The following is a 57671-nucleotide window of genomic DNA, read 5'->3' as shown; positions in this document are numbered from 1 at the left end:
AGTCAAGTAGGAGGCACGAGAGCCAGATCTCAACCGGAATTTATTCGTGAAAAACTTTTAAGAGCTGTCGAGCCTTTGCAGGACTTATCGGTCGGTGATCGTAAAATTCCAGCTATTGTTGGGTTGTTTGATTTGTTGAATAAGAATACGAGTATGCCAGGGCCATACTCTTCAATTGCAGATCCAACCAATGTAGCACCATTCAATGATTTTACAACATCGCAGAAAAGAGCAGTATTAAATGCAAACATGACAAATCATGGAGGTCAATTGGTATCGGATTGTAACCCATCTGAAGTATTGCATGACAATGATCCGAATGATTCATTAAAAGCAAATGTCGATCATATCTACCCAAGAGCCAAGGGAGGTAGTAACAGTTATTCTAATGCTCAGGTTATCTCACGGGCTGATAATCTAAGAAAGAGTGATACAATGGAAGGATGCCCTTAAATAAAATAATAATGAAAAAATCTTATTTCCGCCGTTTCCGCCGCCGCACTGCTTCCCACGATGCAGTAAATAGCAACAAAGAAAACAAACAGGAGCAATCTTTTTTTGGAGAGAGCCCGCAGGCTTCTTTTTTTCAGCCGGTTCCTGTTGTGCAACGCAAGTGTGAACATTGTGAGGAGGAAGAAAAAAACATCAAACGAAAACCTGAACAGGAAGAAGAAAAACTCATGAAGAAAGGGAAAGAGAAGAAGGAAGATGAAAAGCTCAATCGAAAAGAAGCCGGTGCAGGAACTGCAGCACCTGTTACATCATCGTACATCCATACTTTGCATGGCAACGGTATAGCATTACCGAAAACAGCACAAGCATTTTTTACTAACCGGATGGGTTACAATTTCAGCCATGTAAAAATTCATACGGATGCTGCGGCCAATCAATCCGCAAAAGAAGTAAATGCAAAAGCATACACTGTCGGTAATCATATTGTATTTAACGAAGGGCAGTATAACACAGAATCAGCAGAAGGGAAACAATTGATGGCGCATGAACTGGTGCATGTAGTACAGCAAAGCAAGGAACAATCAGGAAGCAGTCTTCAGCGAAAGCAACAAACAGAACAAGCGGATACAGAAAAACAGGTACCACTTTTTCAATTGGAAGGCGAGGGCTTATACACACAAAATACAACGCATCAAGGTAATTGTGAAAATGTAAGTGTTGCCGGCAGCACCGACGCAAATTATGGAAATAGTTTTTCAACAAGTGGGCGACCAAGTGTTGCACCCGAATGCGATGGCTGCTCCGGTAATGAATGCATCAGCATCAGTGGCAATGTAGTTTCTGTGTTTACAACAAATCCAACGGTCACACTTCCGTCGGTGCCTTCAAATCTCAACGCTTGTGAGCAGGCTGCTGTTCGTAATTTCATCAACACTACGTTGCGTCAACATGAAAATCAACATGTGGCGGCATTCAATACATACAGAGGAACAGTAAGAACGCCGTATGCGTTTACCGGTTGTCAAAGCGACCTTGCTGCATACGTGCAAACCATACACGATAATGTGGAAGTGCCAAGACGGGCCTCTTCTGATGCAGCAAGTGCTGCACTCGATGCAAATGGCGCCAACATTTTCACCGTTACATGCGAGTGCCCCGATCCCGTAAGCGAAACAGGTTCCGATTAAATAAAGTAAATTTAAATATGCTCTACACCTTACATAAAAACATTCGCTCATCGTTTGCACTGGAAGCAGCAATAGCTGATTTGAAAAAAATCATTGCTCATCGTATGCAATCTCATTTCAACGGACAGCAAATTGATTTGCAACAATGGCTGCATGAACATTTGAATGGTACATTGTTAAAACAGGAAATTGTGCAACAGGTACCACAACTTCAACATCCGGATGAATGGATCATTTTAATGTTGGGCCTGGTGCCGCATATAAGTCCGAATTTTTTTGAAACGATCATTCAGGAGCATTTACCTGCCGGTGGCGATTTTGCCGAGTTTGGCGGTGTAAAAGGAACCAATCACCGAAGCATGTTACCAACAGGTGAAACGGCACAATTTATCATTGCAGGAACCCGGATAGAGGAGCGGTTGAAACTGCACCGCTATTTTGCAGAAGATCATTTTTTCTTTACACAAAATTTGTTGTGGCTGGAACCGGTTAAAGAAGGTGAACCTGTTATGAGCGGTCGCATTATTCTGGCGCAGGATCTGGTGGATAAAATTTTATTGAACAAAGAATCAACACCACGCTTCGGACTTGATTTTCCTGCCAAGCGTGTAGTAACAGAAATGAACTGGAACGATGTAGTGCTCAATCAACAAACAGCACAGCAGGTAAATGATATCAGCACCTGGCTGCAACATCATCATCAATTGTTTGAAGATGAAAATTTAAAACGGAAAGTAAAACCCGGGTATCGTGTTTTGTTTTACGGGCCATCCGGAACAGGAAAAACATTAACTGCAGCTTTGCTGGGAAAAGAATTTCAGAAAGAAGTATATCGTATTGATCTGTCGCAGATCGTTTCAAAATACATTGGTGAAACAGAAAAAAATCTGGAGTCGGTTTTTCGCAGAGCCGAATCAAAGAACTGGATCTTGTTTTTTGATGAAGCAGATGCATTGTTTGGCAAACGCACCAGCGTACAAAGCAGTCATGATAAATATGCCAATCAGGAAGTAAGTTATTTGCTGCAAAGGGTGGAAGATTATCCCGGGTTACTCATCCTCGCTTCCAATTTCAAAACCAATCTGGACGAAGCGTTTCTTCGCCGCTTTCACGCAGTGATCCATTTCCCCATGCCCAATGCTGCAGAACGCTTGCAATTATGGCAAAAAGCTTTGCCAGCATCTTTGCCTCCCGATAATACGGTTCAATTGCAGGAACTGTCCAGGCAATACGAAATGAGTGGTGCATCAATTCTCAATGCGGTGCAATTTGCTGCGTTGAGTGCGTATGCAGCCAAGCAATCCTTTCTCAGTAAAGCTCATTTGCTAGATGGCATCCGTAAAGAGCTCATCAAAGAAGAAAAGTCACTTTAACAGCCCGTTCATCATTTAAGTTTTTGTGCACACAATTTTTAAAGATATTTACAGCTCAAAATCAAGAGCATGTATAGAAAATTTTTAATGATTGTTGCCATTGTTTTGTCAGGATTTATGCTGGTTGCACAGCCTAATCGCTGGCAACAGCGGGTGAAGTATGAGATGGATATTGATGTAGATGTAATGACGAACCGTTACAGCGGTAAACAAAAACTGGAATACACGAACAATTCTCCCGATACATTAGATAAGTTGTTTTATCATTTGTACTGGAATGCATTTCAGCCAAACAGTATGATGGATACCCGTAGCCGTGAGTTAGGGAAAACAAGAGTGGGTAATCGTCCCGATTGGGATGCACGTGTGCGTGACCGGATTCTTAACCTCAAGGAAAATGAGATTGGCTATCAAAAAATAAAATGGTTGAAGTTGAATGGCGTGTTGCAAAAAACAGTTGAACACGAAACAATTCTGGAAGTACAGTTAAGCAAACCGATTCTTCCCAAACAAAAAGTGATCCTTGAAATGGAGTGGGATGCACAAGTACCGTTGCAGGTGCGTCGCAGTGGGAGAGATGCAGCAAACGGAGTTAAGCTTTCGATGGCACAATGGTATCCAAAATTATGTGAGTACGATAAAGATGGCTGGCATCCGAATCCATACATTGCCCGTGAGTTTTACGGCGTGTGGGGCGATTTTAATGTAAACATCAGCATCGATAAAAATTTCATCATTGGTGGCACCGGTTATTTAACCAACGCCAATCAAATTGGATATGGGTATGAAGCAAAAGGCACAAAAGTAGTGCGACCTGCCGGCGAAAAACTTACATGGAAATTCACTGCACCCAATGTGCACGATTTTGTATGGGCTGCTGATGCAGAATACAAACATATTGTTCGTCAGGTAAAAAATGGTCCAACCATTCATGTGTTGTACAATCATGTGCCCGGTAATCAAAAAAACGAAGACGACTGGAAACGTGTAGCTGATGCAGCTGAACTGGTGTATCCTTTCATTGCCAAAACATTTGGTGCCTATCCCTATAAGCAATATACATTTTTACAAGGCGGCGATGGTGGAATGGAATATCCCATGGCTACGTTGTTGAATGGACCGGGACTTGGTACGGTGTTTCATGAATGGATGCACACCTGGTACCAGATGCTGATGGGTACCAACGAAAGTTTATATGCATGGATGGACGAAGGTTTTACCGATTATGCAACTGACCGTGTAGCCAATTATTATTTTACCGAAATGGCAAAGCGAAATGGAACAACGCATAGCGATACCAAACTCCCGAAATTCCATGGCGATAATTACAGCAGTTATTTCAATCTGGTGAAAAGCCAATTGGAAGAACCCATGACAACGCATGCTGATCATTTCAATACCAACTATGCCTATTCCATTGCATCGTATTCAAAAGGAGCTGTGTTTCTTTCGCAGTTGGGTTATATTACCGGTGGAGATGTGCGTGATAAAATTCTGTTGGAATATTACAATCAGTGGCGTTACAAACATCCGGATGTAAACGATTTTTTACGCATCGCCGAAAAAGTAAGCGGCTTGCAACTTGATTGGTACAAAGAATATTGGGTGAATGGAACCAAAACCATTGACTATGGCATTGACAGTTTGTGGGAAGAAGGCGGCAAATCGAAAGTGCGCATCAAACGCCTTAATGAAATACCGATGCCGATTGATCTGGTGGTCACCTTCAAAGATGGTACACAGCAAATGCATTATATACCGGCCTATTTGATGTTCGGACAAAAGCCTGCTGAAGATCAACTGCCACGTACGGTTTATCCTGCATGGAAATGGACACACACGTCGTATATAATTGAATTTGATAAACGCTTAACGGAATTAACTACTGTTGAAATTGATCCCTCGCACCGCATGGCGGATGTAGATCGGAAAAATAATAGGCTGGAGTTGAAGTGGTGATAACCGAACTGTAAATTGATATTCATAAAAAAGGTTGATAAGTTGGTTGGCGTTTGCCGGCTTACTTATCAACCTTTCTTTTTTTATAGTTTGTGAATTGGAATTTTATCTCCCGTAAAATTTATTCACAGCTTCCACACGATTATTAACGTGCAACTTTTCATAAATATGGTATACGTGCTTACGAACCGTTTCTGCACTGATGTTTAGTTCTTTGCCGATCTCTTTATAAATTTTTCCTTGTGCCAGCCATTCAAGAATTTCTTTTTCACGGCGTGATAACATAGCAATGTCTTCTGCTTCAATGTGCGCAGTGGGAGCAATGGCTTCCTGTACAGGAAGATCTTTAAAAGCAGTCACTACTTTCATAGCTATCTGGCTGCTCATGGGTGCACCGCCATCAACCAACTCACCGATGGCATCTAATAATTTTGCCGGCGATGATTTTTTCAGAATATAACCGTTTGCTCCGGCACGTAAGGCATCAAAGATCTTTTCATCCTCTTCATAAATTGTACACATCATGTACAAAATTTCAGGAAACTGTGGTTTCAATTCTTTTACGATATCAATGCCGTTGGTAGAACCCAAACCAATATCCATCAACACGACGTTTGGTTTCACTAACGGAATTTTTACAATCGCTTCTTCACCCGATGAAAACGAACCGGCCAGCGAACAGTTTTCACTCAACTCAATGATCTGCTCCAACGCCTGTCGGATGTCCGTTACATCTTCTACAATACAAACCGAAATTTTACTCATACTGCAAAGTTGACGATTATAGAGAACATGAAAAATACCACGAAGCGGTAATAGTGACAAACGGCAGGCGAGCTTTGATGGTGTAGTGGCACTTGAAAAGAGTGGCAAAATATCAACACAATTGCGTTGTAAGCAAACTGGCAATCAGCGTTTTACCGACAACACATACTTCTCTTTAAAAAACTCTTCCGGGAACAATTGGTCAATTTCCCAGATAAGCGGGCTGAGGCCACTTTCTTTGATCTCTTCTCTCAGGTCACCTCCTTTCAAACAAATGAGGCCACCATACACCGGTTCATCAAATGCATTGGCCGATTTTCCCTGTCCTTTTGCTTTGAGTATGGGCAAACTCCAATGCCAGAGATCACGCAAGGGAGCAACGGCACGGCTCACTACAAAATCAAACTTGCGGTTTTCGATCTGTTCGGTGCGTGTATGTTGTGTGGTCACATTTTTCAAACCAATGGCTGTTGCCACTTCGTTCACCACTTTTAATTTTTTATTGATGCTGTCGGTTAAATGGAATTGTACATCCGGAAAAAAAATCGCCAAGGGAATGCCGGGGAAACCACCACCGGTTCCCAAATCACAAATTTGTGTGCCGGGTTGAAAATCAAATACGGCTGCAATGGCCAAGGAATGCAGCACATGTTTTTCGTAAAGGCTGTCAATGTCTTTGCGTGAGATGACGTTGATCTTGTCATTCCATTCTTTGTATACCGCTGCAAGTTGCTCCAATTGCTGCAACTGTGTGGGCGTAAACTCTGTAAAATATTTCCGGACTATTTCCAATTGGCTCTTGGTTTTTTAAATAATGTAGTTGCAAAGAAAAGATAATAAAACCATTGCCAGATATCCAGCAAGGGATATAACCAGAACAGATCTTTTTCGTCGAGCTTGTTCATAGTACGGTAGTAAATGATGCCTTGCACAATTAACCGCAATCCAAATACACTTAATGTGATCCACCAATTGAAAAATAATATACTGGCTGCCATCAAAGGATAAAACAATACATGCGATAATGAAAATAAACCTAACAGCAATTTATGCGATGCTTTGTAATATTTGCTGGTAGTGTAATGTCGTGCCTTTTGGCTGCGCCATGTACTCCATCTTGTTTTTGGTTCAGAGAGTGTAAATGCATCCGGATCTATTACAATGGCAGTATTTTTTTTAGTCGCTACTTTATTGATGAACAGATCATCATCGCCACCTGGTAATTGACTGTGCGATGAAAATCCTTTGTTGCGAAAGAACAGTTCTTTTTTGTAAGCAAGATTGCGGCCCACACCCATGTAAGGTTTGCCTGCCAATGCATATGAGAAATATTGCAACGCACTCAGGTATGTTTCAAAGCGGATGAGTTTATTCAGCAGGCCGGGTTTTTTCAGGTAAGCACCATATCCCAATGCAATTTCTTTTCCATTGGAAAATGCATGTTGCATGTGTTCGATCCATTGTTTGCTGGCTGGTTTGCAATCAGCATCGGTCAACAATAATAACTCGTGCTTGGCTTCTTTAATACCAACCGACAATGGAAATTTCTTTCCGTGAATATGTCTTGCCTCCTGTTTTAATTCAATAGGACGAAGATTGCGGAAGGGTTTTGATAAATACTCCAGTACATACTTGCTGTCGTCGAACGAATTATCATTCACCGCTACTACTTCAAATGTCGAAGGATATTCCTGTTGTAAAATATCGGGTAAATTCTCAGCCAGGTTTTGTGCTTCATCCCGTGCACACACAATTACCGACACGGCATGCTGCATGGAACTTTCCTGTTTGGGGCTTTTATAAAATGCCAAACGAATAAAAAAGTACAGGTAATAAAACAGCTGTACTGCAGTTATCAAACAAAAGCTGATAAATAAGATTTCGGGCCAGTGCACACTCATAAGCAGCTGCGAAAATATTGCATTGTAAGGAAATGTGAAGGGAATATTACAGACGATGTGTGAACAAGTAGGAAGTAGATAGTTGGCAGTGGCTCGCAGCTCACAGCTAATAGCTCACCGCTTCTTCCATTATCTTTGCGCCCTATGGCGGCTTTACAGTTTCAGTTACAACATACCGATCAGCAATCAAAAGCAAGAGCAGGGGAGATCACTACCGATCATGGGACCATTCAAACACCCATTTTTATGCCGGTGGGCACAGTTGGTAGTGTAAAGGCACTCACCATTGAGCAATTGAAGCAGGAAGTAAAAGCTGAAATTATTCTCGGTAACACGTATCACCTGTACCTGCGTCCGGGAACTGAAGTGCTGGAAGCAGCGGGTGGTTTGCACAAATTCAACGGTTGGGATAGACCGATCCTTACCGACAGTGGCGGCTATCAGGTTTTTTCATTAGCAGGTAACCGGAAGATCAAAGAAGAAGGCGTGGTTTTTCAAAGTCATATTGATGGAAGCAAACATTTGTTTACACCAGAAAGCGTAATGGATATTCAGCGCAGTATTGGTGCTGATATTGTAATGGCGTTCGATGAATGTCCGCCTTATCCCAGCGATTATAACTATGCAAAGAAGTCGATGGAGTTAACGCATCGCTGGTTAGATCGTTGCATCAAGCATTTTCAAAACACGCCTGATAAATACGGATACACACAGAATCTTTTTCCGATTGTACAAGGAAGTACCTATAAAGATCTGCGAACTGCGTCTTCACAATTTATGGCCAATGCAAATCTAACGGGTTGTGCCATTGGCGGATTGAGTGTGGGCGAGCCGGAAGAAATGATGTACGAATTTACAGAGTTGTGTTGCGATGAATTACCCGTGCAAAAGCCACGTTATTTAATGGGTGTTGGTACGCCATGGAATATCCTCGAGTGTATTTCTTTGGGAGTGGATATGTTTGATTGTGTGATGCCAACACGCAACGGACGAAATGCCATGCTCTTCACCAGTAAAGGCGTCATCAATATCGATAACAAACGATGGGAAAAAGATTTTTCTCCGTTGGATGATGGCATCGATTGTGAGCTGAGCAATTATTACAGCAAAGCATATCTGCGTCATCTCATCAAAGCAAAAGAAATTACCGGACTTACCATTGCCAGTACACACAATCTTGCATTTTATTTGTGGCTGGTGAAGCAGGCACGGCAACATATTATTGCCGGCGATTTTGTAAGCTGGAAAAAAGAGATGGTGGAAGTGATGAAGACGAGGTTATAAGGTTTCATTTCTCCAGGGCAAATCAGCAGCGCCTTTTTGCAGATCATTTAATGGAATCGATTGGATCCATTTTTCCAATACAGGCATGTAATTCGAAAAGTTATGCGGCAGCTCCAGATCAAATGTTGTTTTGATCTTTTTATTCAGCAGTTGATGATGACAGAGATAATACTTCAATGTGTTTGCATTGAGGTCGGAGAGAGGTAATAGTTTGGATGCCAACTGTAAGATCGATTGCGGTACTCTCACGGGAATGTTTTTTTTCGCAGCCAGCATTTCCCAGGTACGCTCAATTACTTCACCCAATTGATGAACAGGGTCATCAGTAATATTGTAAATCTCATATTGAATTGCTTGTTTTGCATGTATAATTTCCTTTGTTGCCAGCAACAGGTTTTCAATATTTGTCAGTGAAATTGTATAATCTAATTTGGCAGGCAACACAAGAAAAGGGCCTTTTTTCAACCGAAGAATACGTGGCATCAGTATCCGGTCGCCGGCACCATATACAGCTCGTGGCCGTATGATAGTAATTTTTGTTGCAGTGGATGCCTGTTGTTGCAACCATTGTTCTGCTTTGAATTTCGAATAGCCGTAGGCAGACAGTTCTGTCTCATCTATCAACTCATCTTCGGTATGCAGCAATCCATTAGGAGGGTACACAGAGGCAGATGAGAGATAAATAAAATGATCAGCTTTAATATTACTGAATACATTTTTTGTGCCTTCTGTATTTGCCTGCAGTAAATTTTGAAGTGATTCTTTATCCGATGCTAAACCTGCACAATGAATGCAAACAGTTGCTTCCAACGGAGGAACGTTACCAGCAATATCTACCGATTGATAGCTTGCATATTGCAACAAGTTCGAATGCGGTTCTTTACTTCGGCCCAATGCCAACACCTTATAACCCAATGCTGAAAAGTAGCGGATGTAGGCAGCGCCAATAAAGCCGGTAGCTCCTGTTATGATGATGTCGTAAGCGATGGCAGTTGTTGTTTAATTTGTTCTGTTAATAATTGCTGATCGACTTTCTGTTGACGGCCTGATTTTGGAATCGGCTGAAAAATAATATGATCCGGCAATGCATCTGAATCAATTGCATGTTTGCCACTCGTTAATTCCTTCATCAACGCTTTTTCTGTTAACGATTTATCGGCGTCAACAACAAGTATTACCCGTTCATCATGTATGGCTTCATCGTACAATCCCATCAGGCACACATCATTCACACCATTAATTTGTGCGATAGTTGTTTCATACAGGCCGGGATAAATATTTTTATTCGCCCGGATGATCATATTCTTTTTTCGTCCTCTCATCACAAATCTTCCCTGCGGATCTGTTTCAACCAAATCACCGGTGGCGTGAAATTCGTCGGCTTTCTGTAAATGAAAATAACGTTTGTATAAAAGCGGCGAGCGAATGAATAGTTCGCCATCTTCTGCAATTTTATACTGCATCGCTTCCAATGGCTTTCCTAACAAATCGCCTTTTCCTGTATAATTTATTTTTTCGTCACCATCTACGCTTGCCACAACCAGGTTCTCTGTCATTCCATACAAACAGGTGATTTTTGCATTGCTGAATTTTCGCAGCTCGATCAATAACGGTTTTAGTACCGGTGCCGATCCGAGAATTAAATGCTGCAGACTTTCCGGAAAAAGTTGATCGGTTTCTTTACAGTAATTCATCAGGTCACGATATTCAGCAGGTGGTCCGAATAAAGTAGTTATGTGATGTTCTTTGATAAATGCAATTCGTTCTTTTGGTACTGTGCTCTCTTTCCAGAAATACGTTTTATAGCCAGTCATCATACCAATTAATGCAAACTGAGGAAGATGTGTTACCATCGATGCCTGCTTGTTTGAGTCAAATAAACCGGCTACCGTTTTTAAGCTTTCAAACAAACTGTTCATGGTATGCACCACTGCTTTGGGTTCTGCTAAGGTGCCTGATGTGTACACAACAACCAGTTCATCATCTTCCTGCGATTGACTAAAATCAACAGCAGTGCTTTCCGAATACTTCAGTTTGTAGTGGCGTTGCAGCAATGGCAACCACATACCCGTTGCAAATATCGTATAGCTGGTTGAGTAAGGGATATAGAACGCACCTGTTTTTCTTTTTTTATAGAGATAGCGAACAACAGGATGTTCTTGTAGCAATAACAAACGACTATCGATAAATGCCCACTTTGGTTGAAACTGTTTCAGCTTGGATGCATATCGTTGATTGCCCATATGTGGATCAACCAAAGCCGTTTTTGTTCGCAAGTGAATCAAGGCCATAAACAACACTAAAAACTCAGTTCCCACATCGCATGCAAGTAATACATGATCGCCTTTTCTGATTCCTTTTGCAGCTAAGTACGCAGCAAGATTTTTACTTTTCGCAATCAATTCGGCTGCGATTAATGTTTTATGTTGATGAATACATACCGCATAATTGGCGGGCAATTGTTCAAGCAGTTGTAAAAAAGGAGAGTGATACAGCATGCTACACTTTCATTAGTTGTACCGAAATATTAATACCTGCTGCCATACCCAACAGCATTACAATATTCCCTTTCTGCAAGCGGCCTTCCAGCAGCGCCTGTTGATAGGCGATGGGAACAGATGTAGCTGCTGTATTACCAAAGAGATGAAATGTTTGCATGATCTTATTTACATCATACGAAAGTGTTTCAGCTACCATGCGGTACGTATCTTTTGAAACCTGGTGCGTGCAAATAAGATCAATATCATTCACGGTAAGTCCGGCTTCTTTTATACAATCTTTTACAAAGGGCGGAGCAATCTCGTAAATCACATTTTTCAAACCAAATGTATCGCCGCTGAAAACGAGTTTGCTTGCATCGCTCGGATACATGGAGCCACCGCCTTCAATACGACAAAGATTCCAATGCTCTCCAAATGTTTGATGACGCTGAAAAATGAATCCCTTATCATCGGTTGTTGTAGTTAATAGCAAAGCAACACCTGCATCGCCAAATGAGTATGCAGCAAAATGATCTTTGATGGTTTCTTTTTCAAGATTGGTATATTTTATACTGTCACTCGTTTTTTCGCCACTAACAATCAGAATGTTTTCATAACTGCCTTGCAGCAACAATGCACTTGCAATTTCAATAGCATTGGTTACACTGTTGCAGGCGTTTTTCAGATCAAACCCGGGGCATTTTAATCTGAGTTTTTGTTGTACAATGTTTACGGTGGCAGGTTCAATTAAATCGCCGGAAGCAGCAGCGAAAATCAACAGGTCGATTTTTCGGTTTGGAATTTTTTCAATGATCTTTTTTGCAGCAGCCGCCGCTAAATCAGAAGCCTGTTCATTTTTTTCTGCGTAATAACGTGTTTCGCTTCCAATCATTTTTTCCAACAAGCCGGTTTGTATTGGAAATCCACCGGCACGTATTCTTTCTTCTACATGATCGTTGCTGATACGTTCATCGGGTAAGTACGATTCAATATGTTCGATAAAAACACGCTTCATATTTTTGCAGCAAGAATGCTTCTCCACAGGGGTTTTGTAATAAAATTGAAGCCGTTGAATTCCTTCACAAATTCAATGATCTCATCCAGATAAAACTCGCCGAACTTTTGTTTGAGATGTTTACGGGCAATGGTTGCATACTTACCCGGATCATTTACGCCAATCGCTTCAAAATTTTCTTTCGTAACATACAGCGAACGCATGTACCAGATATTGAGCAGCACTACAATACTGAATGCTGTTCGTTTGAAGAAACCTGCATTGTCTGTATAATGCTTCATCCAGATTTTGGTGTAATGAATATGTCGCCCTTCTTCAATGTGATGCAGCTCCGATACTTTGCGGATTGGTTCAAATACAGCCGGCGATTTACGGATCATCTTTCCATAAATATCTGTTACCAGTTCAACCGCCAGTACCGAAATAAACTGGTAAGAGGCCGGCATATACCTGCCGTGGAAACGACCAACAAACTGATGAAACTTCGACAGCCTGATCTTTTTACCATTCAATAAACGAATGGCTTTGGCAAACATATCCTGGTGGCGGAACTCTTCAATTAATTCTTTTACGAGATAGCGGTATTCAACCGAGTCGGGCGAAATTTTCAACAATCGTTTGTTGAAAATAAAACAAGCCAGTCCTTCGGCCCATGCATAGGAATACATTACCTGTACTACTTCGTGCCGGCCCAATTCTCTTTTTTGTGTTGCTGAGAGTGTATCAAATAAAGGATGCCCCTGCAGCGATACAAGTTCCTCCGGCATCAACAGTTCTTCTTTCTCCTGCATTTGCCAGGGAATAAACTCATCGGGTAAAACGGCATTGGTTTCACTTAACCGGATCAGCCGTTCCACTTTTTCAATATCAGCTGTTGTTATCATTGTGAATTTATTATGGGATTGCAACGGGTATTCGTTGCTAAAATTACCTTATTTAAAAGTAGCAAAACAAGGGCGCCTCTCGTTTGCAAATTTTACAATTGGCTTTATTTTATTTGGCTGAATTTGCCACTGCCTCGGGTTAAATGGCTGTTTGTTTGCAATTCTAACAGTTTCTTTTCCAATTTCTGTCCTTACTTTGCAGCCACTGATGAAAATCCTTGATTGGTACATATTAAAGTCGTTTTTAAAAACCTTCTTTTTCCTGCTGTTGATCTTTTCGTTGATCACACTGGCCATTGATGCCAGCGAAAAAAGCGAAGATTTTGTACGGAGTGGTTTGGGCTTCAGCGATATTGTTACCAAGTACTACTATGGATTTCTTCCCCACATCATTGCCCTTTTGTTTCCGGTATTTGTATTGATTGCTGTGGTGTTCTTTACATCAAAACTTGCACTACGTAGTGAAGTGGTGGCCATGTTGAGTGTGGGCATGAGTCTGGGTCGTTTTCTTCGTCCGTATTGGGTGGGTGGTATTTTTCTGGCAGTGTTGCTGGGTTCCGCTAATCATTTTTTGATTCCCGAAGCCAATATCATTCGCACCAACTTTGAAAACAAGTATGTAGATATGGGAAATATTGCCAAACAGCAACGGCAGTATCTCAACAATATTCATTTTCGGGTTGATACCTATACGTATGCCGGTATGCGGAATTATGATACAACCGCTAAAATCGGCAATGGTTTTTTTCTGGAAAAAGTAAAAAACAACCAGGTGTATTACAACCTTCGCTCCGAAACCATTATCTGGGATACGGCAAAGAAGCAGTGGAAAATGGAGTCGGCCATTGAACGGAAAATTGACGGGTTAAAGGAAGAAGTAAAAATGCTTTCGAACTATTATCTCAAAATGGGTTACTTGCCAACTGATATTTCGGAAGATGATTTCAAAAAAGATAAGTTGAAAACGCCTTCGTTGAACCGTTTCATCAAGCAGGAAGAAACACGTGGATCAGAAGGCATCAATGCCATCCGGTTTGAACGTTACCGCCGTGATGCAAGTGCTGTATCTGTAATTGTAATGACGATGATCGCATCTATACTGGCGTGTCGTAAGATCAGAGGTGGAAGTGGCTTTCATCTGGCATTAGCGTTCATTATGGGGGTTTCATTTATCATTATCGATAAATTCTCCATGGTGTTTTCAACCAAAGGAAACCTGCCACCTATGATTGCTGCGTGGATCCCCAATGTGCTGTTTGCCATCGTAGCTATCTGGCTGTATAAACGGGCTCCGAAATAAGAAAAAGTTCATCAACTTTTCATCTTCTCTGTTGTTGTGAAACTCTGGATTGGCTACCTTTGGACGATTCACTTGAAAGCAGACCATTGCAACGATAAACTTCAATTATAAACAGTACAATCATGGGCATTATTAAAGAGAGGTTCAAGGAAAAAGCTGATGCAGCGAACGTGGAGATCAAAAACCTGTTGAAAGAACATGGTAATAAAGTGGTGGGAGAGGTTACTCTGTCGCAGATCTACCAGGGGATGCGTGGTATTACAGGTCTTGTTACAGAAACTTCCTTACTGGATTCACAGGAAGGGATTCGTTTTCGTGGATTTACCATTCCTGAATTGCAACAAAAACTTCCCAAAGCCCCCAAAGGTGAACAGCCGTTACCTGAAGGACTGTTTTATTTGATGTTGACTGGTGATTTGCCCGATGATACAATGGTGAATTATGTTACGGACAACTGGCAGCGTCGCAGTCATGTACCGAACCATGTATTTGATGCGATTGATTCGTTACCGTTGCACACACATCCCATGACGATGTTTGTGGTAGGTGTAATGGCCCTGCAAACAGAAAGTGTGTTCGCTAAAAAATATGGCGAAGGGATTAATAAAAAAGATTACTGGGAGCCGGTATTTGATGATGCAATGACGCTCATTGCCCGTTTACCACGTATTGCTGCGTATATCTATCGCCGTAAGTATAAGAATAGCGAACATATCCATCCGAATGGTTTGCTCGATTGGGCCGGTAACCTTGCACACATGCTGGGTTACGAAGACCAAGGCTTTATGGAACTGATGCGTTTGTATATGACCATCCACGCTGATCATGAAGGCGGCAACGTTTCCGCTCACACAACTCACCTCGTTGGTTCTGCATTGAGTGATCCGTATTTGAGTTATGCTGCAGGGATGAATGGTTTGGCTGGTCCGTTACATGGATTGGCAAATCAGGAAGTGATCAAATGGATTTTTGAAATGCAGGAAGCACTCGGAACAGATGCGCCTGATAAAGTTCAGATTGAAGAATATGTAAAGCAAACCTTAAGCTCCGGTAAAGTGGTGCCGGGTTATGGCCATGCGGTATTGCGTAAAACTGATCCACGCTTTACAGCACAAATGGAATTTGGCAAAAAACATATGCCCGATGATAAATTGGTGAATACTGTTTGGAATATTTATGAAGTAGTACCGCCTATTTTACAATCGTTAGGAAAAGTAAAAAATCCATGGCCGAATGTCGATTCGCACAGCGGAGCGTTACTGGTACATTATGGCATGAAGGAATATGAATACTACACCGTATTGTTTGCAGTAAGCCGTGCATTAGGTGTAATGGCCAGTTTGATTTGGGACAGAGCATTGGGCTTCCCGTTAGAACGTCCAAAATCTGTTACAACTGACCTGGTGAAATTATGGCTCGATGGAAAAGATAATATTTGGGGTGATTAATTGATTCATCTGACACACTCGTCGGATGCATAGTGAAAAGTATATTTAAAGCCGTTTCTTTTTTGAAGCGGCTTTCTTCTTTGTATTGATCATTGATATCTTCAACCGCTTTGCTTCCTCCTGCCAGTTGGCTGCAGTTAGTAAAACCTCCTGTATATTTTTTGTTTGAATTTCTTTTTTGTTACGGATGATGACCGACGCTACCATCACTCTGTTACGTAATTCAAGTTGCGGCAACACATCAATCAAATCTTTTCCACGGCACAATCCAAGATCAATTCCATCACTCACTTCATTTAAGTAACAGAACATGCCATGATAATGATAGAACGGTATTTTGAAACTAAGTTTTTCCTGTACATGCGGAACAACGGTATGAATCAGTTCACGAAGCTGTTCTGATATTTCCCGTTTTTCATCGGAAAGGCTTTCGATGTATTCATCTACAAGGCGGTTCATGCAACAGGCGTACGATTATAGTTTGAATTGTTTGATGAGTTTTTGCACAGATGCTTTTGTTGTTTTTAATTCTTCCACCTGTTGCAGAATAAACGAATTTTCACTCAGCTTTCCTGTAACGGTTTCCATTTCTGCTTCTGTTTCGTACACCATTTTGCGGAAAGGATTGCTATAGTCTTTTGCCCGTGATTCTTTAATGCCGTTCACCATCCATTCTTTAGTAGAAAGATATTGCTGCAATGCAGTTTTCAATGCTGCTTTTGTCAATTGCTTTTCACCTGTCAATTCAAAATACGAAGCCAATGCATGCACTAATTTTCGAGTGCTGTAAGCTTCGCCTTGGGATTGATACCATTTATGGATCGCCTCCCAGTTTTTCAGTTTGTTTGTAGTGATCTTTTGCTTGAGTTGTTCGTAAGCCGTTTCTTCAACTAATTGTCCACCGATGTTGATCCAGCTGTTGCGTTTTTGTTTTTTGGGAAGCTGTGCAAGCAATGCATCCACCGTTTTAATTTGATGTGTTGTTACAAATTGCAACAACTGCTCCATTGCGTAATACACGATCAACTCTTTGAAGATCGTATAGCTGCGTTCAACTTTCAACAACTGTACTTTTCGTTTACTGTTTTCAAAACTATCAGCCAATATTTCTAATTGTGCAATGCGTCGATCATTTTTCTCCAATGCTTCTTTGCCTGCTTTGCTGTAAGCTGCATCTGTTGATGTGCTGTTGAGTTTCTGATCGGCTAGCAACGCTTTTCCTGTTGCCAGTTCCATCAAACGCAATGCGTCAAATAATTCATTTACACTATCGGGTGCAAGAAAATCATATTCCAACACCTGTGTTTTATGGTCCCGTTTATCCCGATCAATATATTTCCATGCGTTACGGGCCAACGCATACATGTTATACATGAACCAATAGCCGGGCATTACCTGCAACTGATTATTCGATTCATCATTACTCACCAATGAAAAAGGAACCGGTATATTCATTTCAACCGGATAATCTCCTTTTGCAAGTAATGTATAGGTTGCAAATTTTGAATTGTGTTTGATGCTTACACAGAGCCCCGGCCAAAAACCACGTCCTGCGATCAACTCGCCATCGGCACTGCGGCTGTTGTGGTTACTGCCCAATGTAGCACCGGCTGCAATATTACTTTGCCCCATGATTGTGGCCGCACACAAGAAAGAGTTGTTGTGATGCTGTTCATGTGCGGGGAAGATGAGTGAGTTCAAAACTTCGCAACAAGAGATGGTTGCATTATTGCCAAGATAAGAGTTGATCAACCTTGCTCCGTATTTCAATTGCGAATGTGAAGCCATGTAAAAACGTACTGCCTTTACACCGTAGAAGGCTTTGCATCCTTCGCTCATAATACCATTCACCAGTTCGCAACCTTCACCCACCTGCGAACTTGCACCGGGATAAGAATTGATCGTAAGGTTTTTTAATTTAGTAGCACCTTTTAAATAAGCATCGCTGCCGATCCATACATCTTTGATGATGGAACAACTTTTGATCACCGTTCGGTCGCCTACTTTTCCATAGTAGCCACGCAGTTTATCAAACTTAAGTTCAGTAAAATCTTTTAGTTTTTGCTGCAGCAACTTGTTATCTCTGTTGCGGCTCCAGATCCATGCATCACCGGGCAACATTCCATTGAACGGAATGATCTTTCGCCCTGCATTTTCATTACATACTTCCAGCCAGATGCGGATCTTTTCATCTTCTCCCTGTTTTAAAATACCATTACCGAATTTAGCATAATTGGTAGTGCCCATTTCATGTACATTGGTAATGATCACTTCGTTGCCAATGATGTAGTGGGAGAGATAGTGCACGTTATCGATTACAACATTGTCGCCAAAATCGCAACTGATGATGGTACTGTTGTATAAACCTACCTGTAGTTTTATGGAATGAAATTCCAGATAGTAAGGTTCCAGTTTTCCAATACGTACCAAACCAAAAAACTTACAGTTCTTCACCAGCTCAGGATTAAATGCATCGGATACAAGCAGGTTGTTCCAGTTATCGGATGCATTGCGGTTTCGCACCAATACTTCTATTTCCAGCGCTGTTAATTTGCGATAGTTGATGCCACTCCGGTTTTGTTTATTGCGGAGATAGTATTCATCTTTCCCTTTTGGGAGATGGGCAGCAGGAATAAAATCGTAACCAATGCCGGAGATCGGTTGTTTGTTGATGGGATTCATAAATGAAAGTTGCAGGTTTCAGGTTGCATGTTTCAGGTATAAAAGTTTAAAGTCGCAATAACGTATAACCGGGAACTTGCAACCAGTTACAGTTATTCAACCGTCACACTTTTTGCTAAATTCCGTGGCTTATCTACATCCAATCCTTTTGCCACACCAATATAATAGGAGAGCAGTTGCAATGGAATTACACTCAATATCGGTGCAACAATTTCATCAGCCTCCGGCACAAACATGATATCGTTGCTCATGGTTGGGATTACTTCATCGTTTTCAGAAACAACGGCAATCACCTGACCTTTTCTTGCTTTGATCTCCTGGATGTTACTCACAATTTTTTCGTAGTAAGGATCTTTGGTCGCAACAAATACAACAGGTAGTTTTTCATCCACCAATGCAATAGGACCATGTTTCATTTCTGCAGCCGGATAACCTTCTGCATGAATGTAAGTGATCTCTTTCAGCTTCAAGGCACCTTCAAGAGCGACAGGGAAATTATATCCACGACCGAGGTATAAGAAATCACTGGCATCTTTATACTTCAATCCGATTTCTTTTACTTTATCGGAATGCTCCAGCAACAGTTTCACTTTATCAGGAATTTCATGCAGTTCATTCAACAGGTGCATATAACGGTCATGCGTAATGGTTCCTTTTTCAAGAGCGATCTTTAAGGCAACCATGGTTAACACTGCTAACTGTGCTGTGAATGCTTTGGTACTTGCTACACCAATCTCAGGTCCGGCATGTGTGTAAGCACCTGCATGCGATAAGCGGGCAATGGAGCTGCCAACAGCGTTCACTACACCAAATATAAATGCGCCTTGTTCTTTTGCTTTGTCAATGGCAACAATGGTATCTGCTGTTTCACCACTTTGCGAAATGGCTATGATCACATCGCCTTTGTTGATCACCGGGTTACGGTAACGAAATTCAGATGCATATTCTACTTCAACCGGAATGCGGCAGAGTTCTTCAAAAATATATTCAGCTACCAATCCTGCATGCCAACTGGTACCGCAAGCGATCATCACAATACGTTGTGCATTTTTCAGTTGCTCCATGTTGTTCTGTACGCCGGCCATGGTAATAGTGCCTGCAACAGGGTCTAATCGTCCACGCAAACAATCATAGATCGTATGCGGTTGTTCATTGATCTCCTTGATCATGAAATGATCATAACCACCTTTTTCAATAGCCGCCAGTTCAAGGTCAAGCTTTTGAATATATGGAGTGATCTTTTCGTTACCGAGATTTTTCAGAATGAGCTCATCAGCTTTTACAATGGCGAGTTCGTAATCATTTACATACACTACTTCTTTAGTATATTCAATAATGGGAGACGCATCGCTTGCAAGAAAGTGTTCATTTTTTCCAATTCCAATTACCAATGGACTTCCTTTACGTGCTGCAATAATGGTGTCAGGAGTATCTTCATCGATCAACAAAATAACATAAGCACCTACTACACGTTTTAATGCAATACGCACGGCTTCTTCCAGCGAGCATTCGTTGTTGGTTTTAATATCTTCAATAAAGTTGAGCAGTACTTCTGTATCGGTATCGCTTTTAAAACTGTATCCTTTTTTCAGCAATTCATTTTTAATGGATACATAGTTTTCAATAATGCCATTATGGATCATCGCCAGCTTTCCGTTGTTGGAAATGTGTGGATGTGCATTCCGATCGCTGGGTTCACCATGTGTTGCCCAACGGGTATGTCCAATGCCTATATGTGAGTGCAGATCTTTGCCAATTGCTTCTTCTTCAAGCTGGGCCACCTTGCCTTTCTTTTTGTAAACGTTCAATCCATTGTTCAGTAATGCCACACCGGCACTATCATAACCACGGTATTCCAGTCGCTTTAATCCTTTCAGTATTACGGGATAGGCTTCCCGTGAACCGATATATCCAACGATTCCACACATATTGATCAGTAGTTTGTTTAGGTTGCAAAGATGCAAAAATATGCCTAAGGGTTGCCCATAAATATTCATGCAGCAGTTTATGCACAGATGCAGCTTTTTACAGCTTTCACATTTCTTTATTAATCAGAAATGCGATTGCAGCATCAATAGTATAGAAAAGGGAGAAAACGAGGCGATTGGTTGATCTGTTAAACGACTGGATCATGAACAACTACATTCACATTGCTGCTATACTTGACCGGCCCGATTTGCTGGAGAATATGGTAGAACAATTAGCGTACCGTCATTACGATTTGGGGTATGGTCAACAGCGTGTACCTCTTGACAGTGAAGCATTGGAAACTTCTTCATCAACTATTTATTTGAGCGGAACGGTGGCATTTGATGAAAAAGGTGAGCACCTGGAAATTCCTTTTATTACAAACTTTCTGTTTACCTGTGTGAAGGGAGCAGATGATGTTTATAAGTTAAGCTGGAGTACATCACTGTCATAAAAAAGCCCCGTAGTTAGTACAGGGCTTTGAGTATTAGTTATTCTTCTTCTTAAACGGCCACCATTTCTTTTTGGTGCTGTCTTTCTTCGGATCGTTTGTTGCCGCAGGTTTTGTTGGATCTTTTTTCGTATCCGGTTTTTTCTCCTCCTGCTTTTTTGCTTCCTGCAATACTTTCTGTTCTTCTGTCAGTTGCGATTCAGGTCCAAGTGTTGCATCGGGCGTAAGGTTCAAGTCACCGTAATCGGAAGATGTTCCGTTTCCTGCATCCGGATTTTCTGCATCAGGCTCATTGCGATACCTGTCTGCAAAGTTTTCGTAATCCATGAACGATTCCACCTTCATGCTTTCCGGTTGTACAAACTTTGCTTCTTTGGTAATGCCCAATGTTTTATCAGCCAATACTTTTTCAAAGAAGTAGCCCCAGATCGGTAAGGCAGTTCGGTTACCTTCGCCCACCATTTTCAGAAACGGATCATCACAACCAACCCAACCACCGGCTAATAACTGTGGCGTATAACCGATAAACCACGTATCGGTATTGCCGTTCGTTGTTCCTGTTTTACCACCAATTTCTCCGGTAAGTCCCATACCACGTAAACGACGTCCGGTACCAATATCAACTACGCCCTGCATCATTTTCACCATAGTGTAGGCAGCAGCTTCACTCATTACTACTTTTTGTTCAGGTGCATAGGTTTGTAAAATATTTCCATTACGGTCTTCAATACGTGTTACATAGATCGGCTGTGTGCTCATACCATTTGTCGGGAACATGGTATAACTCTGCAGCATTTCATATACGCTGATGTCTGCACTACCCAACGCAATAGATGGATAAGGAGGCATTTCACTTTTGATACCTGCGCTCTGTGCAAAATTGATGACACTCTTTACACCGAACTGATTCATCAAATAAGCAGCACCGGGATTGTAGGAATAAGCTAAACAAATTGCCATTGGGCCACCTTTACCTGAGATCATTTTACCACCCAAATTAGTTGGTCCGGCAGGTAATGGTGTTTCAGGTGTAAAACCATTTTCAACAGCATGTGCATACAACAATGGTTTAAAGGTTGAACCTACCTGTCGCTTGGTGTTGATGTTAACGTGATCGAATTTAAAATTCTTAAAGTTTACACCACCTACCCATGCTTTTACTTCGCCGGTAAATGGATCCATCACCATAAAACCAGTTTGAATGATCATTTTGTGATAACGCACAGAATCGTACGGCGTCATGGTTGTATCGGTTTCCCGTTTACTGTTCCATGCAAATACTTTCATTTTCGTTTTTGTGTTGAAGGCTTTTCGAATGTCTTCGTCACTGATTCCGGCAGCGGCCATTTTACGCCAGCGGTCGCTGTCTTTCATGGCACGTTCAATAATATTTTCATGCCCTTTCCAGATGCTGTTGTTTTTGATCCATGGCAAAGTCCAGTAATTTTTTTGCAGTGCACTCATGTGTTTCGATACAGCTTCTTCTGCATACAACTGCATGCGTGGATTGATGGTGGTATAAATTTTCAACCCATCACGATAAATATTGTACGTTTCACCATTTGCCTTTTTGTGTTCTTTTGCCCACTTCTTCATCTGATCACGCAACACATCACGGAAGTAAGGAGCAAGCCCTGTGCTTTCATCTAATTTTTTATACTTCAGGTTGATGGGTTTGCTTTTCAGTTTTTCACCTTCCTCTTCTGTTACAAATTTATTACGCACCATATCGTTGATCACCATATTCCTTTTTTGCATGGCTCTTGGCGGAAACAAACGGGGATTGTATGCATAAGGTGCATTCACCATACCAATCAATAACGCAGCTTCATCTACTGTTACCAGCGATGGTTCTTTCTGAAAAAATGTTTTGGATGCATTACGGATACCGAATACGTTATCACTGTATTCAACGGTATTCAGATAGAGTGCAATAATTTCATCTTTGGTAAAATTGCGTTCAAGTTTTACGGCAATGATCCATTCCTGGATTTTTTGGAAAACCCGCAGTACTTTGTTTTTTGCACGGCCGCCAAACAGGTTCAACGCCAACTGCTGCGTAATGGTAGAGCCACCTCCATCGCTGCCAAACTTCATGACAGCTCTGGCCAACGCACGGCCATCAATTCCGGAGTGATTATAAAAACGTTCATCCTCAGCTGCAACGAGTGCATTCACAACATTTTTTGAAATGTCTTTGTATTCTACGTTGGTACGGTCTTCCATATAGAATTTTCCCATGAGGGTACCATCTGAAGCAATTACTTCGCTGGCTAGCGAAGCGGATGGATTTTCAAGCTCTTCAAGGGAAGGCATTTTACCGAGCAAGCCGAAATTGGCGCCAATTACCAGCACTATGAAAAGTCCGAAGCCAATAAAAAAGGCACGCCACAAATATTTGATTGGTTTACGCATAAGATGAGTATGAGATGCAGAGTAGAGCAAATTCAATACCAGACAAATCTATAACAATTCAGGGAGTACAATAAAGCAAGAAATCTTAAAATTTATCTTTGATGTATTGACGAAGGAAAAGCTTGTATTCCTCCATATTCTTCCTTGTTTTGAGCAATTCGAGGTTGCGGTCGGAAATAATGATGAAACTGTATTTTAGTTCAGGAAGCCATGGAACGATCTGCCGGGCATTCTTTTTCCATTCTTCCATATAACCCAATGCGGTGGTAACATCAGAAAACAGCCCCATTTCCATCCAGGTATTCTCTTTGTCGCCCACATAAATTTTCAACGGAATATCTTCACCGCTGTGTGATGATGAGTTGTAACGTTGGTAAGCCGTTCTTGCTTCTGTTAAATACACTTCATCCACTTCATCAAAATACATCATGACCGTATAAGGATCGGTTGCATTGTAGATGTAAACCATTTCAATTTTTCCTTCTTTCAATGGTTTAATGGCAGTGGTATCCATACCCGGCTTATTACCAATGGTTACTTTACCTGCATTGCTGCGATCATTTTTTTCAAGTTCCGTTTTTTGAATCGGAGCAACAGGCCTTGTTATGTTCGCATTGTTTTGTGTTGGCTGATTGCCGATTCCTATTTTATTAGTTGAATCTTTTTTGATGTTCTGTCCAACCTTATTCACCAGCGGGCCTTCATCAAACGGCATCACAACACTATCTTCCGTTTGGCGTACAATATTGGTGCGGGTGAGATAGTCTTCAATTTCTGTTCGGCGGGTAACTACATCTTTCATCACTGCAGCTTTTTCAGCCATCGGTGTGCCGGGGAAATTTCGTTCAAGATTGGTAAGCGTCAGCATAGCGGCGCTATCATTTTTTTGTTTGATGTGAAAGAGCGATTCAATATAGAGTAACTGTGGTGTCCAGTATGAATTTCCATAAATCGAATCAGCCAATCGCTTTTGTTGCTGCGCTTCATCATATTTACCGGAGAGGAAGAGATCGTAAATAGTTTCGTAAGCAATCGTCTTTGCGTCTTTTACCGGAGCCGTTGGATTTTTCGATGCATTAATTTTCTGTACCAGATCTCCGTTCGGATATTTCTTATTCAACTGATCCTGAAAGTAAGCGGCCTTTTGTTTGTCGCCTGTTTTGGTATAACAGTAATACAGTTCAAACAATACTTCCTGTTCTCTCTCATAATTACCAAAGCGTTTCCATATTTCTTCAAATACAACAGCTGCCTGTTGATAATCTTCCAGTTGATTTTTATAGATCTGTCCCTGATCAAATAATGATTCTGCTATTTGTCTGTTCGATTCGAGTAATAATTCTTCGGTAAGAGGTAAACGTTTTTTCAAACCTTCCACACTTAATTCATCTGCGGGAATTTTATCAGGTTCTATACTCAATACTTCGTTTGCATTACTTGCATATTGTGGTGCCTGCGATGGTGGTTTTGCTGCATCAACCGCATCTTGCCGGCGCCAATTATCAATATTCGGACGGTTGCCCCATCTGCCTTTAAATTCACTAAACCCTCTTGACTTTTGTGCTGCATTATAAAAATACCAGCTGTTACCACTTCCTGCATTGTTGAAGAGGGGAGTGTTATCGTTAGGGTTGTTTGCGGTTTGCGTAGGTGTATAAACAGCTTCTTCTTTTAACCCACGTTCTTTACGGATTTTGCGTGCCAATGATTTCAGGTAAGCATCCATTTCTTTCTCCGGCATTTTTGCAACAGCCTGCAAACTGTCCTGTTGTTTTACAACTGTGATCAGTTCTACCAATCGCTTCAACATTTGTTGTTTGATCTGCAGTTGTGCCGCATTTTCAGCAAAGGCAATATCCTGAAAATTCACACTATCGAGTGAGTTGGAAGCAAGTGTATAATCTCTGCGTGCATACGCCAGATCAGCCAGTTTTACAAAGGCTTTGTTTTTAACCGATGGATTTTCTGTTGTATAAGAAACACTACGTTTCAATAATGTGATAGCTTGTGTTGTATCGCCTTTCTGCAAGGCCATATCGGCTGCCGCATAGAACAATACATCTTCGTATCCATCAAACCGTTCTTTGCGTGACAGCTTTAGCAGATCGGCCAATGTTTCAGTTACTGCATCACCACCTTCTTTCCGTAATAATTGTGCTTCATAAATACGGGCATGGATATATAATACAGGATCAGTAGTGTGCGATTTTGCTTTGTTGAAAAAAGAAGAGGCCAATTCCGGTTGATTGGTTTTTGCATACAACTGTGCCAGTAAATATTCCCAACGTGCCAGTTCTGTTTTATCGGCTGCTTCACCCAACGCATCTTTCAAATAAAATGCTGTGCTGTCCCATTGTTCCTGTTTGTAAAACGTATACGCCTGTACTTCATTCAACTTACCATGCAATCGTTTTGGAAACAGGGGATCTTTTTTCAGCAGGTTGATCAAACTATAGGCTTCCGGATACAGATTGTCTTCTGCATAGGTTCTGGTGAGCCATATCAATGCATCGTTCCGGCTTGGCTGATGAGAGAATGCTTTGTGTACAATGCCGTTCTTTTCTTTTGTTGCAATATTGAGATCACCTTTTGTGGAGCGATCGTTGGAACCCACCACAATAATATATTCGTCCTTATCTTTTGGGAAGAAGTTGTAATTAATAAATTGAAAAATGCGGTAGGCCGAATCGAATTTCTGCCAGTAAAAATAACTTTGACCGATGAGCAGATACATGTTATCGATATAGCTGTTGCGCAGATCGTGCAACACAATACCGGCTGTTGCTTTCAAGATCACCGAATCCAATTCCATCGAATCGGCAGCGGTAAAATCAGTTGAGTAGTTATAAAAGGGCAGGAGTTGTGTGTAATCGTCCCGATGGCTCAGTTTTGCTTTTTCGAGGATGGCGTTGATCTTATTAACAGCGTTGTAATGAAAATTATATTCTGTTACCATGCTCTGATAGAGACGGCGGGGCAGTGTGAATTTTTTGTCGTCGGTTTTTTCCGATCCCAATACTTTGTTCTCGTATTTTACGGGTTTTACTAACGGAAGAGTAAAATCCGGTTGTGCCGATGCAGAAATGCAGCCCAGCAGTAGAATAATCAGTATCCGGTTGAATTTAGAAACAATAATTGGCTGCATGCAGGCGTTGGGTCGTTTTTCTTAATTAACTCAATACGGTCAAAAATATTTTAATTAAAGGTAAAATCAGGAAGAAATTATTTTTTTACCCCTCTTAAACGCTAAATTTAGACCTCATTTATAGTATGGCAAAACGAATTGATGCAGAAAGTACACTGAAGCGCTTACGGAATCGCTACCGGTTGGTGGTGATGAATGATGATACGTATGAGGAAGTGGTAACGTTTAAATTATCCAGATTGAGCGTTTACATCACTCTTAGCACCATTTTTGTATTGTTGGTGGGATTGACTGTAGCGCTGATCACGTTTACCAACCTGAAATATTATTTACCGGGCTATGGTTCACAAAGTCAGCGGAAGGAATTGATCTTCTATAAAACAAAAATTGACTCTTTGGAGCGGTCGATGTTATACAAAGATCAGTATCTTGACAATCTGAAAAAGGTGTTATCGGGCGATGTAAAAACCACAGCGATGGATACAACCACCCTGAAAATGCCGGAAGTAGAACGTTCAACGCAATAAAAACCACTGCATATGTTCAACAGTAAATCCAGTTCCCAGGAAAAAGAAGCCTCCACAGGTTTAGCAACAATTGTTGCATCAGGTACCGAAATCAAAGGAAATATTGAAAGCAAAGGCGACATCCGGGTGGATGGCGTGCTGAAAGGTAACCTTACCACGTCTTCCAAAGTGTTAGTAGGTCCATCGGGCAAAATTTATGGCGATGTTATTGCACAGCAAGCCGATGTGCTGGGCCAGATCGATGGCACCATCAAGGTAACCGAACTATTGTACCTGAAAGGCAGCTGCCAGATCAACGGTAATATTTATGCCGGTCAGTTACAGGTAGATGCTACCGCTTCGTTCAATGGCGAATGCCATATGGGTGCTGCTGCCGTTTCCAATGCGCCGCTTGCCAGTGTACTGGAGATCAGCAAAGAATCATCCCTGAATGCCGCAGCCAACGACCAATAAATCGTCCAAGCCAACAAAAAGTAACAGAGCTTACCTGGCACAATATGCCGGGTTGGCTTTTCAATTAATTGCTGCCTTGGGACTTGCTGTTTTCGCAGGTTTAAAAGCAGATGGCTGGTTGAAGCTGAATTTTCCTTTACTTGCATGGTTGTTACCGGTAGTGGTGCTCAGCGCCATCTTTTACCGGATTTATAAAGACACATCTGCAAGGAAATGAAGAATCAAAATCAGAAATTGTATTTGCCTATTTTGGGGCTTTTTGTTGCGCTGAGTAGTTTGTATCTGTTGGGCCAAAACTGGCTTACGAAATACGGACTTAGTTTTAATGTGCTGATGGCAGGTAACCTGATTTTATTTCTTGTGACCATTACTTCGCTCTACTTCCACATAAAAGGTTTTTTACATAAAAACATCCAGGTGTTTTTCAGAAGTGTGTATGGCGCACTTATGATCAAGATGCTCATTTGTGCAGCAGCGGTGGTGATCTATGCACTGATCGCTAAACCAAATATCAATAAGCCGGCATTGTATGTTTGTATGGCCTTGTATTTTGTGTATTCGTTTATGGAAGTGCGGATGGTGTTTCGTTTGTTGAAGCAGAAACAAGACGAGAAAAAGCGATGAGTAAAAAGGAAGTTCCGCTACATGCATTGGCTGCCTATTTACCGGAAGGTTCGGTTGAACCGGTGCTGGACTATCTCCACCAATATAAAATTCATTTAACCATTACACGGGAACGGAACAGTATACTCGGCGATTACCGGCATGCGATCAATCAGAAAAATCACCGCATCAGTGTAAACGGAAATCTCAATAAATATTCTTTCTTAGTAACGCTGTTACATGAAATAGCACACTTGCTGGCATTTGAAAATTTCGGACATCGTATTGCGGCACATGGCAAAGAATGGAAACATGAATATGGAAAAATACTTGCACAGTTTCTATTAAAGAAAATTTTTCCGGCTGATATTGAAAAGGCATTGATGAAATCATTACAAAATCCATCGGCTACCAGTTGTGGTGAAGAACATTTGATGCGTGTACTCAAAAACTATGATGTACGCAAGCAGGGAGAAGTATTGGTTGAACAATTGCAACACGATCAGCTCTTCAAAACAAAAGACGGTCGTGTATTTCAGAAAAAAGAAAAACTACGCAAACGGCATAAAGCAATTGATGTGAAGAGTGGAGCGGTTTATTTGTTTAGTGGGGTGTATGAGGTGGAGGTGATGAGGGATGAATGATGAGTGACGCTCGTCTGACGCCAACATCTGACGAATAGTAAAACAACACGTTATTCATACTCACAATTTCTTCAACATCCATCGATCACATCCAAAATGTCCGCTGTTGCCCATCGGTCCATCTAAATATTCAAATCCGAAAAGTTCATACACTTTTAATGCTTGCTTCAACTCCGGCATGGTTTCTAAATACACTTGTTCGTAACCGTTATCTTTCGCCCAGGTCAAACATTGTTCGATCATTCGCTTTCCCAATCCCTTTCCACGTGCATCTTTGTGCAGGTACATTTTTACCAATTCACAGGTTTTCGTCGGTAATCCTTCAGTTGGGTAAATGCCACCACCACCTAACAGCTTATCTTCTTCTTCTGCAACAAAATAAACACTCCCTTTGGTTTGAAACAGTTCATACAACGCATCGGTTGTAGGATCGTAATACACAGTGCCGGGTTTGTTGGCACCAAACTCTGCTAAGGATGTGCGGACAATTACAGCCAGTGCTGCATTATCGGAAGGTTGAATTGTGCGGATTGTAATACTTGGGTGCATACGTCAAAGCTAAAACGATTTTGTTTCCCACAAATACACAAAAACACAAAGGAAGAAAAGTAAACTTCTTTTCTTCCTTTGTGTTTTTGTATTTGCGAGGGGCAAGTAGCGAATAGCTGGCAGCTTTTCTAATAAGTATCTTCTAACGAATATTGTCCACCACCTAAGATGATGCCGATTTTTATACCGAGGTAATTGTTATTGATATCGCCTGTCTTTGCAACAAAGTTATATTCAACTGCTGCACGGAAATGCCATACTTCAATACCTGCTCTTGCCATGCCGCCAAATTTTGTAGATGCTGGAATAGAAAAGGTCCCTCCGTTTTGACTGTCGGCTTCAATACTCAGGAAATTATAAATACCGGCGCCACCACCTATGAATGGGCGAACGGTTCGGTTTGCAAAATAATATTCAGCCGTTGGAACAAAGGAAATACCAACACCTGCTTCGCCATTTGCATTTGGATTCGTTCCGCTTACGCCTGCATAGCCACGGGCCATTGCTGTTGCTTCCATCCGCAAGCCAACTGTTATGCGATCCAATGCATTGAAACGTGGTTCCAATGCCAGCAATACACCTGCCTTCGCACCTTTTCCTGCGGGACGGGCATAACCTGCATCAAGCAATACTTCAAATGGTTTGAAATGATGTTGTGTTTCGAAACGAAGTTGTGCAGAAGCTGACTGAATTGTAATGAAGCTAACAAGTAAAACAAAACTGTTACGGAGTAGTCCTTTCATGTGATAATTGGTTGATGGTTTACAATTGCTGAATCGGTTCAAAAAGCAAGCCGACCAGGCAAAGTGAATGGTTAAACTATTCACAAGGTATAAAAACGAATGCCACACGGAAATCGTATGGCATTGGCTGTTTATTTTTACTTGGACTTATGCTACTGCTTGTTTTACCAATGCAGCTGCTTCGCTTAACTGAATAGCACTTTGTACTTTCAATCCGCTTTCATCGATCAGCTTCTTTGCTTCTTCAGCATTTGTACCTTGTAAACGTACGATGATGGGAACAGGAATATTACCAATTGTTTTGTACGCTTCAATTACACCTGCAGCAACACGATCGCAACGAACAATACCACCAAAGATGTTGATGAGAATTGCTTTTACGTTTGGATCTTTTAAAATGATCTTGAAACCTGCTTCAACAGTTTGTGCATTGGCAGTGCCACCTACGTCGAGGAAGTTTGCCGGTTGTCCACCACTCAACTGGATCATATCCATGGTAGCCATTGCCAAACCCGCACCGTTCACCATACAACCTACGTTACCATCAAGCTTAATAAAGTTGAGGTTGTGGTTGCCTGCTTCTACTTCTGTAGGGTCTTCTTCAGTTGTATCACGCATGTTGGCAACATCAGGATGACGCATCAACGCATTATCATCAATGTTCATTTTGCAATCCACTGCAATGATCTTGTTATCGGCTGCTTTGAACAGCGGATTAATTTCAAGCATACCACAATCCAATCCAACGTATGCATTGTAAAGATTCGTTACAAACTTTACACAGTTCTTAAACGCTTCACCACTCAAACCAAGATTGAAAGCGATCTTTCTTGCCTGGAACGCTTGTAATGGTCCGCCCGGGTTAACCCACTCTTTAAATATTTTTTCGGGAGTGTCATGTGCAACATCTTCAATGTTCATACCGCCCTCGGTACTGTACATGATCACGTTTTGTTTTTTTGTACGATCGAGGAGAATAGAGAGATAAAATTCTTTACGCTCTGTTGGTCCATCGTAATACATATCCTGTGCAACAAGGATCTTGTTTACCACTTTACCGGCAGGTCCTGTTTGAATGGTTACCAATGTGCCACCCAAAATACCTTTTGCAAACTCAGTGATCTGGTCAATATTTTTTGCAACTTTCACACCATTCATACCGGTTTCTTTCACAGTTCCCTTACCACGGCCACCCGCATGAATTTGCGCTTTTACAACTGCAAAGCTGCTGCCGCTTTGGTTCTTGATCTGGCGATACGCTTCTTCGGCTTCATGTACTGTGCTGCAGGCAAATCCTTCCTGCACCGGAACATTGTATTTCTTCAATAATTCCTTGGCTTGATATTCGTGGAGGTTCATATGCAAAAAATTTCGGCGAAGATAAGGAAAGAACAGGTGGGAATAAGACAGAACATGAAGCGTTTTATGATACCGGCTTCATCTCTTTGAGCATCGCCTGTTGCGTCGCAATCCGTTCATGGTTCGGGAATACTAATCGGCATGTGATCGATCGTGCCAATTCTTTATCTTACTGTCATGAACCGGCTTTTTATATTGTTTTTAATCATTCTTTTCTGTGCTTGCAAAGGCAATCAAAAGCTTGTGATCGCTCAACGAAAAATCAACGCTGTAAAGGGTTCTGCGTTTTTTCAACAGGCAACAACAATGAATTGGAAGCAACGTGATTCCTTTGCGATTGCTGAATTGCTTGCCGGCAACATGCCCGATTTTTTGCGAACGTTTGTTTCTGTTTCAATCAGCATCACCGATTCGACAAGCAATAAAAAAATTACGGCCGTTCTGTACGTAGCACCTGACTACTTAAGTGTGGGAACAAACGATGATTGGGCAAGGATTCCTTTAACGCCCATGTCGGCCCAGTTAATGGCTGACACTTTTCATTGCTTCCTGCCAACAAAGAAATTGGTGGATGACATTTACAAAGCTGCAAACGTAAAAATAGAACCGGTGCCTATGTTTGCTTTTCGTGACAGTACACCTACCATGTATCAGCATCATCTCATCATTGAAGGACAACGAACGTTGCGGAAAGGATTGATTGCAGGTATTAAAAAAGATGTGGTACTTACCGAACAATTAAAACCTGCAGGGAAACAAAATAAAGTAGCGATCTATGGCTGGCATTATTCAACAGGCAAACCCATCCAACCTGTTTATACCGGACATGTCAACTGGTATGTTGATTACAGTCACGGCATCCGGTTAATTTATGAGCGCATCAAAGTAAACGGAAAATGGATGCACTATACTGAACTGGCAAACCACCCGCTCTTATTCCGTTTGCTTACGGATGAATCTTCATTTTCCTTTATACGATACCCGTACGAAAGCAATATATTTGCCGCCTTACAAAAATGAAAGAAATGGGAGAGTTATTGAATAAGATCAACGAAACGGTGGCGTATATCCGAAGCCAGTATGCAGATGAATCAACAGTAGGTGTGGTGTTGGGCAGCGGCCTCGGTCATTTTACCGATGAACTGCAAATTGAAAAAGAGATCAGCTATAATGAGATACCGCATTTTCCGGTATCAACAGTGGAAGGACATAAAGGCAAGTTGGTATTTGGCAAACTGGGGAATAAAAATGTAGTGGTAATGGCTGGTCGTTTTCATTACTATGAAGGTTATTCGATCGGAGAAGTGGTATATCCCATCCGGGTAATGAAATACTTAGGTGTGCAGTCATTGGTGATCAGCAATGCAGCAGGTGGTGTTAATACAGCCTTCAAAGTAGGTGATCTCATGATCATCAAAGATCATATCAGTCAGCTTACACCCAATCCGCTTATCGGTAAAAACATGAGTGAACTTGGCCCACGCTTTCCTGATATGAGTGAACCTTACAAAAAAGACTTCATTAAAAAAGCAAAAGCGATTGCAGCCAGCATGAACATTGATGTAAAAGAAGGTGTGTATTGTGGTGTAACAGGTCCCACGTTTGAAACACGCAGCGAATATAAAATGATCCAGATGCTCGGCGGCGATGCAGTGGGCATGAGCACGGTTGCCGAAGTAATTGCGGCTATTCACATGAGCATTCCTGTTTTTGCCATGAGTGTGATCACTGATATTGGTATTCGTGAAGAAGAAAATATCATCACCCATGAAGAAGTATTACAGGCAGCAAAAGAAGCGGAGCCAAAAATGACGGCAATTGTGAAACAGTTAATTCTTGAACTTTAAGTTGCTTTTAGTAAAGTGGCCATTCAATTCGTTTATTTTTGCACGGGCCGGTAAAGCCCTTTTTTCATCTATGACCCGTTTACTGCTGTTATTTTTTCTCATCATTTCATCGTATGCTGTGCAGGCGCAAAACCCGTTACAACGGATGCCCGGCGGAGCCTTATTAGGTGGTAGCAGAATGGGCGGCGGCGGTGGTGGAGGCGGTGGTCCTTTCAAAGATTCGCTCCTGCACCGTACCGGACTGGAAGATTCACTCACGCTGATTTACCGTTATTTAGACACGGCCCGCTTTTATTCCCTTGATTCATCTGTAAACGATTTCAGTAAACGCTGGCACGTTCCCTGGTCGAATATTGTGCTGGGGAATACGGGAGGTGCTACACGCTCTTTGTTGTTTTCGCCTACTATGAAAGCCGGATGGGATCATGGATTCCATGCCTACGACGAATACATTTCGAAGGTGGAGCAACTGAAATTCTACAATACTACAAGGCCTTACACCCAGCTTGATTATGTGCTTGGTCCAAACAATGAACAGAATATTGGTGTGTTGCATACACAAAACATCCGTTACAACTGGAATTTTGCGTTCAATTTTAAACTTATTAATTCGCCCGGCATTTTCCGCAATCAGAAAAACAGTCATACCAATCTCAATTTCAATACCTGGTACACCTCGCCAAAACGGCGGTACACAGTTTATTTTATTGCTGCGAATAATCGAATTGGTGCAACTGAAAATGGTGGTATCCAAAGCACGAGGTTTTTAGACAGTCTCCCTTTTTTTTCTGAGCGTTTCAGTATCCCTACCAACTTAGGTGGCGTTGAGCCCGTTCGATCAAATTTTTTGAGTAATACAATTAATACCGGTAATCGCTATACGGTTACAAATTTTTTAGTACGTCATCATTATGATCTTGGCAAGAAAGATTCGGTTGTTACCGATTCAAGTGTGGTGTATTTCTTTTATCCCCGCTTCCGGTTTCAACATACCATGCAGTTTGATCGCTATTCATTGCAATACCTTGATACGAGGGTTGACACTGCAGGGTATAAATTATTGTATGGCTTATCAGGGTTGCCGGCAACTTTTGGTATCAAGGACTATTGGCAAACATTGACGAATGAAGCGGCTATTTATTCGTTTCCTGATATCAAAAATCAACAGCAATTTATTAAGGCAGCAGCCGGTTATCAATTTTTGGAAGCCGATTTTGGCAGCAATGAGCCATCGTTCACCAATATTTATTTGAATGGGGAGTATCGCAATAAAACAAAAAATAAAAAATGGGATATGGAACTGGCGGGTACATTATACATGGCTGGTTTCAATAGTGGCGATTATAGTGTAATAGCTTCGTTGAAACGATTGATTGGGCAGAAGCTCGGTTATCTTTCATTGGGATTCCGGAATGTGAGTCGCACACCTTCGTTTATTCATGACGACAGAAGCAACTTTAAAAAATTCAATTTGGGTAACACCAGCTTTGGAAAGGAAAATACAACCATTGCTTCTGCCACATACGAGCTGCCGCAGCAGCGATTGAAGTTAGGCGCCAACTATTTTCTTGCATCCAATTATATCTATTTCAAAGACTACACGCAGGCAGAACAGGAAGCAACCTTATTTAATGTGCTTCAATTGCAACTGGAAAAACAATTCCGTTTATGGAAGCATTGGAATTGGTACACCGAAGTGCACGTACAACAGGCAACTGCCAATGCTCCGGTAAACCTGCCGCTTGTGTTTACACGAAACCGTTTTGCGTTTGAGGGAAAGTTTTTTAAAACATTAAACCTTAGCACGGGTGTTGAAATGCGTTATCATACGGCTTATAAAGCCGACAGTTTTTCACCGGTACTGGGTCAGTTTTTTCTGCAAAACACCGAGACGGTCCGGAATTTACCCGATATCGCAGCTTATGTGCAGTTCCGGATCAGAAGTTTAACAATGATCATCCGTGCCGAAAATCTTAATACTGTCCAAACGAGCCCTTCGTTCAGCTTCTTAAACAATAACTTAGCTACACCGCTACACCCAACCCCCGGATTTTTTGTGCGGTTTGGCCTTTATTGGGGCTTTGTTAACTGATGAGAATCAAGTTCTCATCAAAAGATTCGTTTATCTTTGTAGCAATGTTCAAGAAGTTCCTTTTATTCATTGTTGCCGTTTTTTACCTAGCCGCTACCAGCGGGATGGTGATCAATGTGCATTACTGTATGGGTAAGGTTTCTTCTATCACATTCAATGAGGACGCAGATCACAACGATGGCGCCTGCGGTAAATGCGGCATGGCGAAAACAGAAAACCATTGTTGCAAGGATGAGATCTCAAAAGGGAAGATGAACGATTCCCATCAAACATCCACGGTAGCATTTGAATTGGCTGCTGCGAGTTCTGCCGTTCCGGTTCGTACAACTGTATTATCAGATCCTGAACAAGGGCAATCTGCTATTCCCATCCTTACTTATTTTTCTCCCCCTCCGAGGGTACTTAACCGGGTATATCTGGATGTGAATGTTTTTCGTATTTAGATTCGATTGGTTCGTAGTTAATTTTCTGCGTTATTGCAGGAACCGTATTTCTATTTATTCAATCAAAATCAATTACAATGAAATCATTTCAATTTATAGCCGCATTCATCTTTTTGTTTGCATGCATTCAAACAAGCAACGCACAATCAAAAACAAGTGGTAAACAAGCTGCTGTAACAACTGCCGTATTTAAAGTATGGGGTAACTGTGGCATGTGTAAGAAAACGATTGAAGGTGCTGCTAAAACAAATGGTGCAACTTTTGCTGAGTGGAACGAAGACAGTAAAATGCTGACGGTAAAATATGCCGCTGCAAAATCATCCGATGATAAAATCCAGAAAGGAATTGCAGCTGCAGGTTACGACAATGAAAAATATGTAGCACCCGATGACGTGTACAATAATTTACATGAGTGCTGCAAATACGATCGTAAAACAGCTTCTGCTACAACAAAAGAAGCAACAGCTTGTTGCATGAAAGATGGTAAGTGTACAGGCGACAAACCATGTTGTAAAAAAGTAGAAGGTAAATCCGACTGCTGTGCAAATGGTACCTGTGCAAAAGAAGGTGGTTGCTGCGCCGGCATGACATGTGAAAAAGGTGGCGATTGCTGCAAGAAAGAAGGTTCTGTAGCAAAAGCTGATTGCTGCAAGGATGGTAAATGTACACATCACTAAAATGTACGATGGCTGCTGATGACAACAAGCCATCAGCAGCTTTTTCTCAATCACCAAATACATTAACATGAAAAACGTTTTGTTATTGATATGTCTGTTTGTTGGTGTAACAGCGTCTGCACAATTTAAATCGGCAACGTTACAAGCCAGTGGCTTAACCTGTGCGATGTGCAGTAATGCGATCAACAAATCATTAAAAACACTTTCGTTTGTTACGGGAGTGGAAGCTGATATTAAAACATCTTCTTTCGTCATTAACTTTAAAGAAGGTGCTGATATTAATTTCGATCAATTGCGTAAGAAAGTGGAAGATGCAGGTTTTTCTGTGGCCAAACTGCAGATCGTTGCAGACTTTAAAAATGTAACTGTACAGAACGATCAGCCACTTACTGTTGATGGAAAAGTATTACATTTTCTAAATGTGAAAAGTCAGCAGTTGAATGGCGAAAAGACCATTACGATCGTTGATAAAAATTTTCTATCAGCAAAAGAATATAAAAAATACGCCGGGCTCACCAAAGCTGAAAGCTTTAAAACAGGTGAAACAAAGGGAGTGCGTGTTTATCATGTAACGATTTAAAAAACTAACGGGAAGCAACAACTGCTTCCCTTTTTTCAATTATGTTTCGATTCCTACTATTCAGTCTGATGCTGTTGACCTGTTCAATGGCAAGCGGGCAGGAGTTATATATTTTTTCAAATCCTGCTTCCAATATTCCGGCAAAAGCTCTTGTTGCCAAAGCATCCATGAAAACAATGCGTGCATACCACAACAACGAACGGGAATACAGATTTATGCCCGAACTCCAGTTGGGCTTAACTAAAAACTGGATGCTCACAGGCAACGTAAGTTTTTCCAACATGTATTTTCAATCGAAGCAACAATTTGAAAGTGCTCGGCTTTATTCCAAATACCGGTTTTACAGTAATGATGAAGTGCACAAACATTTTCGTGCAGCATTGTATGGTTCGGCGGCATGGAGCAATAATCCTTTGGTGTACCAGGAGTTGAGTTTGGATGGCGATAACAGTGGTTTACAGTTGGGTGCTGTTGCCACACAATTAGTTGGCAAGTTTGCTGCTTCGGCAGGCGCATCATATATCCGTCAATTAGAAAAAGATAATAAGGTTGATTTTGGAATTCCTTTTTCAAACGAAGCAATTCTGTATAATCTCTCAATGGGCTATTTGCTGTTCCCGAGAAACTATGATAATTACAAACAGACAAATGTCAACTTGTACTGTGAGTTTCTTGGTCAGCAGAGTACAGATGTGAAAGCCAGTTATATTGATATTGCTCCGGCTATTCAATTGATCTTTAACAGCAGCACACGGTTCAATCTGGGTGCCCGTTATCAACTAGCAGGCAATGCACATCGTATGGCTGAACGTTCGGTATTCATCAGCCTTGAGCATTACTTTTTAAATGCCTTGAAATGAAACTGATCAAACCTGTATTCCTATTTCTTCTCTCCCTTTTTCGAAAGAAAGATTGTTGCAGATAAACGAAGCCTGTTCATTTTTGAACAGGCTTTTTTACTTACAGCCGGTAGTATTCTCTGAAATAAATTTGACTTTATGTAACTAATTTCTATATTTGTCTAAATATAAATTTAGACAAGTCTAAAAAATAGTTATGAGGGCTGTAATTTTTGTGTGGATGATGTTACTGGGTTTGGCCGCTGCCGGTCAATCCAATACCATTCGTGGGGAGGTGATCGATCTTCGTTCGGAGGAGCGGCTAAAACATGTTACTGTACTGAACCTTCAAAGCAAACAATCTGTATTAACTGACCATCAGGGTGAGTTTGTTTTAGCAGCTGCAGAAAGCGACAGTATTACTATTTCGGCAGTTGGTTATCTTACCGATACAGTTGTAATTTCTTCATCCAACAAGTTTATTGCTGTGCAACTAAAACCTCTTACCAAATCATTGGAAGAGGTGGTGATCAGTGGTACCATGCGGGAGATCAGGAAATCAACCAGTCCCATTGCGGTTGAATCGTACTCTGCAAAATTTTTCAAAAAGAATGTAAGCGCTTCAGTGTTTGAATCCTTATCGATAGTAAATGGCGTACAGCCACAACTAAATTGCAACGTATGTAATACAGGAGATATTCATATCAACGGAATGGAGGGACCGTACACAATGGTGTTGATCGATGGGATGCCGGTGGTGAGTAATCTGGCAACGGTGTATGGTTTTTCCGGTATTCCGGCAAGCCTGATCAAGCGTGTGGAAATTGTAAAAGGCCCTTCTTCAACATTGTACGGAAGTGAAGCGGTTGCAGGGTTGATCAATATCATTACAAAAGATCCGTCATCTGCAGCTTTGTTTCATGCAGATGTATATGGTACGTCGTATGATGAGATCAATGCTGATGTGAGTGCAAAATTCAAATTTGGTAAAACAACTTCATTGCTCGGATTAAACCTGTTCAATTTTGGGAAACGATACGACGTGAATGGCGATAATTTTACAGACGTTACGTTGCAAAAGCGTGTTTCATTATTTAATAAATGGGATTTTAAACGCAACAGCCAACTTCCTTTTCAATTGGGTATTCGATTGCTGGCAGAAGATCGTTGGGGTGGTGAAATGCAATGGAATGAAAGCTGGAGAGGAAGCGATAGTGTGTATGGCGAAAGTATTTATACAAAACGCTTGGAAGCAATAGGTAATTATGGTATAAATGCTGGTAGCGAAAAATTAATGCTGGAGTATTCGTACAACTTTCATCACCAGGATTCGTATTACGGTGCAATTCCTTATTTCGCAAAACAACATAGTGCATTTGTACAGTTACGATGGAACAAAGAAATTGGAAAACATACCATCGTTGCGGGCTTGCCTTACCGTTATATCTGGTACGATGATAATACACCTGTTACATCAAAACCGGATGGCATTACAAACCAACCGGCTGTTAATAAACTGCAGGGTTTCTTTGTTCAGGATGAAATGAAACTGAACAATCGCTTTACAATACTGGGTGGTGTGCGGTATGAATTAACGAATCAGCATGGTGGTATTTTGTCTCCACGATTAGCAGTGAAGTGGGAGAGTGCGGATAATCAGATCATCCGCTTGAGTGCCGGAAATGGTTTCCGTGTGGTGAATTTGTTTACAGAAGATCATGCTGCATTAAGTGGCGCAAGAGAAGTGGTAATTGCTGAATCATTGAATCCTGAACGGAGTTGGAATGGGAACCTGAACTATACGGCTACATTTACACCGAAATTTGGTTTCTTCACATTGGATGCAACGTTGTTCTATACCTATTTTACGAACAAGATCATTCCTGATTACGATACTGATCCGCAGAAGATCATCTATGAAAATATTGATGGGTATGCAGTATCAAAAGGCTTTACATTGAACACTGACTTTTCATTTAAGAATCGATTAAAGATCATTGCGGGTATTACATTGATGGATGTATTTACCAAAGAAGAAAATCAATTTGGTATCAAGGAAAAGCAGCAACAATTATTTGCGCCGGCATTTTCCGGTAATTATGCCATCAGTTATACGATTCCGCAATGGAAACTGGCAATTGATCTAACGGGTAAAGTATTCGGACCGCAAAGATTACCAATTGTACCAAATGATTTTCGCCCGGAATTTTCGCCATGGTTTACATTGGCAAATCTGCAGTTGACGCAGCGTGTCGGTAAGAAAATCGAAGTGTACGCAGGTGTAAAAAATCTATTGAATTTTATGCCGAAGCATCCGATCCTTCGTGCAGAAGATCCGTTTGATAAAAATGTAAACGATCCGGTAAATAATCCAAACGGTTATACTTTCGATCCGTCTTACAACTATGCACCGTTAATGGGCAGAAGATTGATGATAGGGGTGCGATTGAATATTGAAGGGAAATGATAAACATGCATCGCTGTCTGTTCGTCTGAACGGTGATTGTATAACAGAATGCTTTTCTAAACAACAAACGCCATGCAATTCATCATGGTCTGACGGCCTTGGGGCCGTACCGACCAATGTTATTACATCCGCTCAGGCACTTTGATTCCCAACAACTGCATACCACTTGCAATTACATTCGCAGTTAATTCACAAATGAGTAAACGCAATTGTTTCTTCTCTTCTGTTTCAGCATTCATCACCGAGTGTTCGGTATAAAATGAATTGAAGGTTTTTGCAATATTATATACATAGTTTGCAAGGTGCGATGGATCATGTTCATTGCCGGATTGCTCAATAACAGTTGGAAAGTTTTCGAGATCGATCAATAATTCTTTCTCAAGTTTCAACAAGCTTGTTTGCTGCACTTTACCCGGCTGTGCTGTTTCTTTCCGAAGAATGGATTTGATCCTTGCATGCGTGTATTGAATGAACGGTCCGGTGTAGCCATGGAAATCAATTGACTCTTCCGGATTAAAGATCATTTTCTTTTTTGGATCCACACGTAACAGATAAAACTTCAATGCACCAAGGCCAATTGTTTTATATAAGTCTTTCAGTTCTTCAGCTGTAAAATCTTTTACTTTCCCAAGCTCTTCTGTTTTTTGCTGCGCTACACGTTCCATTTCATCAAGCAGATCATCGGCATCAACAACAGTCCCTTCACGGCTTTTCATTTTACCGGTTGGCAATTCAACCATGCCATAACTCAAATGATGAATACTATCTGCATAAGGCAGTCCCAGCTTTTTACAGATCAGTTGCAGCACTTTCATGTGGTAATTCTGCTCATCACCAATTACATAAATGCTCTGATCAATTCTATACTCATCATATTTCTGTTGCGCCAAACCAATATCCTGTGTGATGTAAACAGACGTGCCATCTTTCCGCTGTACAATTTTTTCATCCAGTCCATCAGCTGTCAGATCGATCCACACACTTCCATCTTCTTTTTGCACGAATACATTTTTCTCCAATCCTTCCTGCACTGTTTTCTTGCCGAGTAAATACGTATTGCTTTCGTAGTAGATCTTATCAAAGTCACTGCCAATACGTTTATAAGTCGTATCGAAACCGGCATATACCCAGGTATTCATTTCTTTCCATAATTCCATTACCTCAGGCTTACCTGCTTCCCAGTCGAGCAACATTTGTTGTGTTGCTTTCATAATGGGTGCTTCTTTTTCTGCAGTTGCTTTGTCAACTCCTTCACTTATCAAATTTTCAACCTGCGATTTATACTCGTCATTAAACTTCACATAGTAATCTCCTACAAAGTGATCTCCTTTTGTATTGGTTGATTGTGGTGTGGCTCCGTTTCCAAACAGTTGCCAGGCGATCATACTTTTGCAAATATGAATCCCACGATCATTTACAATACAGGTCTTTACTGTATCATAACCGTTTGCATTGATGATGGCAGCAGTACTCCAGCCTAAAAAATTATTCCGTAAATGACCTAGATGCAGTGGTTTGTTGGTATTGGGAGATGAATATTCCACCATTACTTTTTGGTGTTTCGCTGCGCCTTTACCAAAGCTAACATCGTTATAATGGCTGGTAAGGATGTTCAACCAATAAGCATCTGCAACTGTAAGATTTAAAAACCCTTTGATGATATTGTAAGAAGTGAAAAGTGTTGGATCGCTTTCAACCATATGTTTCCCCAGTTCATTCCCTAACGCATCCGGACTTTTTGATAGTGGTTTCAGTAACGAAAACAATACAACGGTATAATCACCTTCAAATTCAGGTTTGGTTTTATTGATCTGAAAATCTTTTGCAGTAAATGTTTTGCCATAAAGCTGTTCCAAACTTTTGATCGCCGCCTGTTGTATCTGTTGCTGAATTGCCATGCTTTTAGATTGTGCGGCAAAAATAAATGAATTGACTGATGCTTTTCGGCACACAATGAATTCCTGTAAAAGAAAAAGCCTCCACAATGGGAGGCTTTGAATAAATACGTTTCATGAAGTTATTGTCCGTTAACTCTGAACTGGAAGCCGCCATTACCACCTCTGCCCATTTCACTCATTGGTTTAATATCATAATCTTTCGGAATGATAAATACTTTGTCATCCACTTTTGCAGTAAGATCTACCTTCGTTACCTGGAAATGAACTTTTGCTCCATTAGGACGAACAATCTCAAATTCCATTGGAAAACCTTTCAGTTTCTGAATGCCTGGAATGTTTGCCATGCGCATTACATCTCTGATCTTGAAACCTTCTCCCATGATAAATTCAGGACTATACCAAACTACCTGTTGTACTTCCTGATCTCTACGATCTTTGTAACGCAACAATGCTTTGTTGCAAACCATACCTGCGATCTTCTTCGTTTCGCTGAGATATTCAATAAATACTTCGGGGTTGAATTGTTGGATCCGTTGCTGACGACCGGAATCTGAACCTGCCATCATCCGCTGCATATCATCATCAGTTGTATAAAAACCCATTTTGCGACCCATTGCTTCAAAGAGAGTTGTGGTTTTCTTCTCTTTACTGTCAATGATCACCTGGTTGGTACCCATGCCCATATCACTTTCAATCTTGGTCATGCCATTCTTGAAATACATTTTTGATTTGATCTCTCCGTCGCCAATTCTCACCATCATTCTGCCTTCACCATCGCCCGATACGGGAGGTCCGCCATCAGCATTGGGGTTGCTGCTTTCTGTTTTCATTTGAATTACCGCTTCGTTTACAACTTGCTGGGCCACACCTGTGCCGTACATGAAAAAGGCGGTTATGGCAATCACAATCGATTTCATCGTTAAGAGTTTAGAAAGCGAATTTACGAGGTAGTTCGTAAAGTTGTACAACCGGTTGTGTAATTGCGGAAAGGTTAACAAAAAAAGAAGGGTTGATAGAAATCAACCCCGAAACCTAAACCAACTGCATGTAGAAAATCTTAATTATTTTATCTGGTTCAACAACGCATCCATGCTTTTGTCGGCACTTACAGCCGCAGCCGGACGAATTGGACTGATAATAGTTTTATTGATCAATGCATCAATTTTGTTGTCAGCATCTGTTGTACTTACTGGTTTGCCTTGCTCAATTGAAGCGGCATAAACCATCAGGTCAACATTTTCATCAGCTGCTGCATTGTTAGCAGTGATCAGCTTTCTGAACTGAGACGCTTTTGCCTTGTTTTCAGCATCATCAGCGATCATCATATCGATCGACGCATCAGCATCTGTTAAGGCAGGCTGCATCATTTTACCGAAGAGGGGAGCAGCTACAGCTTCTGTAAACTTGTTGTTTATTTCATCGTCAGCAACGGCGCTTGTAGTTTGCAAATTTTTGCTGTAGGCAACTGCCATTTTCTGGTTCATTTTCTCAGCAACAGTAAAGGATACATCCATTTTATTGTCGGCCAAGCCAATTGAATTGAAATTGATCCTCTTATAAGTATAGGCTTTCAAACTGTTTACCCAAGTGGCAATATCCATATTGTTGATCCGTACTTCAGCAGTAAATGCATTGGCATTTGTGATCACAATTTGTTGGTTGCCGGTTGCGAAAGTTACTGTGCAGCAACTGTCAGCAACAGCCGGGTTAAACTGGTTAACTGTCTTTTCTTCTGCTTTCTTAGTGGTGTCGTCTTGGGTAAAAGACATTGAAGCCAAGGCAATAACTGCGAAGAGTACTGAAGCGGTCATACGCATCATTCTTCTTACTAAGCTTTTGTTCTGTTTGAGTGTTCCGTTCTGGTCGGAGTTCACTGTTAATTTTGTTGTCATCTTCTTTTTTGATGTTTAAGGTTCTATTTATTTTTTCCCTTTCGGGGTTTCTTTTCTTCCGATTGTATAACAAAGATACTATTAAAAGCTGGTACTTTGCAATACATAATACCTTGTTTGGCTTATTAAACTGATGAGTGGTCAATTTTTTATGATGACCGGCCATCAAGGCAATTTGTTCTGGTTTAATCGTTACTTTTTTGGTCTGGTACTCGTGTCGGGCAGTTTAACAGGGAAGGTGTTTCGAAGTAAACTGTCAAAGGCGGTGTTTCTATATTAACCGGAGCTTTGGGTACCTATTTTTCACGTTTGACGCTGCAAAGTTACATAGTGCTAAACTATCTTCCAACTAAATTTTCAAAAATTTTTGAAAATAGTATATTTACTGACAGTTTAGTGTTTTCCATATAGTCGCTGATCAAAGAACTTGTATAGATGTGACGGTAAACGTTTGTTTTTGTTACATCTGAAGCACAAAATTCTTTTCTTTTTCTGGTGAAATGGAGCTAATTAAGGATGGATGGCATCAATGAAATGTTAAGCAAAATCACACCCTTATGAAGTGTGTAAAACGCCGGATGAATGGATGAAAACACCGATCTAAGTGGTATCCCCTGAATATGTGATGTGGGACGAACGGTTTTAGCCTTCTGCCTTTTCCTGTTTTTCTGTACGAATTCGTTTTGCAAGCCAGCTTTCTTTAACAGGAATAAGCCAGTTGTTTTCCAGTTCCTCTTTTGTTTGTACGAGGTTGTTGATATAAACAGTGTCGGCTTTTATAAAGCCGTTATCAAAGGCGTATTGTAACTGACCAAGGGGGAGAAGTTCAATTTTCTCCTTTATGATAAAGGCAAGATTTTGCCTGTCGAACATCGATACCTTATATAGTTGTTCAATTTCTTTGATGAGGCGAACGCTGCTGTCGGTGCTGCATCCGCTAACCCCGGTGGCCCGTTCATCGGCCATTAATAGAATGAACTGACCAAAGAACAAAGTGCCGAATCCTTTTACAGGCGTGCCATGGCTTTTCCAATTCTCTACAAAATGGTTCAGTAGATCCTCTATCTGCAATGCTTCTCCCAAACTGAATAAACGGCTGCTTTGGTAAACCCATACACGTGAATCGGCTGCAAAATCGGCTGGCAGTAAATGTTTATAGTCTAAGTTCATGCTGCAAAGGTAACAAGAGTTGTTGTTTACATCGGCAAATCAGGTCTGCTCCTTTTTTCGTTTCTGCTTCAGATAGTTGCGGATGGCATCATAAGCGGCAAAACAAATACCGATCACAGCAATTACCAACAGGTACTTATTCCAGTCGGGGAAGAGCTCATTGTTTGCTGCGCCACTGATTTTTCCAATCAACCAGCGGATGAGGTTAATCAAAACAAGAATTACTCCACATAATAAGGAGATAAAGAATGCCACACCAACGTAATGAAAAAATGCAGCTCTTGAGGATTTGAACTGCTGCAGCTCGTCCGTTTTTGCATCAGCTTCCTTTCTGTACCAGGTATCGGAATCGAGCAAACCGAGGATCATTCCAAAAATGAGATAGCGGATAACGCTTTGCTGAAGAACCCTGTTGAGCGAAAGGTCATGTTCGATCCAATCAACCAGAAAACGGATGATGAGAAATACCAAAAAAAACAAAACTGTTCGTTGTAGAAAGTTCTTCCAGTTAAAGCTGTGTAGTAGGTTTCTCATTCAGTATTCATTTGTCGGCAGGCAGTATCAAAGGCTGGCGGCTACCAGTTCAGCCACATCCATTACCTGAACGGATTCTTCTTTTTCGGCCACTTTTACGCCATCCGTCATCATAGTATTACAAAACGGACAGGCGGCTGCTATAATAGATGCACCGGTTTCAACAGCTTCGTTTGTACGTTCCCAGTTAACACGTGTAGTACCTTTTTCTTCTTCTTTAAACATTTGTGCTCCACCAGCACCGCAACACAAACCATTGCTGCGGCAACGTTTCATTTCTACCAGTTCTGCATCCAACGCTTCTAATACTTTACGTGGCGCTTCATAAATATTATTGGTGCGACCCAGATAGCAACTGTCGTGATAGGTGATCTTTTTTCCTTTGAATGATCCACCTTCTTTCAACTTGACTTTCCCCTCATCGATCAATTGTTGTAGTAAGGTGGTGTGATGGATCACTTCATAATTACCGCCCAACGCAGGATATTCGTTTTTCAACGTATTAAAACAATGCGGACAGGTTGTAACGATCTTTTTAATTCCGTATCCGTTCAGCACCTGTATATTATTATAGGCCATCATCTGAAAAAGAAATTCATTACCTGAACGGCGTGCAGGATCGCCGGTACACATTTCTTCTTTACCAAGAATGGCAAATTTAATTCCGGCTTTATCTAAAATCGTAGCAAATGCTTTGGTGATCTTTTGTGCACGTTGATCAAAACTACCGGCACAACCAACCCAAAAAAGTACTTCGGGTGTTTCATTCGCTGCCATCATTTCAGCCATTGATCTTATTTGCATATCAATCGATTTTGTTTCAAAACTAAGTGAAACGAGCGAAATTACAGGCAGCTGTTTGCTCATATGTTCAATGAGGCGGTTATCTTTGATTTTCATGTTGAAGAAATTTTTTGAGCGATTGACGAACTGGGAATTGTGGCCGTTTGCAGTCATTTATTTTCCTATCAGTTTTGTGTGGATCTGGTACATGATCCGCAGCAGGGCGTTTTGGTTTTTTACCCCATCAAACCCCACCATTGCTTTTGGCGGTTTTGAGGGTGAAGGAAAAAAAGAAATGTATGATCAGTTGCCGCCGCATACAGTGCCACGTACGATATACATCATGCATGATCTTTCATTTGAAAAAGTAAAACAGATATTGACGGAAGCAGGGTTTACCTATCCGTTTATTGTAAAACCGGATGTGGGGATGAAGGGGATCCTCTTTCGTAAAATTGATACAGAAGATCAATTGCAGAAATATCATGAGCGCATACCCGTTGAATATATTGTGCAGGATTTAATTGAACTGCCTGTTGAGGTAAGTGTATTTTATTACAGGCATCCATCTTCAACAAAAGGAACCGTGAGTGGTTTTATTCACAAGGAACTGTTGCATGTGGTTGGCAATGGAATGCATACATTAAAAGAGTTGATTGAAAACCATCCACGTGCCAAACACCGTATGTTGGAAATGGAACACCGGCATATCCATCGGTTTGATCGTGTAATAGAGAAAGATCATATTTTTTATTTATCGTACGCCGGAAACCATAACAGGGGAGCGCATTTTACAAATCTGCATACAGAGATCGATGAACGGATGCACAAGGTGTTTGATGAGTTAAGCCATTATTCAAAGCATTTTTATTACGGACGATACGATATTAAAACAACAAGCCTCGAAGATTTGAAAGAAGGAAAGAACTTTCTCATTCTTGAATATAATGGGTGCGGTGCCGAACCGAATCATATCTACGATTGTAATATGAGTTTGATAGATGCATACCGGGAAATTCTGAAACACTGGAAAGCATTGTATGAGATCAGCAAATACAACCACCGGAATGGGTTTCCATACTGGAGTTTTCAAAAGGGTTATCAATTCATCAGGCAATCACAACAACACTTTAAGCTGTTGCAGAAATATGATTAATTTCATAGATCAATTCAATTATGAGCACCGATCAGAAATTTCTACTCATCCGCAATTACGATCTGTTTTCGCATATTACCGATGAGGAATATGAGGAACTGAACCTGGATCATCATTTCATTGAAGCTCCGAAAGGTGAATACATTTATTTCGATTCGCAGTTTCATAACAAACTTTACTTTCTCAAAGGAGGCACTATTAAGATCGGTTATATTGATGATGAAGGAAAAGAAGTGGTGAAAGAAATCATTCGTGAAGGTGAAGTGTTTGGACAATTTACACTCGAACGGGATAATCTGAATGGCGAGTTTGCACAGGCATACAAAGCCGATGTTTCTCTTTGTGCTTTCAACATTGAAGATTTTGAAAAATTGCTCAAATCAAAACCCAATATTGGGTTTCATTTTACAAAACAGGTGGGGCAGAAGCTGCGGAAATTTGAGAACCGTTTGGTGAATCTGCTCAATAAAGACGTAAAGACCAGGCTGGTTAATTTTCTTGTAATGCTGGCAAGAGAAGAAGGTGAAACAACAGATGGGGAAAAATTCGAGATCCATAATTTTCTTACACACGAAGATATTTCCCAGTTGATTGGCAGCAGCCGGCAAACGGTAACAACCATGTTAAATGAATTGGAAACAGCAGGCTTCATCACTGTTACCCGACAGTTGATCAATATCCCATCCGTTAAAAATCTGCAAAAGAGTTTGGCTGTCAGTTAAACGACATTGAAGGGCTGCGCATCACTCTACTTTTGTTTCATTAAACTACTATAATGAAACAGGTTATTTTATTTTTTTTGTTTTTTAGTTCTGCATTGTTTGGTAACGCACAGGAGCAGAAGCGTATTCAATCGTTTAATCTGGAAGATGGGTTGGCGGTGCAAGGATATGATGTGGTCGCCTATTTTACTGAGGGCAAAGCAGTAAAAGGAAGTGCTGCTAATACTGTTTTTTATCAAGGTGTGAAGTACCGCTTCTCGTCGGTTGCCAATAAAGAAGAATTCAAAAAAAATCCATCGAAGTATGAGCCGCAGTATGGTGGCTGGTGTGCCTTTGCAATGGGCGATTATGGAGAAAAAGTAGAGATCGATCCTGAAACATTTAAGATATTGAATGGAAAACTTTATCTCTTTTACAATAAGCGCCTTAACAATACACTCAAATCCTGGAATAAGAACGAAGCAAGTTTGAAATCCAAAGCTGATATTAACTGGGCAAAATTCTTTCATTGATCATCTCATCAAACAACCACATGTCAATCATTAAACCACTTCACATTTTTTTCTGGATACTTCGGCTTGTTGCAGCGATCATTTTGTTACAAACATTGTTCTTTAAGTTTACTGCAAGCGAAGAATCAGTTTATATTTTTTCAACCATAGGAATAGAACCCTGGGGCCGGATTGGAACAGGAGTAATGGAATTAGTTGCTGCATTGTTATTATTAATTCCCCGAACAACTGCTATTGGCGCATTACTTGCAATAGGGCTGATGAGTGGCGCATTATTTTTTCATTTCACCACACTTGGTATTGAAGTAAAAGAGGATGGCGGACTTTTGTTTGCCTATGCCGTTATTGTACTTGTTTGTTCTGCTATTCTGTTATTTGTGTATCAGTTACAGATCAGGCAGCTGCTGCAAAGTATAAAACAACTGAAATAATCATTCACATCTATGAAAGACATTCGATATTCAATAGTAATTGCCATGTTGCTGATAAGCACATCTGCAACATCACAACAGTTTGTTCCGGTTAATGGACAGTCAACTGTTCAGTTCACTATTTCTAATCTCGGATTTGATGTTACGGGAACATTTGGAGGATTGCAAGGGTCTGTTTGGTTTGATGAAAAGAACCTTGGTAGTTCATCCGTGAATGTTACTGTTGATGCAGCTTCTGTTGATACAGATAACAGCACACGGGATAAGCATTTGCGTGGCGCTGATTATTTTAACGTAAAAACTTATCCACAGATTCGACTCTCCTCTGTAAAAATTGCAAGATCTGCTACACCCGGCTATTACGTACTTTTTGCAAAGCTTACTGTTAAGGACACAACAAAAGATATCAGTTTTCCTTTTACAGCAACCCCTGAAGCCGGAGCGTATCGTTTTAAAGGCGAGTTTTCAATTAAGCGAAGAGATTTTGATGTAGGAGGAAAAAACACAATTTCCAATGATTTAAAAGTGAAACTGAACGTACTCACAAAAAAATAAGTATTTTTAATTATAACGTACAAATCAATATGCAGCTTTACAATGCCATCAAGGCATCTTTTCAACAGCTTACCAATGTACTTGATCAGTTAACACCTGAGCAATACAAAGCACCTTCCACTAATTTATCCGGTTCGTCTATTGGTCAACATACACGTCATATTATTGAATTGTTTCAATGCCTGCAGGCTGGATATGATTCCGGTCGGGTTTGCTACGATGAACGGAAACGTGATGAACGTATTGAAACCGATCAGGTGTTTGCTCAAACCTTGTTGAATGAAATTGCTGCAACACTGGAACACTCAAATAAAGAATTACAACTGATTGGCGTGTATGATGAAGTTGCAACCGAGCAAATGGAAGTTGCATCGAATTATCATCGTGAATTATTATACAATCTCGAACACACCGTACATCATATGGCATTGATTCGTGTTGGATTAAAAGAATTCAATGCGGAGCCTGTAACTGAATATTTTGGAATTGCATCTTCAACTATCCGTCACCGTGAACAATGTGCACAGTAACTTATATACCCGTTAACAATTCTTTTTTTCTTACATCAAACAGAGATGAAAAAAAGGTGCGGCTGAAAGCCGAGCAACCACAATGGTACAAATTCGCCAGTGGTCATTTATTATTTCCGAAAGATGGCAATGCCGGTGGTACTTGGATGGCATTACATGAAAACGGAAATGCAATGGTGCTGCTCAATGGCGGATTTGTCAATCATCAATATGCACCACCATACCGCAAGAGCAGAGGATTAATTTTCCTTGATATTTTTGATCACCCACAACCATTGTCAGCTTTTGAACAAATTCATCTGCATAAAATTGAACCGTTCACTTTAGTGATTCGCCAAGCCGATCAATTGTTTGAAGCAAGATGGAACGGACAGGAAAAATCAATCAAAGAATTGAATGCAGCTTCATCCTATATATGGTCATCAGCTACGTTATACAATAACGAGATCATTCAAAAGCGTGAGCAGTGGTTTGCCTCTTTTTTAAAAGAATATGAAACGATCAACGGAAAAGAGATACTTCACTTCCACCGCTTTGCAGGTGATGGCGATGATGCAAATGATATAATGATGAACCGCAACAATGAACTCTTTACGGTAAGCATTACGCAACTCCACCGCAAGGAAGATATTTCTCAAATGCATTACCACGATCTCGTAACAGATCAACTTTTTTCACAGGAATACGATCATTCCATTTCAACTGTACATGCGATTGTCTAAACTGTTTACGCATCACCCGTTTTTCATTCGTTTGCTAAATTGGGAGTATTGGAATTTTTCTGCGGTATATGGACTCATCTATCCAATTTTTGCATGGCTTTGCATACGGGCGGGCGGTAAGTATTTTTTTACAGCCGCTAATCCCACCATTGCCAACGGTGGATTTTTAATGGAGCAAAAACAGGACATCTATCCATTACTTCCCGAGGCATTTTATCCCGCCTATTTTTTTGTAAAGGCAGGAACTTCCGTTGCTGACATTCAACAACAGATCATTCAACATCAATTCCGGTTTCCATTGATTGCAAAACCCGTGATTGGTATGCAGGGTAAAGCGGTGAAGAAACTGGAATCAATTGATCAATTACAACAGTACGCATCGGTATGCACGGTTGATTATTTGATACAGGAATTATCGCCTTACAAACACGAAGTAGGTATTTTTTATTATCGTATGCCTGACGAAGCGAACGGACAAATCACCGGTGTTGTGGCAAAAGAACCCATGACGGTTGTTGGTGATGGTGTTTCATCATTGTATCAACTCATCATGGAAGTGCCACGTTATATTTTGCAGATCGATGCGTTAACGCAGATCTACGGACAACGCATGCAGCAGGTTTTAGTGAAAGGTGAAGAATTGATTTTAGCACCTTACGGCAACCATGCAAGAGGATCGAAGTTTGTTGATTGGACAGAGAGAGCCGATGAGGTAATGCAAAAAAATATTGATGCTGTTTGTAAACAGATCAATGGATTTTATTACGGACGTTTGGATGTGATGTATACTGATTGGGACAATCTGCGGAATGGAAAGAACTTTCATATTATTGAACTCAACGGAGCCGGCAGTGATCCAACTCATATGTACGATCCAAAACATTCCATCTTTTTTGCATGGCGGGAGATCATCCGGCATTGGATGATCTTATGGCGGATCAGTAAGATCAATCATCAAAAAGGCCATCCTTACATGACATTACGGGAAGGTGCGGCTATGTTTCGCAGTAATGCTGTACACGTAAAAGCACTGGATGAAATTGCCTTGAAATTATAACCGGTTTTTTACCCCAAGCCTTTATATTTGTTTAATGCCACAGGTAGTTAAAATTTTAATGTGGGGCTTTATCATCAGTTTTTTAGGATCGCTTCCGCTGGGAACACTCAACGTTGCTGCTATGCAGATCGGAATCACAGATGGTATCAAGCCTGCACTATGGTTTTCTGCAGGTTCACTCACTGCTGAAATTATTTATGTACGTCTTTCATTGGTTGCCATGGACTGGGTACGCAAGCAGGAAAAATTATTGAAAGCATTGGAGTGGGTAACAGTTGTAATTGTGGTGGCGCTTGCTGCATCAAGTTTTTGGGCCGCCATTCATCCCGAAGGAGATAAGAATGTGATCCTTTCAAATACCATGCATCGTGGAGCTTTAGGATTTACCATGAGTGCATTGAATCCGGTACAGATCCCTTTCTGGTTTGGATGGAGCACGGTTTTGTTTACCAAGAATATTTTGAAACCGGGTTTCTGGAATTATAATTTATACATCATCGGCATTGGTATTGGAACGCTGGCAGGTAATTGTGCATTTATTTTTGGTGGGCGATTACTGGCAAATCAGTTGAAGGCCACCAACACCATTATGAATTATGTGATTGGCTCTGTTTTTTTAATAACAGCCATTATACAGATCATCCGTATTTACAGCAAAAAAGATACAGCACATCAATTAGAACATCCGGAAGAAATTACATCGGGGTTGGAAAAGAAGATTCATTAGGATGTCGGATTTCTGATCGCTGATGGAGGATGAATAATGAACGTCCGCATTGCTGCTATGGTTACTTCTGTTGAACGGAGCGTCGCCAATGTGGATGCTATGAAAATCTTCAGTTGGTTACAAAATGAACACTACGATTGCTGCATTTCCTCCGCCCACTTATCACGTTCATCAGGACTGAATTTCCACGGTGCAAAATTATTTTCAACATTGCTGAACATGGCATTCCATTCGCCGGGTGCATTACTGTCTTCCATGATCAATGAACGGCGCAGTTCAAGAATAATACTTAACGGATCAATGCTTACCGGGCATTCTTCCACGCATGCATTGCAGGTTGTACAGGCACGTAGTTCTTCAACCGTTATATGATCATTCAACAATGTTTTACCATCATCTTTAAATTCTTTATTGGCATTGATGTTTCGGCCCACTTCTTCCAGGCGGTCACGTGTGCTCATCATGATCTTTCTTGGACTTAATAATTTACCGGTTGTATTGGCAGGACAAGCCGCACTGCATCGACCACACTCTGTACAGCTATACGCATCCAGCAAACTTTTCCAACTCAGATCAAACACATCCTTGGCACCGAATTTTGATGGGGGAGCAGCATCCGTTGGCGCAAGCTCCGGTTGCATCATGTATTTCACTTCATTTTGTACAGAAGTCATATTCGTCATGGCGCCTTTGTTTGTCAACCGACCATACCATGCGTTCGGGAATGCCAGTAAAATATGCAAATGCTTGCTCCATGGTAAATAGTTGAGGAAAGCGAGAATGCCAAGTATATGCAACCACCATGCACTGCGTTCAATAGCGATCAAACTTGTTTCAGACAAACCGGTAAGTGAAGGTGCCAGTAAACCGGAAAGAACAAAATTGCCGGTATCAGCATAATGAGCAACACCATTTAATTGTAAAGCACGATCGGTAGCGTTCATCAGCAGAAATAAACTCATCAATACAATTTCTGTGATCAGGATATTGTTTGCATCGCTGCGGGGCCAGCCATTGAGATCGTTGCTGAGAAAACGTTTGAGCTGTAAACTATTTCTGCGTACAAGAAAAATAACACAGGCAACCAATACGCCCAACGCCAACAGTTCAAAAGAGTTGATCAACAAACTATAAAATGAACCAAGCACCGGCAGAAATAAACGGTGTGTTCCCAACACGCCATCCAATACAATTTCGAGCACTTCAACATTAATGATCACAAAGCCGAGATACACGATCAAATGCAGTACAGCCACCAGCGGATTTTTAAACATCTTCTTTTGCCCCAGCGCAAGTAAGAACATATTTTTCCAGCGTAGCGATGGATTGTCGGTAAGGTCTTCTTTCAATCCAAGAAAAATATTTCTTCTTATTTCCTGCACTTTCTTACTGAAGAACCAAACGGCCCCGGCAAAACAAAGCACAAACAAAACCTGTTGAACGATCTGCATACAAACGTTATTTGTATTGCTAAGGTAAGAGTTAATAGTTTAGGGTATAGGTGTAGGTATTCCTTCTTTTTTGTTTCCTTATTTCTTCGCATCTTTAGTTTCTGAATTATGGAGAAGAAATACATTTTAGATAAAGAAACCACAGCACGTAAACTCAAGAGACTTGCTTTTGAAATTGTAGAACGCAATCATGATGAGCACCAGTTATTTTTTGCTGCCATCCGGCAAAGCGGATTAACGGTTGCAAAATTGCTGGCAACAGAGGTAATGGCAATCAGCAATATTCATGTGGAGTTGGTGGAAGTAACCTTAGATAAAAAATATCCGGTAGAAGTTTTTTTGAATCGTGAAATCGGATTCAACAATCAATCGGTGATATTAATTGATGATGTTGCAAATAGTGGTAAAACATTACTCTATGCACTCAAGCCTTTCTTACATTTTCAGCCACGTAAAATTCAAACATTGGTGTTGGTGGAACGTACACATAAAACATTTCCTGTACAACCCGATTATGTTGGGCTGTCGGTAGCCACCACCTTAGAGGAACATATTTTTGTAGAATTACAGGGCGATGAAATTACGGGTGCTTACCTTGTCTAGTTCAATTTCAGTTCAAATAATTTGCTCCAGTTTTTTCCTGTAACAAAAAGGCGATTAGCACTGCTGTCCCAGGCAATGCCGTTCAATACTTTTTCGCTGCTGTTGGCAGCGTTGAGTTCTGGATAGGTTTGCTTTAACGAACTCAGATCAAGTAAGCCCACCACATTTCCTGTGGCCGGATCGATCTTTAAAATATCGTTGCTTTGCCAAACGTTGGCATAAATAAATCCATTGATGAATTCCAGTTCGTTGATATTGTTCCGCAGGCCGTTATGGTCTTGTATGCTGATGCGGCGAAGTTCTTTTAATGCGGCAGGATCCCAGAAATAGATATTGCTGCTACCATCACTTACAATTAATTCTGTTCCGTTATGTGTAATTCCCCAGCCTTCATGGTTGTAGTTGAACTCCTGTAATTGTTTAAATGTTTTGAGATCATACACAAAGCCCTTCTTGTTTTGCCAGGTGATCTGGTACACTTTATCATTTAATATAGTGATGCCTTCCCCAAACAATGGAGAATCGATTATTACCTTTTTTATTTTTTGTCCGGTTGTTAATTCAACAGGCCCGATCCATGAACCATTGTTGAGTGCATTGTCTGGGTTGCCGGTACTTTCATACAACACACCTTTGTAATACATCAGGCCTTGTGTGAATGATGTAGTATCATGCGGATAAACATTCAGCATCGTAAAACCTAATTGCACCGGTGCCGGAATTGTAGAAAATGATTGTGGTTCGTTCTGTTCTGTACCATTGTTACAGGAAGCAAAAACAGCAAGCAATAAAAGAGGGAAAATAAAATGTTTCATATAAGTAGAAAATCAAAAATAGGTAAATGAATGGGAACAGTTTGTGAATGATGTGTAAAGAAAGCAATTCCGGATTTTTTGACAATGGCGTATTTACAAAAATCCCGATGAGTAAATAAAACCGAGAAATGAATAGTAAAAAAAAATATGTTTCAATGCCCAAAAAGGGTATTGCATATGTTAAAAAATGTGTTTACGTTTACAATATTCAAATCTACTCCCCCCTGAAAGCATACACCGTTTCTATGTTTCTGTAATCATTACCTCTATGCTTTCCTTCCCCTTGAATTGCTTTAATGCCAATCAATCCTTTCTTTAAATTTCAATCATCCAATCAAACCGGAATATTCAGTTAGTATGTAATTGAACCAGTAGTACTTGCTTCAGTTTGAAGCCAGGCTTTCTATTGTTTAAATTATAATGTCCTGTCTTTAAGATCCTCTTACTCAACTCTCCTGTGAAAGGTTAATTATTATTCACAAAAAATTCGACAATGATGAACAAACTGCTACGCACCTTCTCAAAAAAAGGTGAGAAAAACGATCGTTGCAGAAACTGGATCTGGCGACAGATGCTTTTTCTGCTCATGTTCTTTGCAGCTTTTAGTCCAACCGGGCTAATGGCACAAGTCAATCCGGAAATCGACGGTAACCCCGTCGATTGGAACTCGGCTAACTTCAACTTATTCGCTGTTAAACAGTATCGGCTTGATGCGTTTGGCAACGGGGTTGTTGATAACCAGTTCACCGAAGGTTCTAAAGATTTTTTCCCGGCCAATCAATTAGTCTGGTCTGTTAGTCAAACCAAGGCAAAGAACGACATCGCCAATGCTGCAGCCATCATTCGGGATGGTGTTTTGTATTTTGCAGGCGACCGTACATCCAATAATGGTGACGCACAGATTGGTTTCTGGCTATACCTGAATGGAACAGGCCCTGTTACAATTGGCGGCAATAATATTTTCAGCCCGCCACATGTTGATGGTGATGTGTTGGTACTTGCCGATTTTACGGGCGGCGGTCGTAATGCAACAGTAGTTATTTATCAGTGGGATGGTGATGGTAATGGAAATGTTCCCAATACAAACGGGAATCTTCGAACAACAAATCTTGTTGGTACTGTTGCAGAAAATAATGACAACCAATATCCAATTCCTACAGGGTGGTCGTTTATTCAGCCTACTTACGACTATAACATGTTCTATGAAGGAACAGTGAACCTGGCAGGTCTGGGTGTTTTGAATTTATGTAATACAAGTTTTATACTCGAAACAAGATCTTCTCAATCAATTACAGCTTCTCTTGATGACTTTGCCTCAGGCGCATTTAATGTTACACCAACTGTAACAGTTAATTCACCAACTGTTTGTACAAGTGCACTTCCTGCTACAATTACCGCAACACCAGGTATTCCGGGTGTATATAATTATGCATGGACTGTACCTGCGGGTGCAGCAAATCCAGGAAACGTTGCAAGCTTTAATGCAACCGTACCAGGTGTATATTCAGTTATTCTTACACGGCCGGGACTTAATTGTCCATCCGAGCCAGGTGCAGGTACGTTAACTGTTATAAATACAG

Annotated in this window: 55 protein-coding genes (1 of these 55 running past the window's edge); 32 read left to right on the top strand and 23 right to left on the bottom strand. The window is 40.9% G+C overall.

Features of this window, described 5'->3' with window-relative positions:
• From WG989_RS00275 to WG989_RS00260, 4 genes are all read left to right on the top strand, one after another.
• Nucleotides 1–453, top strand: the final stretch of a protein-coding gene (locus WG989_RS00275) for an eCIS core domain-containing protein (protein WP_340426491.1). The gene continues 4542 nt to the left of window position 1, outside the view; 453 of the gene's 4995 nt are visible here — the last part of the coding sequence; its start codon lies beyond the left edge, outside the window; the stop codon is at nt 451–453.
• 11 nt (nt 454–464) lie between these two features.
• Nucleotides 465–1640, top strand: coding sequence for an eCIS core domain-containing protein (locus tag WG989_RS00270; RefSeq protein ID WP_340426490.1), 1176 nt, complete (start codon nt 465–467; stop codon nt 1638–1640).
• Between the two features lie 17 nt (nt 1641–1657).
• Entirely contained in the window at nt 1658–3013 is a 1356-nt protein-coding gene (locus WG989_RS00265; RefSeq protein ID WP_340426489.1) for an ATP-binding protein, read from the top strand.
• 69 nt (nt 3014–3082) lie between these two features.
• Nucleotides 3083–4972 carry a M1 family metallopeptidase gene (locus WG989_RS00260; RefSeq protein ID WP_340426488.1) on the top strand — a complete coding sequence of 630 codons (1890 nt, stop codon included), beginning with the start codon at nt 3083–3085 and terminating at the stop codon, nt 4970–4972.
• A 105-nt stretch (nt 4973–5077) separates the two neighbouring features.
• Here WG989_RS00260 and WG989_RS00255 read toward each other — a convergent pair whose 3' ends face one another.
• The 3 genes from WG989_RS00255 to WG989_RS00245 all read right to left on the bottom strand — a co-directional run bounded on the left by WG989_RS00255 (nt 5078) and on the right by WG989_RS00245 (nt 7596).
• Nucleotides 5078–5737, bottom strand: coding sequence for a response regulator (locus tag WG989_RS00255; protein ID WP_340426486.1), 660 nt, complete (start codon nt 5735–5737; stop codon nt 5078–5080).
• Between the two features lie 144 nt (nt 5738–5881).
• Nucleotides 5882–6529: a 16S rRNA (guanine(527)-N(7))-methyltransferase RsmG gene (gene rsmG, locus WG989_RS00250; protein ID WP_340426485.1), complete on the bottom strand. Its 648-nt coding sequence runs from the start codon at nt 6527–6529 to the stop codon at nt 5882–5884.
• Nucleotides 6520–7596 carry a glycosyltransferase gene (locus WG989_RS00245; RefSeq protein WP_340426484.1) on the bottom strand — a complete coding sequence of 359 codons (1077 nt, stop codon included), beginning with the start codon at nt 7594–7596 and terminating at the stop codon, nt 6520–6522. The genes rsmG and WG989_RS00245 overlap by 10 nt, the downstream gene beginning before the upstream one ends.
• A gap of 186 nt (nt 7597–7782) precedes the next feature.
• Here WG989_RS00245 and tgt point away from each other — a divergent pair, with 186 nt between their 5' ends.
• Entirely contained in the window at nt 7783–8922 is a 1140-nt protein-coding gene (tgt, locus tag WG989_RS00240; protein ID WP_340426483.1) for a tRNA guanosine(34) transglycosylase Tgt, read from the top strand.
• On the opposite strand, the gene WG989_RS00235 is transcribed toward tgt, so the two are convergent.
• From WG989_RS00235 to WG989_RS00220, 4 genes are read right to left on the bottom strand one after another with little or no spacing between them, the layout of a single operon-like run.
• Nucleotides 8917–9837 (bottom strand): NAD-dependent epimerase/dehydratase family protein, encoded by a 921-nt coding sequence (locus WG989_RS00235; protein WP_340426482.1) that lies wholly within the window; start codon nt 9835–9837, stop codon nt 8917–8919. The two genes, tgt and WG989_RS00235, sit on opposite strands and share 6 nt — an antisense overlap.
• Before the next feature lie 50 nt (nt 9838–9887).
• The gene (locus WG989_RS00230; protein WP_340426481.1) at nt 9888–11420 is read right to left on the bottom strand and encodes a class I adenylate-forming enzyme family protein; all 1533 of its coding nucleotides are present in this window, start codon (nt 11418–11420) and stop codon (nt 9888–9890) included.
• Nucleotide 11421: 1 nt separating this feature from the next.
• A complete protein-coding gene (locus tag WG989_RS00225; RefSeq protein ID WP_340426480.1) occupies nt 11422–12417 on the bottom strand; it encodes a 3-oxoacyl-ACP synthase III family protein in 996 nt (331 codons plus the stop codon).
• Nucleotides 12414–13301: a diiron oxygenase gene (locus WG989_RS00220; protein WP_340426479.1), complete on the bottom strand. Its 888-nt coding sequence runs from the start codon at nt 13299–13301 to the stop codon at nt 12414–12416. The genes WG989_RS00225 and WG989_RS00220 overlap by 4 nt, the downstream gene beginning before the upstream one ends.
• A gap of 208 nt (nt 13302–13509) precedes the next feature.
• Between WG989_RS00220 and WG989_RS00215 the strand changes: the two genes are divergently transcribed.
• Both WG989_RS00215 and WG989_RS00210 read left to right on the top strand, forming a co-directional pair.
• Nucleotides 13510–14601: an LptF/LptG family permease gene (locus tag WG989_RS00215; protein ID WP_340426478.1), complete on the top strand. Its 1092-nt coding sequence runs from the start codon at nt 13510–13512 to the stop codon at nt 14599–14601.
• Between the two features lie 122 nt (nt 14602–14723).
• Nucleotides 14724–16049 carry a citrate (Si)-synthase, eukaryotic gene (locus tag WG989_RS00210; RefSeq protein ID WP_340426476.1) on the top strand — a complete coding sequence of 442 codons (1326 nt, stop codon included), beginning with the start codon at nt 14724–14726 and terminating at the stop codon, nt 16047–16049.
• Between the two features lie 45 nt (nt 16050–16094).
• On the opposite strand, the gene WG989_RS00205 is transcribed toward WG989_RS00210, so the two are convergent.
• The 3 genes from WG989_RS00205 to glmS all read right to left on the bottom strand — a co-directional run bounded on the left by WG989_RS00205 (nt 16095) and on the right by glmS (nt 20659).
• Nucleotides 16095–16508, bottom strand: coding sequence for a DUF1801 domain-containing protein (locus tag WG989_RS00205; protein WP_340426475.1), 414 nt, complete (start codon nt 16506–16508; stop codon nt 16095–16097).
• 15 nt (nt 16509–16523) lie between these two features.
• A complete protein-coding gene (locus tag WG989_RS00200; RefSeq protein ID WP_340426473.1) occupies nt 16524–18731 on the bottom strand; it encodes a DUF4954 family protein in 2208 nt (735 codons plus the stop codon).
• Between the two features lie 92 nt (nt 18732–18823).
• Entirely contained in the window at nt 18824–20659 is a 1836-nt protein-coding gene (gene glmS, locus WG989_RS00195; RefSeq protein WP_340426471.1) for a glutamine--fructose-6-phosphate transaminase (isomerizing), read from the bottom strand.
• A 203-nt stretch (nt 20660–20862) separates the two neighbouring features.
• Here glmS and WG989_RS00190 point away from each other — a divergent pair, with 203 nt between their 5' ends.
• Nucleotides 20863–21153: a hypothetical protein gene (locus tag WG989_RS00190; protein ID WP_340426469.1), complete on the top strand. Its 291-nt coding sequence runs from the start codon at nt 20863–20865 to the stop codon at nt 21151–21153.
• A gap of 33 nt (nt 21154–21186) precedes the next feature.
• Here WG989_RS00190 and WG989_RS00185 read toward each other — a convergent pair whose 3' ends face one another.
• Both WG989_RS00185 and porW read right to left on the bottom strand, forming a co-directional pair.
• Nucleotides 21187–23565: a transglycosylase domain-containing protein gene (locus WG989_RS00185; protein WP_340426466.1), complete on the bottom strand. Its 2379-nt coding sequence runs from the start codon at nt 23563–23565 to the stop codon at nt 21187–21189.
• A gap of 85 nt (nt 23566–23650) precedes the next feature.
• Nucleotides 23651–26710: a type IX secretion system periplasmic lipoprotein PorW/SprE gene (gene porW, locus WG989_RS00180; protein ID WP_340426465.1), complete on the bottom strand. Its 3060-nt coding sequence runs from the start codon at nt 26708–26710 to the stop codon at nt 23651–23653.
• A gap of 125 nt (nt 26711–26835) precedes the next feature.
• On the opposite strand from porW, the gene WG989_RS00175 reads away from it, so the two are divergent.
• Genes WG989_RS00175 through WG989_RS00155 form a run of 5 tightly spaced genes read left to right on the top strand, consistent with a single transcriptional unit; the run spans nt 26836 to nt 28937 of the window.
• Nucleotides 26836–27237, top strand: a complete 402-nt coding sequence (locus tag WG989_RS00175; RefSeq protein WP_340426464.1) for a hypothetical protein — start codon at nt 26836–26838, stop codon at nt 27235–27237.
• 12 nt (nt 27238–27249) lie between these two features.
• Entirely contained in the window at nt 27250–27690 is a 441-nt protein-coding gene (locus tag WG989_RS00170; RefSeq protein WP_340426462.1) for a bactofilin family protein, read from the top strand.
• A complete protein-coding gene (locus tag WG989_RS00165) occupies nt 27668–27907 on the top strand; it encodes a hypothetical protein (protein ID WP_324230149.1) in 240 nt (79 codons plus the stop codon). The genes WG989_RS00170 and WG989_RS00165 overlap by 23 nt, the downstream gene beginning before the upstream one ends.
• Nucleotides 27904–28314 (top strand): hypothetical protein, encoded by a 411-nt coding sequence (locus WG989_RS00160; RefSeq protein WP_340426458.1) that lies wholly within the window; start codon nt 27904–27906, stop codon nt 28312–28314. The genes WG989_RS00165 and WG989_RS00160 overlap by 4 nt, the downstream gene beginning before the upstream one ends.
• Nucleotides 28311–28937: a SprT-like domain-containing protein gene (locus WG989_RS00155; RefSeq protein ID WP_340426457.1), complete on the top strand. Its 627-nt coding sequence runs from the start codon at nt 28311–28313 to the stop codon at nt 28935–28937. Before WG989_RS00160 ends, WG989_RS00155 begins: the two co-directional genes overlap by 4 nt.
• A 60-nt stretch (nt 28938–28997) precedes the next feature.
• Here the strand turns inward: WG989_RS00155 and WG989_RS00150 are convergent, their stop codons facing one another.
• The 3 genes from WG989_RS00150 to sucC all read right to left on the bottom strand — a co-directional run bounded on the left by WG989_RS00150 (nt 28998) and on the right by sucC (nt 31588).
• On the bottom strand, nt 28998–29486 hold the full coding sequence (locus WG989_RS00150) for a GNAT family N-acetyltransferase (RefSeq protein WP_340426455.1): 489 nt from the start codon (nt 29484–29486) through the stop codon (nt 28998–29000).
• 128 nt (nt 29487–29614) lie between these two features.
• The gene (locus tag WG989_RS00145; RefSeq protein WP_340426453.1) at nt 29615–30229 is read right to left on the bottom strand and encodes a hypothetical protein; all 615 of its coding nucleotides are present in this window, start codon (nt 30227–30229) and stop codon (nt 29615–29617) included.
• Between the two features lie 147 nt (nt 30230–30376).
• The gene (gene sucC, locus WG989_RS00140; protein WP_340426451.1) at nt 30377–31588 is read right to left on the bottom strand and encodes an ADP-forming succinate--CoA ligase subunit beta; all 1212 of its coding nucleotides are present in this window, start codon (nt 31586–31588) and stop codon (nt 30377–30379) included.
• A gap of 306 nt (nt 31589–31894) precedes the next feature.
• On the opposite strand from sucC, the gene WG989_RS00135 reads away from it, so the two are divergent.
• From WG989_RS00135 to WG989_RS00100, 8 genes are all read left to right on the top strand, one after another.
• Nucleotides 31895–32608 carry a hypothetical protein gene (locus WG989_RS00135; protein WP_340426450.1) on the top strand — a complete coding sequence of 238 codons (714 nt, stop codon included), beginning with the start codon at nt 31895–31897 and terminating at the stop codon, nt 32606–32608.
• A 5-nt stretch (nt 32609–32613) separates the two neighbouring features.
• Nucleotides 32614–33435 carry a purine-nucleoside phosphorylase gene (locus tag WG989_RS00130; protein ID WP_340426448.1) on the top strand — a complete coding sequence of 274 codons (822 nt, stop codon included), beginning with the start codon at nt 32614–32616 and terminating at the stop codon, nt 33433–33435.
• Between the two features lie 70 nt (nt 33436–33505).
• Nucleotides 33506–35527 (top strand): putative porin, encoded by a 2022-nt coding sequence (locus tag WG989_RS00125; protein WP_340426447.1) that lies wholly within the window; start codon nt 33506–33508, stop codon nt 35525–35527.
• Entirely contained in the window at nt 35527–35970 is a 444-nt protein-coding gene (locus WG989_RS00120) for an HYC_CC_PP family protein (RefSeq protein ID WP_340426446.1), read from the top strand. Before WG989_RS00125 ends, WG989_RS00120 begins: the two co-directional genes overlap by 1 nt.
• Before the next feature lie 77 nt (nt 35971–36047).
• Nucleotides 36048–36647 (top strand): heavy-metal-associated domain-containing protein, encoded by a 600-nt coding sequence (locus WG989_RS00115; protein WP_340426445.1) that lies wholly within the window; start codon nt 36048–36050, stop codon nt 36645–36647.
• Nucleotides 36648–36714: 67 nt separating this feature from the next.
• A complete protein-coding gene (locus tag WG989_RS00110; protein ID WP_340426444.1) occupies nt 36715–37227 on the top strand; it encodes a heavy-metal-associated domain-containing protein in 513 nt (170 codons plus the stop codon).
• Between the two features lie 41 nt (nt 37228–37268).
• Nucleotides 37269–38087: a hypothetical protein gene (locus tag WG989_RS00105; RefSeq protein WP_340426443.1), complete on the top strand. Its 819-nt coding sequence runs from the start codon at nt 37269–37271 to the stop codon at nt 38085–38087.
• Nucleotides 38088–38283: 196 nt separating this feature from the next.
• Complete coding sequence (locus WG989_RS00100; protein ID WP_340426442.1) at nt 38284–40533, top strand: TonB-dependent receptor; 2250 nt, start codon at nt 38284–38286, stop codon at nt 40531–40533.
• A gap of 122 nt (nt 40534–40655) precedes the next feature.
• Here the strand turns inward: WG989_RS00100 and argS are convergent, their stop codons facing one another.
• The 6 genes from argS to WG989_RS00070 all read right to left on the bottom strand — a co-directional run bounded on the left by argS (nt 40656) and on the right by WG989_RS00070 (nt 46927).
• A complete protein-coding gene (argS, locus tag WG989_RS00095) occupies nt 40656–42431 on the bottom strand; it encodes an arginine--tRNA ligase (RefSeq protein WP_340426440.1) in 1776 nt (591 codons plus the stop codon).
• Nucleotides 42432–42550: 119 nt separating this feature from the next.
• Entirely contained in the window at nt 42551–43348 is a 798-nt protein-coding gene (locus tag WG989_RS00090; protein ID WP_340426438.1) for a hypothetical protein, read from the bottom strand.
• 144 nt (nt 43349–43492) lie between these two features.
• Complete coding sequence (locus tag WG989_RS00085) at nt 43493–44323, bottom strand: hypothetical protein (protein ID WP_340426437.1); 831 nt, start codon at nt 44321–44323, stop codon at nt 43493–43495.
• Between the two features lie 642 nt (nt 44324–44965).
• The gene (locus tag WG989_RS00080) at nt 44966–45493 is read right to left on the bottom strand and encodes a hypothetical protein (protein WP_340426436.1); all 528 of its coding nucleotides are present in this window, start codon (nt 45491–45493) and stop codon (nt 44966–44968) included.
• Nucleotides 45494–45532: 39 nt separating this feature from the next.
• The gene (locus WG989_RS00075) at nt 45533–46027 is read right to left on the bottom strand and encodes a hypothetical protein (protein WP_340426435.1); all 495 of its coding nucleotides are present in this window, start codon (nt 46025–46027) and stop codon (nt 45533–45535) included.
• A 27-nt stretch (nt 46028–46054) separates the two neighbouring features.
• On the bottom strand, nt 46055–46927 hold the full coding sequence (locus WG989_RS00070) for a (Fe-S)-binding protein (protein ID WP_340426434.1): 873 nt from the start codon (nt 46925–46927) through the stop codon (nt 46055–46057).
• Between WG989_RS00070 and WG989_RS00065 the strand changes: the two genes are divergently transcribed.
• Genes WG989_RS00065 through WG989_RS00025 form a run of 9 tightly spaced genes read left to right on the top strand, consistent with a single transcriptional unit; the run spans nt 46926 to nt 53222 of the window.
• Nucleotides 46926–47966 (top strand): ATP-grasp domain-containing protein, encoded by a 1041-nt coding sequence (locus WG989_RS00065; protein ID WP_340426433.1) that lies wholly within the window; start codon nt 46926–46928, stop codon nt 47964–47966. The genes WG989_RS00070 and WG989_RS00065 overlap by 2 nt on opposite strands.
• Nucleotides 47967–47986: 20 nt before the next feature.
• On the top strand, nt 47987–48688 hold the full coding sequence (locus WG989_RS00060) for a Crp/Fnr family transcriptional regulator (protein WP_340426432.1): 702 nt from the start codon (nt 47987–47989) through the stop codon (nt 48686–48688).
• 53 nt (nt 48689–48741) lie between these two features.
• Nucleotides 48742–49200, top strand: coding sequence for a YHS domain-containing (seleno)protein (locus WG989_RS00055; protein ID WP_340426431.1), 459 nt, complete (start codon nt 48742–48744; stop codon nt 49198–49200).
• Nucleotides 49201–49220: 20 nt separating this feature from the next.
• On the top strand, nt 49221–49631 hold the full coding sequence (locus WG989_RS00050) for a DoxX family protein (RefSeq protein WP_340426430.1): 411 nt from the start codon (nt 49221–49223) through the stop codon (nt 49629–49631).
• Nucleotides 49632–49643: 12 nt separating this feature from the next.
• Nucleotides 49644–50186 (top strand): YceI family protein, encoded by a 543-nt coding sequence (locus WG989_RS00045; RefSeq protein WP_340426429.1) that lies wholly within the window; start codon nt 49644–49646, stop codon nt 50184–50186.
• A 29-nt stretch (nt 50187–50215) separates the two neighbouring features.
• Entirely contained in the window at nt 50216–50716 is a 501-nt protein-coding gene (locus tag WG989_RS00040; RefSeq protein ID WP_340426428.1) for a DinB family protein, read from the top strand.
• The gene (locus WG989_RS00035) at nt 50704–51438 is read left to right on the top strand and encodes an NRDE family protein (RefSeq protein ID WP_340426427.1); all 735 of its coding nucleotides are present in this window, start codon (nt 50704–50706) and stop codon (nt 51436–51438) included. Before WG989_RS00040 ends, WG989_RS00035 begins: the two co-directional genes overlap by 13 nt.
• A complete protein-coding gene (locus WG989_RS00030; RefSeq protein ID WP_340426425.1) occupies nt 51425–52495 on the top strand; it encodes an ATP-grasp domain-containing protein in 1071 nt (356 codons plus the stop codon). The genes WG989_RS00035 and WG989_RS00030 overlap by 14 nt, the downstream gene beginning before the upstream one ends.
• 34 nt (nt 52496–52529) lie before the next feature.
• Nucleotides 52530–53222: a LysE family translocator gene (locus WG989_RS00025; protein ID WP_340426424.1), complete on the top strand. Its 693-nt coding sequence runs from the start codon at nt 52530–52532 to the stop codon at nt 53220–53222.
• A gap of 131 nt (nt 53223–53353) precedes the next feature.
• Here the strand turns inward: WG989_RS00025 and WG989_RS00020 are convergent, their stop codons facing one another.
• Complete coding sequence (locus tag WG989_RS00020; protein ID WP_340426423.1) at nt 53354–54673, bottom strand: 4Fe-4S dicluster domain-containing protein; 1320 nt, start codon at nt 54671–54673, stop codon at nt 53354–53356.
• Nucleotides 54674–54781: 108 nt separating this feature from the next.
• On the opposite strand from WG989_RS00020, the gene WG989_RS00015 reads away from it, so the two are divergent.
• Nucleotides 54782–55276, top strand: coding sequence for a phosphoribosyltransferase family protein (locus WG989_RS00015; protein ID WP_340426422.1), 495 nt, complete (start codon nt 54782–54784; stop codon nt 55274–55276).
• Here the strand turns inward: WG989_RS00015 and WG989_RS00010 are convergent.
• Nucleotides 55273–56091, bottom strand: coding sequence for a glutaminyl-peptide cyclotransferase (locus tag WG989_RS00010; protein ID WP_340426421.1), 819 nt, complete (start codon nt 56089–56091; stop codon nt 55273–55275). The two genes, WG989_RS00015 and WG989_RS00010, sit on opposite strands and share 4 nt — an antisense overlap.
• Nucleotides 56092–56587: 496 nt before the next feature.
• Between WG989_RS00010 and WG989_RS00005 the strand changes: the two genes are divergently transcribed.
• The coding region (locus tag WG989_RS00005) for a hypothetical protein (protein WP_340426420.1) at nt 56588–57671 on the top strand (1084 nt) is incomplete at its 3' end.

It is taken from the genome of Lacibacter sp. H407 (genome assembly GCF_037892605.1).
Classification (GTDB): domain Bacteria; phylum Bacteroidota; class Bacteroidia; order Chitinophagales; family Chitinophagaceae; genus Lacibacter.
The sequence above is the reverse complement of the archived record's forward strand: the minus strand, read 5'-3'. Positions and strand labels throughout refer to the sequence as shown.

Excerpts from the sequence above, each read along its gene's own strand:
- WG989_RS00085 (WP_340426437.1), bottom strand. The coding sequence starts at position 44,323 with ATGACAACAAAATTAACAGTGAACTCCGACCAGAACGGAACACTCAAA.
- WG989_RS00110 (WP_340426444.1), top strand. The coding sequence starts at position 36,715 with ATGAAAAACGTTTTGTTATTGATATGTCTGTTTGTTGGTGTAACAGCG.
- WG989_RS00015 (WP_340426422.1), top strand. The coding sequence starts at position 54,782 with ATGGAGAAGAAATACATTTTAGATAAAGAAACCACAGCACGTAAACTC.
- WG989_RS00205 (WP_340426475.1), bottom strand. The coding sequence starts at position 16,508 with ATGAACCGCCTTGTAGATGAATACATCGAAAGCCTTTCCGATGAAAAA.
- WG989_RS00255 (WP_340426486.1), bottom strand. The coding sequence starts at position 5,737 with ATGAGTAAAATTTCGGTTTGTATTGTAGAAGATGTAACGGACATCCGA.
- WG989_RS00260 (WP_340426488.1), top strand. The coding sequence starts at position 3,083 with ATGTATAGAAAATTTTTAATGATTGTTGCCATTGTTTTGTCAGGATTT.
- WG989_RS00185 (WP_340426466.1), bottom strand. The coding sequence starts at position 23,565 with ATGCGTAAACCAATCAAATATTTGTGGCGTGCCTTTTTTATTGGCTTC.
- WG989_RS00075 (WP_340426435.1), bottom strand. The coding sequence starts at position 46,027 with ATGAGAAACCTACTACACAGCTTTAACTGGAAGAACTTTCTACAACGA.
- WG989_RS00105 (WP_340426443.1), top strand. The coding sequence starts at position 37,269 with ATGTTTCGATTCCTACTATTCAGTCTGATGCTGTTGACCTGTTCAATG.
- WG989_RS00170 (WP_340426462.1), top strand. The coding sequence starts at position 27,250 with ATGTTCAACAGTAAATCCAGTTCCCAGGAAAAAGAAGCCTCCACAGGT.
- WG989_RS00065 (WP_340426433.1), top strand. The coding sequence starts at position 46,926 with ATGTTGAAGAAATTTTTTGAGCGATTGACGAACTGGGAATTGTGGCCG.
- WG989_RS00165 (WP_324230149.1), top strand. The coding sequence starts at position 27,668 with ATGCCGCAGCCAACGACCAATAAATCGTCCAAGCCAACAAAAAGTAAC.
- WG989_RS00035 (WP_340426427.1), top strand. The coding sequence starts at position 50,704 with ATGTGCACAGTAACTTATATACCCGTTAACAATTCTTTTTTTCTTACA.
- WG989_RS00265 (WP_340426489.1), top strand. The coding sequence starts at position 1,658 with ATGCTCTACACCTTACATAAAAACATTCGCTCATCGTTTGCACTGGAA.
- sucC (WP_340426451.1), bottom strand. The coding sequence starts at position 31,588 with ATGAACCTCCACGAATATCAAGCCAAGGAATTATTGAAGAAATACAAT.
- WG989_RS00230 (WP_340426481.1), bottom strand. The coding sequence starts at position 11,420 with ATGCTGTATCACTCTCCTTTTTTACAACTGCTTGAACAATTGCCCGCC.
- WG989_RS00040 (WP_340426428.1), top strand. The coding sequence starts at position 50,216 with ATGCAGCTTTACAATGCCATCAAGGCATCTTTTCAACAGCTTACCAAT.
- WG989_RS00045 (WP_340426429.1), top strand. The coding sequence starts at position 49,644 with ATGAAAGACATTCGATATTCAATAGTAATTGCCATGTTGCTGATAAGC.
- WG989_RS00120 (WP_340426446.1), top strand. The coding sequence starts at position 35,527 with ATGAGAATCAAGTTCTCATCAAAAGATTCGTTTATCTTTGTAGCAATG.
- tgt (WP_340426483.1), top strand. The coding sequence starts at position 7,783 with ATGGCGGCTTTACAGTTTCAGTTACAACATACCGATCAGCAATCAAAA.
- glmS (WP_340426471.1), bottom strand. The coding sequence starts at position 20,659 with ATGTGTGGAATCGTTGGATATATCGGTTCACGGGAAGCCTATCCCGTA.
- WG989_RS00070 (WP_340426434.1), bottom strand. The coding sequence starts at position 46,927 with ATGAAAATCAAAGATAACCGCCTCATTGAACATATGAGCAAACAGCTG.
- WG989_RS00150 (WP_340426455.1), bottom strand. The coding sequence starts at position 29,486 with ATGCACCCAAGTATTACAATCCGCACAATTCAACCTTCCGATAATGCA.
- WG989_RS00145 (WP_340426453.1), bottom strand. The coding sequence starts at position 30,229 with ATGAAAGGACTACTCCGTAACAGTTTTGTTTTACTTGTTAGCTTCATT.
- WG989_RS00125 (WP_340426447.1), top strand. The coding sequence starts at position 33,506 with ATGACCCGTTTACTGCTGTTATTTTTTCTCATCATTTCATCGTATGCT.
- WG989_RS00210 (WP_340426476.1), top strand. The coding sequence starts at position 14,724 with ATGGGCATTATTAAAGAGAGGTTCAAGGAAAAAGCTGATGCAGCGAAC.
- WG989_RS00020 (WP_340426423.1), bottom strand. The coding sequence starts at position 54,673 with ATGCAGATCGTTCAACAGGTTTTGTTTGTGCTTTGTTTTGCCGGGGCC.
- WG989_RS00135 (WP_340426450.1), top strand. The coding sequence starts at position 31,895 with ATGAATTGGAAGCAACGTGATTCCTTTGCGATTGCTGAATTGCTTGCC.
- WG989_RS00115 (WP_340426445.1), top strand. The coding sequence starts at position 36,048 with ATGAAATCATTTCAATTTATAGCCGCATTCATCTTTTTGTTTGCATGC.
- WG989_RS00190 (WP_340426469.1), top strand. The coding sequence starts at position 20,863 with ATGAACAACTACATTCACATTGCTGCTATACTTGACCGGCCCGATTTG.
- WG989_RS00060 (WP_340426432.1), top strand. The coding sequence starts at position 47,987 with ATGAGCACCGATCAGAAATTTCTACTCATCCGCAATTACGATCTGTTT.
- WG989_RS00080 (WP_340426436.1), bottom strand. The coding sequence starts at position 45,493 with ATGAACTTAGACTATAAACATTTACTGCCAGCCGATTTTGCAGCCGAT.
- WG989_RS00010 (WP_340426421.1), bottom strand. The coding sequence starts at position 56,091 with ATGAAACATTTTATTTTCCCTCTTTTATTGCTTGCTGTTTTTGCTTCC.
- WG989_RS00030 (WP_340426425.1), top strand. The coding sequence starts at position 51,425 with ATGCGATTGTCTAAACTGTTTACGCATCACCCGTTTTTCATTCGTTTG.
- WG989_RS00200 (WP_340426473.1), bottom strand. The coding sequence starts at position 18,731 with ATGAATCCCATCAACAAACAACCGATCTCCGGCATTGGTTACGATTTT.
- WG989_RS00155 (WP_340426457.1), top strand. The coding sequence starts at position 28,311 with ATGAGTAAAAAGGAAGTTCCGCTACATGCATTGGCTGCCTATTTACCG.
- WG989_RS00090 (WP_340426438.1), bottom strand. The coding sequence starts at position 43,348 with ATGAAATCGATTGTGATTGCCATAACCGCCTTTTTCATGTACGGCACA.
- WG989_RS00130 (WP_340426448.1), top strand. The coding sequence starts at position 32,614 with ATGGGAGAGTTATTGAATAAGATCAACGAAACGGTGGCGTATATCCGA.
- WG989_RS00160 (WP_340426458.1), top strand. The coding sequence starts at position 27,904 with ATGAAGAATCAAAATCAGAAATTGTATTTGCCTATTTTGGGGCTTTTT.
- WG989_RS00225 (WP_340426480.1), bottom strand. The coding sequence starts at position 12,417 with ATGAAGCGTGTTTTTATCGAACATATTGAATCGTACTTACCCGATGAA.
- argS (WP_340426440.1), bottom strand. The coding sequence starts at position 42,431 with ATGGCAATTCAGCAACAGATACAACAGGCGGCGATCAAAAGTTTGGAA.
- WG989_RS00270 (WP_340426490.1), top strand. The coding sequence starts at position 465 with ATGAAAAAATCTTATTTCCGCCGTTTCCGCCGCCGCACTGCTTCCCAC.
- WG989_RS00215 (WP_340426478.1), top strand. The coding sequence starts at position 13,510 with ATGAAAATCCTTGATTGGTACATATTAAAGTCGTTTTTAAAAACCTTC.
- WG989_RS00175 (WP_340426464.1), top strand. The coding sequence starts at position 26,836 with ATGGCAAAACGAATTGATGCAGAAAGTACACTGAAGCGCTTACGGAAT.
- WG989_RS00050 (WP_340426430.1), top strand. The coding sequence starts at position 49,221 with ATGTCAATCATTAAACCACTTCACATTTTTTTCTGGATACTTCGGCTT.
- WG989_RS00055 (WP_340426431.1), top strand. The coding sequence starts at position 48,742 with ATGAAACAGGTTATTTTATTTTTTTTGTTTTTTAGTTCTGCATTGTTT.
- porW (WP_340426465.1), bottom strand. The coding sequence starts at position 26,710 with ATGCAGCCAATTATTGTTTCTAAATTCAACCGGATACTGATTATTCTA.
- WG989_RS00100 (WP_340426442.1), top strand. The coding sequence starts at position 38,284 with ATGAGGGCTGTAATTTTTGTGTGGATGATGTTACTGGGTTTGGCCGCT.
- WG989_RS00025 (WP_340426424.1), top strand. The coding sequence starts at position 52,530 with ATGCCACAGGTAGTTAAAATTTTAATGTGGGGCTTTATCATCAGTTTT.
- WG989_RS00220 (WP_340426479.1), bottom strand. The coding sequence starts at position 13,301 with ATGATAACAACAGCTGATATTGAAAAAGTGGAACGGCTGATCCGGTTA.